This window comes from Anaerobacillus alkalidiazotrophicus, from assembly GCF_001866055.1.
The window spans coordinates 634,386-692,056 of record NZ_MLQS01000001.1; the positions used below are offsets into that span (position 1 = coordinate 634,386).

Annotated in this window: 51 protein-coding genes (2 of these 51 cut by a window edge); 8 read left to right on the forward strand and 43 right to left on the reverse strand. The window is 35.3% G+C overall.

Features of this window, described 5'->3' with window-relative positions:
• Positions 1 to 63, forward strand: partial view of a type II toxin-antitoxin system RelE family toxin gene (locus BKP45_RS23515; protein WP_139193725.1) — the end only. 102 nt of this gene lie to the left of the window's left edge; 63 of the gene's 165 nt are visible here — the last part of the coding sequence; its start codon lies off the left edge, out of view; its stop codon occupies positions 61 to 63.
• Positions 64 to 177: 114 nt separating this feature from the next.
• On the opposite strand, the gene BKP45_RS22360 is transcribed toward BKP45_RS23515, so the two are convergent.
• Together BKP45_RS22360 and BKP45_RS03140 are read right to left on the reverse strand one after the other, a co-directional pair.
• The gene (locus BKP45_RS22360) at positions 178 to 348 is read right to left on the reverse strand and encodes a hypothetical protein (RefSeq protein WP_169824049.1); all 171 of its coding nucleotides are present in this window, start codon (positions 346 to 348) and stop codon (positions 178 to 180) included.
• A gap of 13 nt (positions 349 to 361) precedes the next feature.
• Positions 362 to 928, reverse strand: coding sequence for a hypothetical protein (locus BKP45_RS03140; RefSeq protein ID WP_084787559.1), 567 nt, complete (start codon positions 926 to 928; stop codon positions 362 to 364).
• 366 nt (positions 929 to 1,294) lie between these two features.
• Between BKP45_RS03140 and BKP45_RS21400 the strand changes: the two genes are divergently transcribed.
• The 4 genes from BKP45_RS21400 (at position 1,295) to BKP45_RS03155 (ending at position 3,408) form a co-directional block, all read left to right on the forward strand.
• Positions 1,295 to 1,429, forward strand: coding sequence for a YvrJ family protein (locus tag BKP45_RS21400; RefSeq protein ID WP_071309252.1), 135 nt, complete (start codon positions 1,295 to 1,297; stop codon positions 1,427 to 1,429).
• Positions 1,430 to 1,623: 194 nt separating this feature from the next.
• Entirely contained in the window at positions 1,624 to 1,905 is a 282-nt protein-coding gene (locus tag BKP45_RS03145; RefSeq protein WP_071388296.1) for a helix-turn-helix domain-containing protein, read from the forward strand.
• 132 nt (positions 1,906 to 2,037) lie between these two features.
• Complete coding sequence (locus BKP45_RS03150; protein WP_071388297.1) at positions 2,038 to 2,562, forward strand: competence protein ComK; 525 nt, start codon at positions 2,038 to 2,040, stop codon at positions 2,560 to 2,562.
• A 24-nt stretch (positions 2,563 to 2,586) separates the two neighbouring features.
• Positions 2,587 to 3,408: a hypothetical protein gene (locus BKP45_RS03155; RefSeq protein WP_071388298.1), complete on the forward strand. Its 822-nt coding sequence runs from the start codon at positions 2,587 to 2,589 to the stop codon at positions 3,406 to 3,408.
• Here BKP45_RS03155 and BKP45_RS03160 read toward each other — a convergent pair.
• Both BKP45_RS03160 and BKP45_RS03165 read right to left on the reverse strand, forming a co-directional pair.
• Positions 3,398 to 3,979 carry a transposase gene (locus tag BKP45_RS03160; RefSeq protein WP_071388299.1) on the reverse strand — a complete coding sequence of 194 codons (582 nt, stop codon included), beginning with the start codon at positions 3,977 to 3,979 and terminating at the stop codon, positions 3,398 to 3,400. The two genes, BKP45_RS03155 and BKP45_RS03160, sit on opposite strands and share 11 nt — an antisense overlap.
• Positions 3,972 to 4,139: a magnesium chelatase subunit ChlI family protein gene (locus tag BKP45_RS03165; RefSeq protein WP_245747373.1), complete on the reverse strand. Its 168-nt coding sequence runs from the start codon at positions 4,137 to 4,139 to the stop codon at positions 3,972 to 3,974. The genes BKP45_RS03160 and BKP45_RS03165 overlap by 8 nt, the downstream gene beginning before the upstream one ends.
• A gap of 38 nt (positions 4,140 to 4,177) precedes the next feature.
• Between BKP45_RS03165 and BKP45_RS03170 the strand changes: the two genes are divergently transcribed.
• Entirely contained in the window at positions 4,178 to 4,528 is a 351-nt protein-coding gene (locus BKP45_RS03170; RefSeq protein WP_071388301.1) for a hypothetical protein, read from the forward strand.
• Positions 4,509 to 5,099, forward strand: a complete 591-nt coding sequence (locus BKP45_RS03175; RefSeq protein WP_071388302.1) for a hypothetical protein — start codon at positions 4,509 to 4,511, stop codon at positions 5,097 to 5,099. Before BKP45_RS03170 ends, BKP45_RS03175 begins: the two co-directional genes overlap by 20 nt.
• An 871-nt stretch (positions 5,100 to 5,970) precedes the next feature.
• Here BKP45_RS03175 and BKP45_RS03180 read toward each other — a convergent pair.
• The 21 genes from BKP45_RS03180 to BKP45_RS03280 form a co-directional block, all read right to left on the reverse strand.
• Positions 5,971 to 7,137: a nucleotide sugar dehydrogenase gene (locus BKP45_RS03180; RefSeq protein ID WP_071388303.1), complete on the reverse strand. Its 1,167-nt coding sequence runs from the start codon at positions 7,135 to 7,137 to the stop codon at positions 5,971 to 5,973.
• A 192-nt stretch (positions 7,138 to 7,329) separates the two neighbouring features.
• On the reverse strand, positions 7,330 to 8,013 hold the full coding sequence (locus tag BKP45_RS03185) for an HAD family hydrolase (protein WP_071388304.1): 684 nt from the start codon (positions 8,011 to 8,013) through the stop codon (positions 7,330 to 7,332).
• A 30-nt stretch (positions 8,014 to 8,043) separates the two neighbouring features.
• Entirely contained in the window at positions 8,044 to 8,730 is a 687-nt protein-coding gene (locus BKP45_RS03190) for an acylneuraminate cytidylyltransferase family protein (protein ID WP_071388305.1), read from the reverse strand.
• On the reverse strand, positions 8,730 to 10,352 hold the full coding sequence (locus BKP45_RS03195; protein ID WP_071388306.1) for an aldolase catalytic domain-containing protein: 1,623 nt from the start codon (positions 10,350 to 10,352) through the stop codon (positions 8,730 to 8,732). The genes BKP45_RS03190 and BKP45_RS03195 overlap by 1 nt, the downstream gene beginning before the upstream one ends.
• Positions 10,353 to 10,506: 154 nt before the next feature.
• Positions 10,507 to 11,907 (reverse strand): lipopolysaccharide biosynthesis protein, encoded by a 1,401-nt coding sequence (locus BKP45_RS03200; RefSeq protein ID WP_169824050.1) that lies wholly within the window; start codon positions 11,905 to 11,907, stop codon positions 10,507 to 10,509.
• A 20-nt stretch (positions 11,908 to 11,927) separates the two neighbouring features.
• A complete protein-coding gene (locus tag BKP45_RS03205; protein ID WP_071388308.1) occupies positions 11,928 to 13,079 on the reverse strand; it encodes a hypothetical protein in 1,152 nt (383 codons plus the stop codon).
• 420 nt (positions 13,080 to 13,499) lie between these two features.
• Positions 13,500 to 14,519 carry a dTDP-glucose 4,6-dehydratase gene (gene rfbB, locus BKP45_RS03210; RefSeq protein WP_071388309.1) on the reverse strand — a complete coding sequence of 340 codons (1,020 nt, stop codon included), beginning with the start codon at positions 14,517 to 14,519 and terminating at the stop codon, positions 13,500 to 13,502.
• The gene (gene rfbD, locus BKP45_RS03215; protein ID WP_071388310.1) at positions 14,520 to 15,374 is read right to left on the reverse strand and encodes a dTDP-4-dehydrorhamnose reductase; all 855 of its coding nucleotides are present in this window, start codon (positions 15,372 to 15,374) and stop codon (positions 14,520 to 14,522) included. It lies immediately after the preceding gene.
• 3 nt (positions 15,375 to 15,377) lie between these two features.
• A complete protein-coding gene (rfbC, locus tag BKP45_RS03220) occupies positions 15,378 to 15,938 on the reverse strand; it encodes a dTDP-4-dehydrorhamnose 3,5-epimerase (RefSeq protein WP_071388311.1) in 561 nt (186 codons plus the stop codon).
• The gene (gene rfbA / locus BKP45_RS03225; protein WP_071388312.1) at positions 15,935 to 16,837 is read right to left on the reverse strand and encodes a glucose-1-phosphate thymidylyltransferase RfbA; all 903 of its coding nucleotides are present in this window, start codon (positions 16,835 to 16,837) and stop codon (positions 15,935 to 15,937) included. Before rfbA ends, rfbC begins: the two co-directional genes overlap by 4 nt.
• 210 nt (positions 16,838 to 17,047) lie before the next feature.
• A complete protein-coding gene (locus tag BKP45_RS03230) occupies positions 17,048 to 18,316 on the reverse strand; it encodes an O-antigen ligase family protein (protein WP_071388313.1) in 1,269 nt (422 codons plus the stop codon).
• A gap of 39 nt (positions 18,317 to 18,355) precedes the next feature.
• On the reverse strand, positions 18,356 to 19,441 hold the full coding sequence (locus tag BKP45_RS03235; protein ID WP_071388314.1) for a glycosyltransferase WbsX family protein: 1,086 nt from the start codon (positions 19,439 to 19,441) through the stop codon (positions 18,356 to 18,358).
• A gap of 14 nt (positions 19,442 to 19,455) precedes the next feature.
• Positions 19,456 to 20,310, reverse strand: coding sequence for a glycosyltransferase (locus BKP45_RS03240; RefSeq protein ID WP_071388315.1), 855 nt, complete (start codon positions 20,308 to 20,310; stop codon positions 19,456 to 19,458).
• Between the two features lie 10 nt (positions 20,311 to 20,320).
• Complete coding sequence (locus BKP45_RS03245) at positions 20,321 to 21,439, reverse strand: glycosyltransferase family 4 protein (protein WP_071388316.1); 1,119 nt, start codon at positions 21,437 to 21,439, stop codon at positions 20,321 to 20,323.
• Between the two features lie 53 nt (positions 21,440 to 21,492).
• Positions 21,493 to 22,653, reverse strand: a complete 1,161-nt coding sequence (cps2T, locus tag BKP45_RS03250; protein WP_071389030.1) for a beta 1-4 rhamnosyltransferase Cps2T — start codon at positions 22,651 to 22,653, stop codon at positions 21,493 to 21,495.
• A 140-nt stretch (positions 22,654 to 22,793) separates the two neighbouring features.
• Positions 22,794 to 23,483 carry a sugar transferase gene (locus BKP45_RS03255; protein WP_084787567.1) on the reverse strand — a complete coding sequence of 230 codons (690 nt, stop codon included), beginning with the start codon at positions 23,481 to 23,483 and terminating at the stop codon, positions 22,794 to 22,796.
• A 12-nt stretch (positions 23,484 to 23,495) separates the two neighbouring features.
• On the reverse strand, positions 23,496 to 24,383 hold the full coding sequence (gene galU / locus BKP45_RS03260; RefSeq protein WP_071388317.1) for a UTP--glucose-1-phosphate uridylyltransferase GalU: 888 nt from the start codon (positions 24,381 to 24,383) through the stop codon (positions 23,496 to 23,498).
• 503 nt (positions 24,384 to 24,886) lie between these two features.
• Positions 24,887 to 25,240, reverse strand: coding sequence for a four helix bundle protein (locus BKP45_RS03265; RefSeq protein WP_071388318.1), 354 nt, complete (start codon positions 25,238 to 25,240; stop codon positions 24,887 to 24,889).
• Between the two features lie 222 nt (positions 25,241 to 25,462).
• Positions 25,463 to 26,230: a tyrosine-protein phosphatase gene (locus tag BKP45_RS03270; protein WP_071388319.1), complete on the reverse strand. Its 768-nt coding sequence runs from the start codon at positions 26,228 to 26,230 to the stop codon at positions 25,463 to 25,465.
• 136 nt (positions 26,231 to 26,366) lie between these two features.
• Complete coding sequence (locus BKP45_RS03275) at positions 26,367 to 27,059, reverse strand: CpsD/CapB family tyrosine-protein kinase (protein WP_071388320.1); 693 nt, start codon at positions 27,057 to 27,059, stop codon at positions 26,367 to 26,369.
• A complete protein-coding gene (locus BKP45_RS03280) occupies positions 27,052 to 27,792 on the reverse strand; it encodes a YveK family protein (RefSeq protein ID WP_071388321.1) in 741 nt (246 codons plus the stop codon). Before BKP45_RS03280 ends, BKP45_RS03275 begins: the two co-directional genes overlap by 8 nt.
• A gap of 392 nt (positions 27,793 to 28,184) precedes the next feature.
• On the opposite strand from BKP45_RS03280, the gene BKP45_RS03285 reads away from it, so the two are divergent.
• Complete coding sequence (locus BKP45_RS03285) at positions 28,185 to 29,093, forward strand: LCP family glycopolymer transferase (RefSeq protein WP_071388322.1); 909 nt, start codon at positions 28,185 to 28,187, stop codon at positions 29,091 to 29,093.
• 51 nt (positions 29,094 to 29,144) lie between these two features.
• Here BKP45_RS03285 and BKP45_RS03290 read toward each other — a convergent pair whose 3' ends face one another.
• The 18 genes from BKP45_RS03290 to BKP45_RS03375 form a co-directional block, all read right to left on the reverse strand.
• Positions 29,145 to 29,483, reverse strand: a complete 339-nt coding sequence (locus BKP45_RS03290) for a hypothetical protein (protein ID WP_071388323.1) — start codon at positions 29,481 to 29,483, stop codon at positions 29,145 to 29,147.
• A gap of 11 nt (positions 29,484 to 29,494) precedes the next feature.
• The gene (locus BKP45_RS03295; RefSeq protein WP_071388324.1) at positions 29,495 to 31,498 is read right to left on the reverse strand and encodes a serine/threonine-protein kinase; all 2,004 of its coding nucleotides are present in this window, start codon (positions 31,496 to 31,498) and stop codon (positions 29,495 to 29,497) included.
• Positions 31,470 to 32,180, reverse strand: coding sequence for a hypothetical protein (locus BKP45_RS03300; protein WP_071388325.1), 711 nt, complete (start codon positions 32,178 to 32,180; stop codon positions 31,470 to 31,472). The genes BKP45_RS03295 and BKP45_RS03300 overlap by 29 nt, the downstream gene beginning before the upstream one ends.
• Before the next feature lie 11 nt (positions 32,181 to 32,191).
• Positions 32,192 to 32,953: a PP2C family protein-serine/threonine phosphatase gene (locus BKP45_RS03305; RefSeq protein WP_071388326.1), complete on the reverse strand. Its 762-nt coding sequence runs from the start codon at positions 32,951 to 32,953 to the stop codon at positions 32,192 to 32,194.
• Positions 32,954 to 32,957: 4 nt separating this feature from the next.
• Positions 32,958 to 33,638: an FHA domain-containing protein gene (locus BKP45_RS03310; RefSeq protein ID WP_071388327.1), complete on the reverse strand. Its 681-nt coding sequence runs from the start codon at positions 33,636 to 33,638 to the stop codon at positions 32,958 to 32,960.
• 18 nt (positions 33,639 to 33,656) lie between these two features.
• Positions 33,657 to 35,990 carry an FHA domain-containing protein gene (locus BKP45_RS03315; protein ID WP_139193727.1) on the reverse strand — a complete coding sequence of 778 codons (2,334 nt, stop codon included), beginning with the start codon at positions 35,988 to 35,990 and terminating at the stop codon, positions 33,657 to 33,659.
• A 250-nt stretch (positions 35,991 to 36,240) separates the two neighbouring features.
• Entirely contained in the window at positions 36,241 to 37,323 is a 1,083-nt protein-coding gene (locus BKP45_RS03320) for a leucine-rich repeat domain-containing protein (protein ID WP_071388328.1), read from the reverse strand.
• Positions 37,324 to 37,437: 114 nt separating this feature from the next.
• On the reverse strand, positions 37,438 to 40,806 hold the full coding sequence (locus BKP45_RS03325; RefSeq protein WP_071388329.1) for an InlB B-repeat-containing protein: 3,369 nt from the start codon (positions 40,804 to 40,806) through the stop codon (positions 37,438 to 37,440).
• A gap of 511 nt (positions 40,807 to 41,317) precedes the next feature.
• On the reverse strand, positions 41,318 to 42,697 hold the full coding sequence (locus BKP45_RS03330) for a sugar transferase (RefSeq protein WP_071388330.1): 1,380 nt from the start codon (positions 42,695 to 42,697) through the stop codon (positions 41,318 to 41,320).
• 378 nt (positions 42,698 to 43,075) lie between these two features.
• Positions 43,076 to 43,960 carry a UTP--glucose-1-phosphate uridylyltransferase GalU gene (galU, locus tag BKP45_RS03335; RefSeq protein ID WP_071388331.1) on the reverse strand — a complete coding sequence of 295 codons (885 nt, stop codon included), beginning with the start codon at positions 43,958 to 43,960 and terminating at the stop codon, positions 43,076 to 43,078.
• 165 nt (positions 43,961 to 44,125) lie between these two features.
• Positions 44,126 to 46,948, reverse strand: coding sequence for a peptidoglycan-binding protein (locus BKP45_RS03340; RefSeq protein ID WP_071388332.1), 2,823 nt, complete (start codon positions 46,946 to 46,948; stop codon positions 44,126 to 44,128).
• Between the two features lie 430 nt (positions 46,949 to 47,378).
• Positions 47,379 to 48,992, reverse strand: a complete 1,614-nt coding sequence (locus BKP45_RS03345) for an acylphosphatase (protein WP_071388333.1) — start codon at positions 48,990 to 48,992, stop codon at positions 47,379 to 47,381.
• A gap of 115 nt (positions 48,993 to 49,107) precedes the next feature.
• Positions 49,108 to 50,715, reverse strand: a complete 1,608-nt coding sequence (locus tag BKP45_RS03350) for an acylphosphatase (protein WP_071388334.1) — start codon at positions 50,713 to 50,715, stop codon at positions 49,108 to 49,110.
• A gap of 63 nt (positions 50,716 to 50,778) precedes the next feature.
• Positions 50,779 to 52,407 carry an acylphosphatase gene (locus BKP45_RS03355; protein WP_071388335.1) on the reverse strand — a complete coding sequence of 543 codons (1,629 nt, stop codon included), beginning with the start codon at positions 52,405 to 52,407 and terminating at the stop codon, positions 50,779 to 50,781.
• Positions 52,408 to 52,431: 24 nt separating this feature from the next.
• The gene (locus tag BKP45_RS03360) at positions 52,432 to 53,943 is read right to left on the reverse strand and encodes an ATP-grasp fold amidoligase family protein (RefSeq protein ID WP_071388336.1); all 1,512 of its coding nucleotides are present in this window, start codon (positions 53,941 to 53,943) and stop codon (positions 52,432 to 52,434) included.
• Entirely contained in the window at positions 53,930 to 55,906 is a 1,977-nt protein-coding gene (locus tag BKP45_RS03365; RefSeq protein ID WP_071388337.1) for a glycosyltransferase family 2 protein, read from the reverse strand. Before BKP45_RS03365 ends, BKP45_RS03360 begins: the two co-directional genes overlap by 14 nt.
• Positions 55,907 to 55,920: 14 nt before the next feature.
• Complete coding sequence (locus BKP45_RS03370) at positions 55,921 to 57,516, reverse strand: ABC transporter ATP-binding protein (RefSeq protein WP_071388338.1); 1,596 nt, start codon at positions 57,514 to 57,516, stop codon at positions 55,921 to 55,923.
• 16 nt (positions 57,517 to 57,532) lie between these two features.
• Positions 57,533 to 57,671 carry the end of an ABC transporter permease gene (locus tag BKP45_RS03375; RefSeq protein WP_071388339.1) on the reverse strand. Its footprint extends 656 nt past the window's final position, so 139 of the gene's 795 nt are visible here — the last part of the coding sequence; its start codon lies off the right edge, out of view — the gene reads right to left on this strand; its stop codon occupies positions 57,533 to 57,535.

Consider the following 57,671-nt stretch of genomic DNA (forward strand, 5'->3'; position numbering starts at 1 on the left):
CATAACAACGAATTGATTATCATTATTCTAGACCTTGGTCCTCGTGGTGATATTTATAAATAAAATATTAATAAGTCCATTTCAATTTGATATGGACCGATTTTTCAAATCCGTGAAACACCCCTGTGGAACAAGATTACGGGTGGTGACAGGCACGAAACCCATGTTCCAAGGTTGTCAATTTTTCATGTCAATTTTATTCTTTTTCTTTAATTCATTAATAATTCTCTTGGTGAATTCATCTTGATTTTTAAGTTCATAATTTGGAACTGCATATACTCCCGCTGCATCTTCTTCTAGCTTTTTTACCTTTTCTAAATACTCTTTGCTGAGAAATTGTGCACTCATCGCTGTTCCCTCCTTAATCAAAATACTTTTGAACCAACTTTCTTGCTCCATTCGTATCAATGATCATTCTACGTGAATTCGGATCAATTAGAATCGCTCCATATATATCTTGATAATGTTTAACTAACTTTGACTTCGCATAAAAAGCGGTATACCCTTCAAACCCTAAGTCAAAACTTGCCTTACAAGCAATCGCAAAAAGATGTCCACCTACACCTATAAAGTCCTTATTAGGTCCAATATTCCAAGGTGCGCTTTCTACCAAATTTAGTTCAACCCAACCATCTTTAATCTCATAGGCAACTAACCCTTGTATAATATCATCATTTTTTACTAATAATTTCTTCAAGACAAAATTTGGCCTCTCTAAATATATTCCCCAATCAAATGGATTCCAACCATTAATAACATTTATCTTTTTTAAATCTAATTTATTTACTGGCTTTACTTCAGTAGAAAAAGTTTCTCCTGTGATACTTTGAATAAGGCATGGAGTCAGCTCGTCGATTAACGTATCTATTTCTGGATATTGCAATTGAATATTATTTCTTATTTTAATTAATAGTACTTCTTTTTCCACAAGCATTACCCTCCAATTTACCGTGCTTGTTATAATTATACCATACGCCTTGATACAATTTTAGAGCTAAAAAATTGAAGTTGTACCACATGCACCTGTAGTCAGAGGATATAAATAAAGAGCAGAGGGACAACGGACTTGCTCCCTCGCCATTCGACAAAAACCAACAAAGTTCGGGTGGTGACAGGCACGAATCCCCATTTCCACAGGCGGTAAGTTAGTAAGCAAACATACGGCACGTATCGTCGAACGTTACGTATCTGACATTGAAATTTAGGGGGCTGACCCCATCACACTAAAGAGGAAGCGCACGCTTCCTCTTTTTGAATAATCATTTCAATCTAATAGAAAGGAGCTCGATGACAAATGGAAATATGGATCCCACTGATCAGTGAATACGGTTTTCCAGTAATGATCACATTATATTTACTGCACAGAATCGAAAAGAAGCTCGACACTCTAAACGATTCCATGACCCAGTTAGCTAACCATCTTAAGTGAAGAATGCTAGTTGAAACAGTATAAACTCATACGCAAAAAAAAGAACGAACACGCAATCCGAAATGGTGCTGTTCGTTCTCTTTATTGCTTTAAAGCGATGGGGGTCAGACCCCCGAAACACAAAATACATGCCATGGCTTCTGTTCACTGAATTCTACCGGATGCATAATTTTAGTTAAAAAGGCGGTAGACTAGTGAGGAAAAAAACGATAGTTGGAGAAAGGGCTGGTAGAATCATAAGATTCCACAGGGAATTAAAAGATATGTCACGCGAAAAACTGGCAGAACAATCTATCCTTAGTGCAGGTTATATTAGTCAAGTTGAAAGAGGTGAAAGAACTCCTTCTTTGGAAACCATTTATAAGATTGCTGTTGGCTTAGATATGGATGCCATGGTTCTTTTGGAAGAAATCACAGATGAAACCTTTCCCACTATTGAAGAATTTGTTAAAAAGAACCGCCCCGAGTACAACTAGTCAATCTCGTTTTATCCTCTTTCATCGCTTATTACTCACCACAAATTCCATGAATCATACTTTTTCTCGCTTTATCCAATCCTACCATTTTAAAAATTCTAGAAACATAAGTCGTTGAGAGGAGCTTTACCTATGACCAACCCAATACTAAAAACCTACGAAATCACCAAAAACACAATGGCCTTACTACCCATCGCTCACACAGATTATCACAGCATTGCCATTGAACCTACTTGTCAATTCTACATACGAAAAACACCGCTGCAACTGATCAAAAGCGCTTGTTTAGAAGGTGGTTCTACGTATGAAGGAAGACGTGCTGCTGTCATTCATCAAACAGGAGCCAAGCACAAAGTACCGATCCCAATCAATCCACTCGAGCAAATCTACGCATTTCCAAGCCACTCACCTTCGCAGTTTGAATGCTCATGGATTTTCCACCATCACATCCGTTCACTTACACCACAAGTCACTCCAAAAAAAATGAACGAAACTGTGATTACCTTTAAAAACAACCAACAACTGAAACTACCCGTATCCTATTACACGATGGAAAAACAACTGCAGCGCACGTCCTACTGCATGATCCGCTTTTCTCACCGTTTGTTCGAACTATCAGCTACAACCCCAACGATTTCTACAGAACTTTCCTACTAAAAAATCCCCGAAAGGAACATAAAAATGAAACCAGGAAACATTAAACAGTTCTCTCATTTACGTGAATTCACAACGCTCCAGCAATTTAATGAAACAATTAAACATGTCTTATCCCAACATGGTGACGAGTTTACGAAAGGAGAACGCCTTGCCTTTACGATCCTCACCCGTTTTAGTGTCAAAGAAATTGGCATTTGCAATGCACGAATATGTAAATTAGTGGAAGCCGCCCAAGCCCAAAAAGGGGGTGTTTCACGTTCAACATTTGAACGGATGCTTAGAAAAGCAAAACAACTCGGCGTCCTGTCCATACATCATACAACTCGAAAAAAAGGAGGTTACTCCCACAACGTCTACGTTTTCCACCGTTTTGACGGAACGCTAATCGAAAAATTGACGGACCGACAAACTACTGAAAAGTCTACCACACCAACACTTCCAAACGAAAAAATCCCTGCAGAAACTAGTAAACTTGAAAACAAAATAAAAGATAAAGATCTTCGTCCTATTACGCTAGATTCACTAGATCATACTTTCGTACCAAGCTATGTTCCCAAACCATTCACCAAAATCGTGAAACCGTTTTTTGACCGCGCCAAACAAATCTGTGAATTATGGGACCGTGCACTGATTGCTTATCGGCAAATGAAATTTACTGAGGCCATCGAATCACTACTACCAACCATCACCGAAGCGTTCAAGGAAACCGTCTATAAATACAAGCAAGGCAAAATCAAGAAAAGCTTTCATGCTTATTTTTACGGAACAGTAGCAGGAAAACTAATTGTGGAAAAACGAAAGATGGTAGCTACCAAAAGTTTATTTAGCCTTTGGCTTAGGAAGTGATCATACAAATTCCGGGGCGTGCGGTGTCACTCGTCGAAAAACGTACAAACTGTTCTCTCTTTTCGGTCTCTGTTCCAGGAAAGTAATTCAGAAGGTAAGTTGTATCGATATAGTTTGGGGGAATCACGTGTGGATTAGCGTAAAATCGAAAGCTACTCCACGGATAATGTTCAGGAGATTTGACCATTTTTGCCTTAATGGGATTCAGATGGATATAACGACTTACAGTAAGCATTCCAGTCGTATCTTTCACCATTTCTGAAAAGTACCTTTTTTCAAACACATGACCAGTTAACTTGTATTTTGTGTTGTAGTAGTTCGCATAGCGTTTATTCACTAGTGCCATTACTTTAGAGATCGGCTCTTCTTGCGATCGTAATAACAAATGGAAATGGTTAGTCATTAAACAGTAAGAGACTAGCTCGTAAGGAATTTTCTCATAGACCTTTTCAAACATATACAAGATTGCAATAAAATCATTACCGTCGCGAAACAGAGGGTCTCGGCGATTACCACGACAAACAATGTGATAAAACATATGTGGGATCCAAATTCGTTTTGGTCTACCCATGGTACTCACCTATTTGATATCCCTTCACCTTTATCCCACGTAACCCAAACGCCTCGATAATTGCTTGATCTGAGATCGTTTCTTCACTGTTTAAGTCAGAAATCGTTCTCGCTATCCGAGTCACTTTCACATGTACTCGGTTACTTAAACCATGCTCCATACAAATATCATGCATCATTTGCTTTTGTTTTTCAGTAAATGGACTTACTTCTAGTTGTTTATGGCAAACTAAATATTGAAACTCGCTCTATTATTTCACCCTCGGTTCAATTAGGGTTTCTATGTTGGCAGGATATCCTTGAAGCGCTAAAGGGACAAGAGTCAATACATTTAGAAAAAGGAAAGAAGTTGATCTTAGAGGATTTGCAGTCGCTATTAACGAAGAAAGGGTTTATTCGTTTTAAAGGATTTAATGATACCATCTTTCATCAACCAATCATCAAGGGTGGATATATCTTTCACAGCGACACTATATTAAACAAAGAAAACTGGCATTGGCCTACTCAAATGATAAAGGAGAGAGAGTATTATGTCTTCACCGACTCCTAATATGGGGGAAAATATTTCAATAGCAGTCGATGTATTAAGAGAAACGTACAAAAATCTTCATTTTCTATTTTCAGAACTCGATCGTATTGCAGAGGAAGAGGGCTTTATTCCAATGACTCCTAAATTTTTACGATGGAAATCTGACTCAGCCCACGAAGGCTGGCTAACTAGTAATTTTATAAAGCTATATCAAATGGAAAATGAGCAGCCATCAACGAATATTACCGATTTAAAAAATGGACCTATCTTTGGAATTGAAGTTGATCTTGGAGAAAACGAATATCCAGTGATAGCACTAATTCGCTATCATTTTGACTACTCTTATTGGACAAGACTGCCTAATGTCTCAGATCATTGGGTATTTTGGGGACCATTTAGATATGATCATTTATTTAAAATCAAAGAAACAGAAAATACCTGGACAAGTAAATCTGTTGAAAAAACGAAACAGCGCTATTGGGGATTAGAACATGCTGTCGCGCACTATATTCCCCTTTTATCGATCACCTCATCCGAGGACATCAAAACCAAACTATTCGAGGAACTAAAAAATTTACCAGAAAGCTTTTAAAAAATAAAAGTTAATGCTTTTAAAAGGAGCTTGGGGCATAATAGCTATACCCAAGATCCTTTTTCTTATCAAAAGCAGCTCAAAGTAAGTAACCAATAATAAACCATTGAACTAATCCAATTACCGCAAGAATGGTTACTCTTTGCATTACCCTAGATTTATTTCTGTTCACAATTGTAATACTCATCAAATACAGCCAAGTCCCACTCTAGCTCCAACGTTATAAAATTGGTGGAACAGAACGTCGACAAAGTCTATCAATCTTCATGTAGTGACAAACAACAAAAAGCATTATATACTTTAATTAGTTAAAACTTACTGTCTCCAAAAACATTTAAATAGGCTGTTTATATACGATTTTTAACATCAACACAATTGTATACGCTTACAAATCTGTGGTTAGTATATAGGCTAGCTCCGTAACTAAGTTAAATTAACTTTTTCCTTATCGATTAATAATTCGTTCTATATAAACCGGAAAGTCTAATTTAATATACTATTACTTTTTCTACAATGCTGTATCATCAGATGGACTTGTAGAAAATAGGAGGGACTTTTATGGTAGAGGAAGGAAACTTTGCAATTGGTATGGCTTGGGGAACATTGTTGAGCATTCCTTTATGGATCTCGATTATTGGTTGGATAAGGTTAACGATGGTATTTATTTTTTAATATTGACTTTTTTAATTAGTAATATCACAAACATATGTACATTGCTTAATTATCGATTTAAATATTTACAACTGCTAAATATTACGTACACTAGATAATAATGGTGGTAATAATTTTGTTATAACCACCATTATTAAACAAATAAATATACTTATAGTAACTCTCTAATACAAAATATTTAAACATTCCGAGCAGACAACTAGTCTCTATTAAATATATCTCTTGTATAAACCTTCTCTTCTACGTCATCTAAATCAGCTTCTAATCTATTGGAAACAATAATATCAGAAACTCGTTTGAACTCGTCTAAGTCTTTGATTACATGGAAATCTTCGAACTGATCTTCTTTTAAAACTGGTTCGTAAATAACGACATCAATACCTTCTTCTTTTAATCTGCTCATGATACCTTGGATGGCTGATGCTCTAAAGTTATCTGAATTAGTTTTCATTGTTAAACGATATATACCGACAACATTAGGCTTTTTCCCGATAATTCTAGCTGCAATATGATCCTTTCTCGTATCGTTTGCCTCAACAATCGCACTAATCATGTTATTTGGAACACCTTCAAAGTTTGCCCTTAACTGCTTTGTATCTTTTGGTAGGCAATAACCACCATAGCCAAATGAAGGATTATTATAATGACCACCAATTCGTGGGTCTAAAGAAACACCTTTGATAATTTGCTTTGTATTTAATCCGTTTAACTCTGCATACGTATCTAGTTCATTGAAATAAGCTACGCGCAGTGCTAAATACGTGTTTGAAAATAGCTTAACTGCTTCAGCTTCTGTTGAGTTCGTGAATAAAACAGGGGTATCTTCCTTAATAGCCCCTTGAACTAAAAGATTTGCAAACTTCTCTGCACGCTGAGATTTCTCACCAACAATAACACGAGAAGGATGTAAGTTATCATATAACGCTTTCCCTTCACGAAGAAACTCTGGTGAGAAAATAATATTATCCGTTTTGAACCTTGCACTTACTTCCTGTGTGTATCCAACTGGGATCGTTGATTTAATGACCATGACCGCATTTGGATTAACTGATAAAACATTATCAATCACGGTTTCAACAGATCTAGTGTTGAAGTAATTTGTTTCAGGATCGTAATCTGTTGGAGTAGCAATAACAACAAACTCTGCTTTTTCATATGCTTTCTCATACTCAGTAGTTGCTACAAGATTTAACTCCTTTGTCGTTAAAAACTCTTCAATTTCTTTATCTACAATAGGAGATTGTTTTTGGTTAATTAAATCTACTTTTCGTTGATCAATATCAACTGCGATCACTTCGTTATGTTGGGCAAGTAAGACAGCATTTGATAATCCAACATAACCAGTACCTGCTACTGCAATTTTCACGTTAAATATGCACATCCCCATACTTATTCAATTAGAAATAATTTATTTATATTCTGTTATCACCAGAAAGCTTTATTGATGGATTGTTTCTAAATTCTCTCTTATTTAACCGATATACGTATAATGACAATATTATTTTAATGAAATTAAGTAACATTAATATAAGCCTTTTTCGTGTTTAAAAAGCTGTAACTATTTTTTAACACAGTTTAGTTGTACCATAAGTTCCTCCAATGTATTAATAACCATTGTAGCTCCCATTCTACATATCTGATCTAGTTCCTTCGTCTGAACAGTAAATTCAGACATATAAATAAAGTCTATATTATGTTCTTTTGCTGTCTTCATATCTGACAGTGCATCTCCAATAAAAACAGCTTTTTTATTTGGATTATTATCTAGTATAATTTTTGCACATTCTGATTTAGTTTTTGGTGAACCATATATTTCATTAAAATAACCGATTAAATCTCTATTGTAAAAAACTTCTTTTAATTCTTTTTCATCACTCCCAGAAGCAACATATAACTTTTTATCCATGTTTTTTAATTCCAAGAGTAAATTTTTACAACCTGGTGTAATATTCGCCAAGTCATAAACTTGTTTACAGATATTTGCATAATTATTTAGCAAAATATTATATTTATCTTCTTGAAAAGGCTCTTTAGCAAAGTCACTTAAAAACTCTTTAAATTTAACATATCTAGAAACACCAAAAGTTTTTTTACAATAGTTAATAAATTCTTCAACGATATCTAAAGGATAACCTTGGACAGCCTTACCAAAAGCTTGGCACTTCAAAAGATTTACATCTATTAAAACACCATCGCAATCAAAAATTATAACATCATATTTATTAAGTATATCTGAAATCATCAAATAACCCCTCATCATTTTTTTACAAACTTATACATTAGCAATCTTTGCTTTTATTAAGCTTTCTGCTATTTCAAAGTCTTCAGACCAATCAATATCATGTCCTTCAATTTTATTTAAAGAATATAACTTAGGATTTTCTCCAATTCTATCATTTCTATCGGTATATATATCCACACTGGATAAGAAAACTGCACTATTAACCTCATGCAATGGTATAAGCGTTTGGGTTCTAGGCCATTTTTCTACACTTCTATCATAGTTGATTGGACCTCTTTCATTCCATACAAAACTTTGGATTAATGAAGTTGTCATTAATGAGTCATACCCTTGACTTAAGCCTTCCTTATATGAAAGAATTATTTTTTTGTAAGCATCGGAATTCAAAAATGGTGAAGTTACGTGCGTCCACAAAATATGTCCTTCATTAACTAGACTTCGTGCATGATTTACAAGGTCGTCTGTACTAGTTTGACTAGAAGATAACTCTTCTGCTCTTCGATGAATAATTAGATTTTTAATACCTGTAGACTCGGCATATCGAATAATCTCTTCATCATTTGTAGATAAAACAATTGAGTCAATTTCCTTTACTTTACTTAACTGTTTTAGTTTTATTTCAATTAATCCATTTCTATAAGATGAAAAAGGTCGAATATTTTTATTTGGTATCCTTTCACTACCTTTACGGCATGGCAAAAAACAAGTAATTTTCATCAAACATACTCTCCTATCATTTGGTAAACACTAGCTTTTTCAACTTGATATCTTGTAGGCGTGATTGCAATAATTGGTCTAGCATCTTTACTATTATTATATAGTTTTAATAACTCATTCATTTCTATATTTCTATTATCATCTGAACTATAACCATCAAATCCAGCCAATAATATCCGCGTTGCTTTCCCACTTGAGGCAATCGATAAGGCATATGCAATTACTAATGAAGTTGGTACCGTGCAATAATATTCCTCAAACCTAAAAGTATTTTCTTCACGTTTAATTCCAAAATCCTTGATTTCCTTACCTCTCAAAGCTGCCCTTATTTGATCATCTAACATTGTGACCGGAGTTGCAAGTGGGTGTGGTAAGCTTGCATGAATATGATAATCAGCCATTAGTCTTACAGGATGACAAGCGGCACATATATTTATCAAATCAGGTTCTATATGCGTTTGAGTATTTAATGCTATAACATAAGGTTTTGCAACTCGAATATATTCTTCTAATGCTTCCTTATGCTTAATAACCCCTGGACCAGTACCTAATATAACTACTTCTCTATCTAAGATGTCACTAGCTGGATTCCAAGTTCCTGATGGGTCACTAACATTAATATTTCTAGCAGCTTCTAACGTATCGGATTTGAATTTTTTTCCATTCCCAAACTTGAGATGATCGATTACAGCCAGTATATCCTTTTCATCATATCGAGCATCATTCAGCATTTCCTGAATATAAGTTGGGTGAATTCCATGTTTACCTGCAAGGTAATAATAAGTATTTGTACCCCATCCACTCGCTTGTTGCATTGGTTTAAAGAAAACATCTATTATCTTCATCAAAGGAATAATATTACAAGGAACTTGCCGGAATGAATCTAATTCAATAGCTAAATACTCTGTTTTAGCATTTCCTGGACCTCTTCCCATCCCAGTAACTGTTCCATCAATCCAAGTTACACCCTCATCAATAGCACGTATAGAGTTTGCTAGTGCATAACCCATGTTATCATGTGTGTGTATACCCAAAGGCCCTTTCCAAACATTACGTATGACCTGAACTATCTCGGAAATATGATTCGGATTTAAACTCCCCATACTATCAGCAAAATATAATACGTCTAGTGGATATTCATTTGCAATAGATACCAACTTACTGATCTCTTCAAAATTACGATCCGCGATTTGCATAAGATTAAACCCTACAATGTACCCTTGATTTTTCAACCAGTTTGAGGCAGGTAAGGCATTTTCAAATTCATGTATATGACATGCAATACGAACTAAACTTACTGGTGAATCGGAGGCATTAACAAAGAGCTTTGTTAATGCAGCTTCAATACCATCACAATGTTGGATTAAATCACTTGCATTAACCATTACCCCAAGTTTTAAATCTTTAGGTATATCTAAAGACCGAATAAAACTATCAGTAGTGTAAGCACAAGCACCTTTAAAACCATCTTTACTGAAGCTTCTAAGACCAAGCTCTACGTAATCCACAGAAATTGCATCCATAGCCTTCAAATAATCTTCGATAACTGCCTTATCGAAATCCCAGGAATTATAATATCCACCGTCACGAAGAGTGCAGTCTAATAGTTTTACTTTACTCAATTTATTACCTCCTTAATATCGTTTCTCCAGGATATCTTCAACCGAAATAATAATAGATTTGTCAAAAATTCCACTTCATGATCTTGCTAGAAAAATCTTTCCTTGAAGTTATTGCAGTAAAGACTCTGATACGCTATTTTATTTTTAAAAACTATCACATATTTTGATCATTCTTATAGTAATCAAGAATAATTCTTTTTTCTTTCAAAATCATATATAAAGAAAATATTCCCAATATACTCCAACGAATTATGGAACTTTCAATAAAAATATAATATACAACTATCATTATTAATATCAATATTAATGGTTTTACTAAAATTTTTAAAGAAAATAAATCTTTTTCAATTTTTCTAGCATATTTATAATGTAATACAAGGGATATAATATAAGAAATTAACGTTGTAAAGGCAGCTGCATACATTCCGTATATAGGTATAAAAATGAAATTTAATACAATATTACTTATAGCTGCAAGAATAGTATTCAAAGCTATTATTTTAGTCTTTTTATGAAAGTGCTCAATATTTACATATAAAGTATAAACAAAAATCATGAAACTAGATAATACAATTAATGGTATTATTATTTTTCCATGCCAATACTCTTTAGGAGCCATTAGTTTTAAAATCTCAGGAGATACAAGAATTATTGCAACTGTCATATAAGACATTATTGCTATATATATATTTACCTTATCATTAATTTGATTAAGGTTTCTTTCATTTAATTTTTTGTTAAACCACGGTATCCATACTCCTTCTAGAGAAACAATAACAACAGTAGCGATCATACTAAAATTATATACCAAACTATAAACACCGGTTTCAGATGCACCCACAAAAGAAGTAATCATAATACGATCTGATTGAGTCAATATGTTCAGAGATAGACCATGAAGAATAATCGGAAGCGATATAGATAATGCATATTTCCAATAAGTCTTATTTATTAGAACTTTACTTTTTCTAAATATCAAAATTATCAAAATGAATCCAAATAATGAGGTAACTAATACACTAGGAATTATTTTCCCAAAGTGTGCATTGTTCTCAAAAACAAAAAAGATAGCTAAAATAGCTATTAAATTAATAAAAAGGTTAGGAAAAACTAATAATACTGTTCGCCATTTATATCTTAAATTCATCATAAGATACATACTGTAATTCTGAATAATTGCAGCAAAAAATCCCTGAACTAAACACATCAATATTAAAGCTAAATTAACATCAATTGGTAACATCAAAACCATTACTAATATTAATAAAGACAAACTGAATGCACTTATAATACTAAAAAAAGTAATTGCAGACATAAAGTTATCAACTTTATTCTTATAATCATTAAAAGCAGAACGAATACCCATATGAAAAGTCATGCCCAATACCATGGTCATAATAGCAACCCAGGATGCATAAGTGTTAATAATTCCATATTCATAAGTTGTTAATATTCTTGTAAATATTGGTATTGTTAAAAAAGCTATCCCTTTATTAAAAAGATTACCTATTAAATAAAAGGATCCAGCTTTCAAGTATTTATTAGTCTTTTTCAACAAAATTCCCCGTTTCAAAATTAGCTATCCTCAATCAATTTTTCAAAAAACTTTCTATATCGGTCATTAGATTCTTCACCAATATATTTAATATGTTTTTTTGCTTCTGAAACAAAATTAAAATCATTAGATATTTTATCTTCTAATTCTTCAACTGTCGAAAATATTAAGTCATCATTAAGTGTATTGGCTGGTATACCACTTCTAAGTTTGTAAACCCTTTGTCCTAAAACTAACAATTCATATATCATTGACGTTGTATGTGCTAGGATGTAGCTTGAATCTTCTAAACTATTACTATTATTCATCAAGGTATTATCAAAGGTATAATTTTCAATAGAATCTTGAGGGTGTAATTTCACAATCACCTTCATTTTCCTTTTTTTTGCAATTTCATATGCGGCTAATAATAATTTTTTATTAAATTCCTTAAACAAAGGTATATCAAAAACAACTCCAATAGTTTCATGAATATTACTATTAGACTTTTTTTGTTTTTTTTCTAAAGGCTTTCCACAGATTTCAACTTTGATAGATGGATTATACTTATTAAAAAGTTTTTCTGTAGTTTCTCCCCAAGCTAACAAATACTTTGAAGAAACATCAATGTAATTTAGCATATTAATGTTAGGAAAATTATTATAATCAATATATAGTCCATGTTGCATGGTTACTGTATTAATACCACGAAGATTACTATACTGGACCATTAAGTTTTCGACTGGCTGAACGTCTGAAAATACTATTAAATGCTTATAATTAACATTATCTAGAATATTTAATATTTCGAGATAGCTAATTGCTTTAAAATATATAAATAGTCCTTCAGATAGACTTGATTTTTTCACAAAGATATAAAGTAATTCTAAATTGGAAACCGAATTTTTCAAGAAAAAGAAATTTATGCCATACGAACGCTTTAGTGAAAAGTCATATTTTTTATATGAGCATTGTGAATATATTTTTTCATAAAGCCAATTATAATCTTTTCTATCCTGTGATTTTACAAATAAAAAATCAATCTCTTTGTGCTTCAGTATCGAGTGATCAAATTTTTTTAGTATAGAAGCTAAAAAAAATTTTAATAACATTATAAAGCTTTTTTCTTTAACTTCAAAAAAAGTCACTCCAAAAACTTTAAAAAAGTTAATTTTTTTGATTTTATCTCTCAAATTTATATCCACCCCTTATTTCACCCACATTCTTATTAAAGAGTTGGAGAAAATTAAGCGTATAGCTGTACTTATTGTTACTTAAATTAGTTGTCAATATTTTTCCAAATTCATTTGTATATGCATACCGTTTAAACAAACCTAGTACAAAATCATATTAATAATTACTAGATTATTTGAAGGTTTGAACGAAAAATTTAATAAAGAAATATTCTTTTCATACCATAATTATTTAAATTGTAATAATTTTCAATTAGGCAATCGATTTATTTACTTCCTATTTCAAACTATTATGAAAAAAATAATAAACTTCGTTATCCGGATTTTTAATTGGATATTAATAACTAAAAAAACAATTTTTCTTGTAATACAATACTTTCAGCTACCGTATCCAAGAAAAATTGTCATACTGCAAATTAATTAAATACTGTATTGCTTCTCAAAATAATTTTGGTACTCACCACTAATAATTTGTTCCCACCATTGTTTATTATCTAGATACCATTGAATAGTTTGAGCTATTCCAGTTTCAAACGTATAAGTGGGTTTCCAGCCTAGTTGTTCTAACTTAGTAGGATCAATGGCATAACGTTTATCATGGCCTAAGCGATCTGTTACAAACTCAATTAAGTCTTCTGATTTACCTAATGCACTAATAATCGCTTTAACAACTTCTAAGTTGGTACGCTCGTTATGACCACCTACGTTATACACTTCACCATTGACACCTTCATGCATTACTAGGTCGATAGCTGCACAATGATCTATTACATGTAACCAGTCACGAATATTCTTACCATCTCCATACACTGGTACCTTTTGTTCATTTAGTACACGTGAAATTGTTAATGGAATTAATTTTTCAGGAAAATGGTAAGGGCCATAGTTATTAGAACAACGAGTAATATTCATTGGTAAACCAAATGTTTCATGATAGGCACGAACTAGCAAATCAGAAGATGCTTTACTTGCACTATACGGGCTATTTGGTTGTAATGGCGTATCTTCTGTAAAAAACGTTGTTGGATCAAAATCTAGTTCCCCATATACTTCATCAGTTGATACATGTACAAATTTAGTAATGCCAAACCCTTTCACTGCATCAAGTAATACTTGTGTTCCAACAACATTCGTTTGAATAAATATACCAGGATCCGTAATTGAGCGATCAACATGACTTTCAGCTGCAAAGTGAGCTACATAGTCAAATTTCTCTTTTTCAAATAAAGACATAATTGCTTCACGATCTGCTATGTCAGCTTTTACAAAATGATAATTTTCTTTGTTTTCAATTTCACGATGTTTTGTTAAATCCCCAGCATATGTTAAGAAGTCTAGGTTTACAATATCATAATTCGGGTATTTATTTACCATGAATTGAACGAAGTTACCACCTATAAAGCCTGCCCCACCTGTGACAAGAACCTTTTTCTTTGCCATTTATTTCACCTCTTGTTTTAACTCTGTTAAGTAATGTTTCAATGCATCTTGCCAATCTGGTAGCGGTTCGAACCTATTATCAATTAATTTTTGTTTAGACATTCGTGAGTTCTTTGGTCGAACCGCACGAGTCGGATATTCTTCTGTATTAATTGAATTTACTTTAACATCTTTACCTGCTTGTTTAAAAATTTCCGTAGCAAAATCCGCCCAAGTACAGAAACCTTCATTTGAAGCATGATAGATACCATATTTCTCACTTTGGATCATATCCACTAACAAACGCGCCAAATCAAATGTATAAGTAGGTGAACCCACTTGATCACCAACAACATTTAATTCATTCCTTGTTTCAGATAATTTAAGCATAGTTTTAATAAAGTTGTTTCCATTAATTCCAAATACCCATGAAATACGTACAATAAACGATTCAGAAAGCATTTCACTTACAACTTTCTCACCTTCATACTTTGTTTTACCATAGTATCCAACAGGGTTAGGAGTATCTGTTTCTAAAAAAGGAGTTTCACCTTCACCATCAAAAACATAATCCGTACTAATATACATAAACTTTGCATTTAATTCTTTTGCTGCTGTAGCTAAATACCTAGTACCTTCAACATTGACATTCCAGCACGTTTCTTTATCATCTTCTGCTTTATCAACTGCTGTGTAAGCCGCACAATGGATGATGGCATCAGGGTTTACTTGTTTTACATGACGATAAACAGCTTCTTCATTTGTAATGTCTAAATCATCAATCCCAATTCCATGCATATCTAAACCACGTTTTAAACCTTCACGAACAACATCATAACCAAGTTGCCCATTATAACCAGTTACTAATATTTTCATCTTTTACTCTCCAAAAGAAAAATTATTTTCAGCATTTTTTAACAATGGTGCTTTTTCATCTTTTTCTGACAATATAGGTGTAATATCCATTGGCCACTCTATCCCAATCTCAGGGTCATTCCATATAATCCCTCGATCATTCTCTGGTGAATAAAGCTCGTCCACTTTATATTGCACTTCCACATCATCTGTTAATGTCATAAAAGCATGAGCAAATCCTTTTGGAACTAATAACTGTTTTTTATTTTCCGCACTTAGTTCAATTCCAAACCATTGTCCGTACGTAGGGCTTCCTTTACGAATATCTACTGCCACATCATAGATAGCACCTTTTGTACAACGAACAAGCTTTGTTTGAGCTTTGGGATTTAATTGATAATGTAATCCGCGTAATGTGCCCTTTGCAGCGGAAAATGATTGATTGTCTTGAACAAAATTAAGATTCGTTCCAGCTTCTTTGAATTTGCTATCGCTATAGGTTTCCATAAACCAACCACGGTGATCACCAAACACAGTTGGTTCAATAATGATTACTCCATTTAAGTTTGTTTCAGTAAATTTCAAGCTAGAACCTCCTCTAGTTTTAATACATCTTTATGTTGTTTAGCTAACCTGATTAGATACTGACCATATTCATTTTTCTTTAATGGTTCTGCTAATTCGAGTAATTGATCTTTAGTAATATAACCTTTTCTATAAGCAATCTCTTCTAAACAAGCAACTTTTAAACTTTGTCGTTTTTCCACAGTCTCAATATATGTTGATGCTTCAAGCAACGATTCATGTGTTCCCGTATCCAACCATGCAAAACCACGACCTAGCAATTCGACATGAAGGTCATTTAATTCTAAATAAGCTTTATTTACATCAGTGATTTCAAGCTCACCACGATCAGACGGTTTAATATTTTTTGCAATATTAACAACCCGATTATCATAAAAATATAATCCTGTTACAGCATAGGTTGATTTCGGTTTTTCAGGTTTCTCTTCTATGGTAATGGCTTTGCCATTTTGGTCGAACTGAACTACACCAAAGCGCTCAGGATCGTTTACATTGTATCCAAAAACTGTTGCCCCTGTTTCTCTTGATGCAGCACTTTCTAATAACTTAGTAAATCCATGTCCATAGAAAATATTATCACCCAGAACTAAAGCAACACTATCATCACCTATAAATTTTTCTCCAATTAAAAAGGCTTGTGCTAAACCATCAGGATTATGTTGAACCTTATATTGAAGTGATATACCAAATTGTGTTCCATCACCTAATAAGGCTTCAAAGCGTGGAGTATCCTCAGGTGTAGAAATAATTAGTATATCACGTATTCCTGCTAACATTAGTGTTGACAATGGATAATAGATCATTGGCTTATCATAAATTGGTAACAATTGCTTACTAGTAACCATTGTTAATGGATAAAGACGTGACCCACTACCACCTGCTAAAATGATTCCTTTCATTTTCAAATCCCCTTCCATATAATTAAAGAGCCTATAAAGTTACTTATATACTTGTTAATATCTAAAAAAAGAAGTCTATAAAATATAAAAATAATTGCTCTTAGTAAATTCACAGAATCCATTTTTAAAATTAATATCAATAAATTTTTCTTAATATTATATTTTTATTAAATGAACATAATAGAGTAGTTTCAGAAGTGAAAAGAACCTTTAAAAATCGGAATTATTAACCCTATTATCACTTAAGCCTGCAAGAATAAAATAAAAACTTATTATTTCCATATCTTGTACATAAGGTAAGAAAATATATGCAAAGATTATAAAAACAGTTGTTACTTGAGTTGCTTTATAAACACCACCAATTTTTTTATTATCAAACTTCAGAGAATTCCTAATAAATATTGATATATATATAGAAAAATATAAAATAAATCCCAAGACTCCGAATTCAAAGAATATTAAAAAATATGATGATTCTGTATGGTAGAAATCTAAATAAAATTGTGCTGCTTTGGGACCATTCCGGCCTAGTCCAGTACCCATTAGATTATCCCTTGCTATCTCAACCGATTCTTCAATCGAAGATATATGGCTGACTGTTGATGTGTCTTCAAGTGTGATAGTTGAATTAAATAAATGATTTAAATTACCTATGATATCTACTTTTGTAATAATGCTACCGAAAATTAATGCTACTGTTAGAGTAGTAATTAAAGTTATAGAGGTTAGAAAAAAACTCACCTTTTTTTTACTTTTAAAAAACAAAAATAATATACCAAACCCTAATCCCAACCAACTACTTCTAGAGAATGATAATAATATCGCTGATAAAATTGTTAGGATATATATATTATAATATCTATGGCTTTTAAAGAATGACTTACAACTTAAGAAAATAATTACCATAATACAAGCAAAAAATGCAAATGTATTAGAAGATACAAATGTCCCAACAACTCTCTGGAAATTACCAAGTCCTGATAAATAGAATGATGGACTTAGTCTCCCATTTTCCTCTCTGTATGGGTAACCAATTGTTTTTAAGAAATCATCGCCTAGAATAAGAGCCTGAAAAACCCCATATATACAAATAACAACTGTAGTTGTTAATAATATATTAAAAAACCTCTTAAATTCAACTTGCGAGACGTCAGCATTTTTAAAAATAAAATATAGAAGCAAAGGTTCTGTATATAATCGAAACATGTAAAATGCAACATATAAATCGTCTGCTAAAAACGCCCAAAAAATATGATAAATAATAAATATAATTATAAGCAAACTAGTGGATTGCGGTTTATTAATTTCACCTACTTTAAATACTTTCAAAAGTTGCAATATTAATATTAACACTATAAAAATATCTTTCCAAAACCTTAAAAAAGCGAGTTCACTAAGTAATATACTAAACACTAGATAGTGTATAGGAAGGAATATCATCAATATTTTTAATAAAAACAGTTCAAATAACTTTAACATTTCCCCTCATCTTTCTAACCTCTTATTTAAAAACCAGAGTTACTTATTGTTACTATTATTTACAGCCTTCTTTACTGCTTCTAAATAAGCAAACCCATTCCTGTTATCAGGTTCTAGATAGGTTCCTTCAGCCCACTCATTCCAAGCGTTAATAAATAAAAACTCACTATTATCTTCTTTGCCTTTTCTAATCTGTTGACTTAAATATTTTTCAAATTTCTCAGGATTCGCGCCATTGAATACTAAAGCTTTTTCGCCTTTTCTAGCCGTATTATCCCAGTCTACAAACGCTCCCAAGAACACTTGTTTATTCTCAACTTTCATGTTTCTCTTCAATATTCTCTTCCATGTTATATCGTAATCCATTGAATTGTATATAAAAGATCCTTTATGAGGCATCATTAACAAATTCTTTAACTTATTTTGTATTTTATCAATTAATGGCCGATCATGATGAATTGTATAGTTTGGTTCAAACTGGATAACTGCTTCTGATATATTCGATACTTCTTTCTTTTGTAAACCATTTAATGTTTCAATAAAATATATACCTTCTAAACCATTCTCTTTTGCTTTATTTGTCCAAAACTCAAATAATTCTACATGGTTAGGTATACTCTCCACTTTATAAATAACCAATATTGGTTTATTATTAACTTTTATATATCTATCATCTTTAAAGAACTTTAACATATAATTAAAATGAGTTAACCAGTCTTCTTTATCTCCATACTCTTGCGCTAACAAAACTTCATTAGTTTTACCGTCCCATGACCTTGTCCAAGGTTCATTTGCCCAAGAGATACAAAACGGCAATTCAATATCTTTATTCTCTAATACTTGTTCCAATGGTTTTTGTAAAACCATCTTTCCATTAAACCAATAATGGTAGTAACAGAAACCATATATTCCATATTTTTTCGCTAAATCTACTTGCCATTTTTTTGTTTCATCGTCAAGTAAATTGTAATAATTTTCATCATATGGTTCTCGAGGCTGATATTGACCTTTGAATAACTGCTTTGCCTTCTTTGTATTTGTCCATTCTGTAAAGCCTTCGCCCCACCATTCATCATTTTCTGGAATAGCGTGAAACTGTGGTAAATAAAAAGCAATTAACTTCATTAAATAAACTCCTTTTATTTATTCATTAGTTTTAGCAAATAATAGATTGATTTCAAGGAATGTTTATAAATAAATCTATTTTTTTTCGAATTATTTTTTAAATATTCATTTGTAGCTGAATCTTCTTTGTGGAATATCATCACTTCTGGACTGTATAATGTTTTTAAATTATTTTTTTTACACAGGTAAAAAAGTATATCTTCTTCAAAATACATAAAGGTCTTATCATAAAGGCCATCAAACTGGTTTATATATATTGGTGAAAAGATTAAACAACTGCCATGAAGCTGAACATTAGCCAGCTCATTTTCGTGTTTAGTAATATACATTTTTTTATGTTTAACAACGCCCTTAAGGATTTTTTTAATTAATGATTCTAGTCTTAAATAGTTCAATACAAGCAATGTTAAGTGTCTGGCTAATTGATAATAGACATCTTTTTTATTCACTACTCTACTAGGTTGTGGATTTTGGTGGTTATTATCAACTATTGATATAATATCAGGACCCAAAACAGCATATTTGTTACTTCTATACTTAACTATTACTTCATGCAGAAAATTCGGTTGCTCTATAATCATATCGTTATTCATTAAAATTATGAAATCTGCTTGGTGTTCATATTTAGCCTTAATAAAGCCTATATTATTTCCTTTAGCGAAACCTAAATTACTTTGAGATAATATGACATCTACCTTACTATTATTATCATATATTGATTTCAAACTATTTCCTGAACCATTTGGAGAACCATTATCTACAACTATAATAGAATAATTTTCATAATCTACATTATTAATTATAGAATCAATGCATTCTATAGTATCTCTCTCTGTAAGATAATGTAATATAACAAAGCATATTTTCATATTTTTTCTCCTATATTTCCGCTATGATTTTAGATATATTTTTTACATAGTTTTCAATACCAAAAACCTTTTTTCTCTTCTCTTTTCCTTTTTGACCAATCATTTTTCTTAAAGAAACATCTGAAACTAATTTTAATACTACTTCACTCATTTCCGAAGCATCTTTATGGTCTACTAAGAAACCATCTACTCTATTTTCAATTATTTCTATCGGCCCACCATGATTAGTCGCGACAACGGGCAGTTCGCTCTCCATAGCTTCTAGAACAACCAAACCAAAGGGTTCAGGCTGAATCGATGGTAGGATAAATATATCTATGCTTTTGTAAAATGAATCCATATCTTCGACTCGGCCTAATAACCTTATTCTCTTTTCTAAACCTTTATTTATGATATAAGATTTCAAATCTTCTAATATATGATTTTCACCTTTATAAACATCCCCTGCAATAACAAACTGAACTGCCTTATTTTTAATTAATACTTTTTCGGCCATATCTACAAAGAGTTTTTGACCTTTCCATCGATTAATTCTTCCTGCCATACCAATTATTATCTCATCTTTATTCGATACACTTCTGTTCATAATTTGGTTTTCAGTATTTTCAATGGCATTGTACACTACTTTAAGCTTTTTATTATTTTGGCTAATTGCAGATGCTGTAGCTTTACTGTTTGCGATTATAGTATCTGAAAATAGATTAACAATGGCAGCTACTGCTTTTCTTTCAAATTTATTCTCAATAATTTCTCTTATATGCCATATACTTTTTCTCCTTAATAACTTTGCTACTATTCCACCTGGAAAAACAACAGATGTATTTGTATATACGACATCTATCTTTTTTTTGATGATGATATTTATTAAATAAAATAACGAGTTAATAAAATTAAAAGTATATTGAAAAAGCCCCTGAATTGATAAATGTTTTCGCCTAAGAGTAGCAATATCTTTAATAAAGACCTCAACATTATTAATTTTTTTCAACTCATCAACTAGAGGACCCTTTTCTGGTAATATAATAGTAATACGAAATTGTGTTTTGTTAATATTATTAATTAGGTTTAATAATGATCTATCCGACCCATATAATTCAGCGCTAGAGTGTAAAAATAATATATTCTTCATAACAGTTCCTCTTCTACAAAATAGTCAACCTTCTCACTGAACTCTAAAAAATTTTATTTAATCCCTTTGAGAAAGCAATCTTCATATTGGTTCACAATTAGTTCCCATGAATAAGCAGTCCTTATCCTTTCTAACGCTTTCTCCTCGATTTTTTTTGTTTCTTGAGTAGACAACTCATCTGCATACTTAATAATTGCCGATAAATTCCCCACTTCTTTATTGAAATAAATTGCAGCTTCTCTTCCGACTTCCCTATTAAAATTAACATCCAATAGTATGTTCAATGATGTAGTTGCCATTGCTTCAAGTAATGATGGATTAGTACCGCCAACTTCATGACCATGAAAGTAACCAAAAGCTCCTTTTCTAACTTGATATAATAAGTCTTGTTCGTAAATTGTTCCCACAAATTTAATTCTGTCATCAGTATTAAAGTCTGTCTTTTTCATAAGTTCATTATAAAACTTATTTTTCTCAATATTAGTAACTATAATCAGTTTCTTCTTTGTCTTAGACTTCATAAATTCACGAATAATCAGTTCATAATTATTTTCGGCAACAAATCGACCGACAATTAAATAATAGTCTTTTACTTTCAGGTTCCACTGATTGAGCCATTGATTATACTTATTTTCATCGATATCATCAGGCTTATTTACTGTAGCACCATAAGAAATATAAGTTGTTTTAGGTAAATAAGAATCATATTCTTTTTTAATATACTTTTCGATCTCAAGTGAGTCGCAAATTGCTAAATCTGTGTTCTTTATCATTAGTTTTTCCGATAACTTCCAATACTGCCGGATTCCCCAATTCCATTTAGCTCTTTTCCATTCATGACCATCCGGATTGACATACACAGGAATGTTTAGTCGCTTAAATTTTTTTTTATAAAATTTCATGAATGGCCCAATTCTACAGGCCAAAATATAAACAATCGCATCTCTAACATTATTTTCTTTTATATATTTATGAACTAGATCAAGAGATTTAATATCATAATAAATTGCTTTAGCTGGTCCAATGTCAGGAATTTTTACATTAAAGCACCTAGCTCCGTTATATTCAGTTTCATCAAAATTATCAGATAAACACGATACATGGTATTTAATACTCGGTGTTTTTTGATACTCTGTTAGTTTATCTACAAACGTTTCAAATCCTCCATATTTTGAAGGTATTCCTTTACTTCCAATAATAAATACATTTTTCATATTTAGCTTCAATCACTCTCTATAAAGGTTTATATTAAAAAAATGTTACATAGATATCAAATTAATTAGTGTAAGTTATATGTTGCAAACAGGTTAATAGAATGATTCGAGCATTTCCTCGAAAATGCAAATATATGTCTTTAATAAGCATTCTTAGATCCGAATAAAACAAGTACAGTCTTTAAAATTAATTTCATATCAAATAAAACAGTACGTTCCTTAATGTATTTCAAATCAAGTTCAACCATCTCGTCAAACCCTATATTACTTCTCCCACTCACTTGCCATAACCCGGTACACCCAGGAGATACAAGGAGCCTTTGTTTGTCGTAGTCCGAATACTCCTCCACTTCCCTCGGAAGTGGAGGTCTAGGCCCTACTAGACTCATCTCACCTTTTAATACGTTCCACAGCTGTGGCAACTCATCAATGCTTGTCTTCCGAATGAATTTCCCAATCTTTGTTACTCTAGGATCATCCTTCATCTTAAACATCGCACCTGTTGTTTCATTGTGCTTTAATAAATCTTGTAAACGATCTTCTGCGTCTGTCACCATTGAGCGAAATTTATACATATAAAACTCTTTTTCATCTTTTCCAATACGTACTTGCTTAAAGAACACTCCGCCTTTTGGATCCTCAATCTTAATAATTACTGCCACGATCATAAAAAGCGGTAATAACAATAGTAAACCAAATAAAGACCCTACTATATCCATCATGCGTTTCATAAACAAATAATGCTTAGCGTCATTTACTTCGACAACTGAAAAACTACTAGAACTTTGATACGAATTTGTCGTTGATATGGCCCGATCAACTGATGGCATGACATTTCCCCCTTACTTCAATACGATCTTTTCATTCTTAAGGATTTCTTCTAAAAACGGCACTAACTCTTGACGGATTTCTTCGTTTTGTAAAGCAAACTCAACCGTTGTCTTTACAAAACCTATTTTTTCTCCTACGTCATAACGTTTCCCTTCAAAGTCATAGGCAAATACTCGTTGAATTTCATTCAATTTTTGAATCGCATCTGTTAATTGAATTTCTCCACCAGCACCTGTTTGTTGCTGCTCTAGGAACATAAAGATTTCTGGAGTAAGAACGTAACGACCCATAATCGCTAAATTCGATGGTGCAGTTCCTTTCTCAGGCTTTTCGACAAATTGTTTCACACTATATCTACGTCCAGTATTACTCAAAGGATCAACAATACCGTATCGATGTGTTTCGTTATCAGAAACGGTTTGTACCCCAATGACCGATGCTCTTGTTTCGTCGTACTGCTCAATCAACTGTTTTAAGCCAGGTTTGTCGGCTTTTACGATATCATCACCTAGTAGTACAGCAAATGGTTCATCACCAATAAACTTACGAGCGCACCATACTGCATGTCCTAAGCCTTTAGGCTCTTTTTGACGGATGTAGTGAATATCTACCATATTAGAAGATTTACGAACTTCTTCCAGAAGTTCTACTTTCCCTTTTTCGATTAAGTTTTGCTCTAATTCAAAGGCACAATCAAAATGATCTTCAATCGCCTTTTTCCCTTTACCTGTAACAATAATAATATCTTCAATACCAGATGCAACCGCTTCTTCAACGATATATTGTATTGTTGGCTTGTCTACTATCGGTAACATTTCTTTCGCTAATGCTTTTGTAGCTGGTAAAAACCTCGTTCCAAGTCCAGCCGCTGGGATAATCGCTTTTCTTACTTTTTTCAATTCAAATTACCCTCCTTTATATCTTATATAATTATTTAGATACATAGTTAAAACTAATAAAAGTTTAGACAAAAAGATTTAATAAACCCATTTGTCTAAACTTTCATCTATTAATAATTTAATAGATAAGGCATCTAACCTCTCCTCACACCACACCATTGAAGAATGAACATCTAAGGCACGAACACCCACAGCATAGCCGAGTACCTCCATTGATAACGGTAAGGAGATATCACCAGGTTAGTAATGAAGTTGATAGTACTAATGTAGGTATACAAAATTAGTAAGTATCTTTTTACTAACCTTTTTGGGTTGGAAAGTTGGTTAGTTGGTTAGTTGGAAACGACTAAGGTGATCTTTCTACTTTCCAACTTGGTTCTTTTCCACTAAGTTGAAATAGAAACAAGTTCAAAAGAGAATATTCGAACGGTATTTATCTTTTCATAGTCAGCTTGCTGGCTAGTTCTTTAACGCTTTTCATAACCAACTTTCTACTATACCAACTAGCCAACCCTACTTATTAATCCATTCAACAGTTTTCCTACTTCATCTGTTAGGACTAAAGTTTGTTTATACATGGTACCATCTATATACTCCAGATCCCTTGCTAATAACAGTTGGTATTTCAGTTCTTCTAGTGATCCTCTGGCTATTAGTAGGAATCTTTTGTAGTCTTTGTTTGATCCGCGTGCTTTTCCTTCTACTATGTTGCTTGGTATCGATACCGCAGCTCTTCTCATTTGAGAAGTTAGTCCGTATTGCTCTTCTTTTGGGAAGAGTTTGGTGATGGAGTAGATTGTTAATACCAATGTATGTGATTTTTGCCAAACTATTAATTTATTAGTATCACAGTAGATTTAAGGACCTCCGTTTTGGTTGGAAAGTTGGTTGGTTGGTTAGTTGGAAATATCGAACCTGACTTCCTATTTCTACTTATACTTTTCTACTAAGTTTGATTTAGCTTCAAGTTCAAAAAAGGACGTTCGAATTGGGTTTCGTCTTTTCCCTAGTCAGCTTGCTGGCTAGTTCTTTAAACGCTTTTCCTAACCAACTGTCTACTAACCAACTAACCAACAACCTCAAAATATCCCCAGGAATTTCTTCCTCTTGATCATCTCAGGTGGTTCAACCAATGGCATTCTTCCATCCACAACCATCTCGGCGTTTTCTAAGAATAAATACCTGTAGAATATTCCACATTCATCTTCAATAAACTCGTACGCTTCTCTAAGATTAAACGGGCGACTTGTTAAGTTATGAGCATCCGTTGCTACAAAATGAGTTAAATTATGAGTAATCATATCTATTGAGAACTTTTGAATCTTTTTACCAAAATGACCAGTAACACTCCCAGCTGTTACTTGTGTCAGTGCGCCTTCTTTCACTAGCCTGTGGAGAATTTCTGGGTTTTCAACGATTTCAGCATTCCGTTCTGGGTGAACGATGATTGGCGTTACCCCTTGTTGCTGCAAATCATAAAATAATCGATTAATGTATCTCGGTACATGGCTTGATGATAACTCAACGAGAAGGTATTGTTGTAAATTATTCACCGTTAATAGTTCCTCGTCTAAGTAGCTATCGACCATTTCTCCAAAAATCCTCGCCTCTTGTCCTGGTAAAATCGTTAGAGGGATTTGCTCTTCCGTTAAACGTTCGTTTAATCGTTCAACAGAATCAAGAATACTAGATTTGGTGTTCTCGAATTGGCCATTGCGGTGATGTGGCGAAGCGATAATCGTATCAATTCCATCAGCCACTGCAGCTTTTGCCATTTCAAGAGCCATATCCATGTCTTTTGCACCGTCATCGACGTTCGGTAGTATGTGGCAATGAATATCAATCATCAGTAAACCTCCAAATCTAGTATAAAACATCTATAAAAATGTCAAAATTTCACAAAAGTCCACAAACTTCAAAAAACAATGTAACTATCTTACCATATTTTTACCATAAGATCTAGTATACGATTTCTACTAGCCTTTATTTTCCATAGTAGTAATATTGACTTTGTTTAACTTCTTTTTCGTTTAAGACAACACCTAAAATTTTTGCTTTTGACTTTTCTAATAAGTCTTTCGCCCTAACGGCTTGTTCGACCTCAGTCTTACCACTACTTACGACTAACACAACACCTTCACAAATATTCCCTAATACTTGCGCATCGGTAACTGCTAAAACTGGTGGTGTGTCAAGCAAAACAAAATCATACGTTACTTTTGCTGATGTTAGCATAAGCTCCATCGCTTTAGAACTTAATAATTCAGAAGGATTCGGTGGGATCGGCCCACTTGTTAAAATGTGGAGATTTTCTACATCAGAAGCAAAAACTGCCTCTTCTAATGACGCTTGTTTCGTTAACACTGTCGTTAACCCTTTTGTGTTTGGACAGCGAAACGTATAATGAACACTCGGTTTACGCATATCAGCATCAATTAATAAAACACTGTTTCCTTGTTGCGCTAATACAACCGCCAAGTTTGCAATTGTCGTAGACTTACCTTCAGAAGGGTTACTAGAAGTAACCATTATTGTTTTTAACTCTTGGTCAATCGATGCAAAATGTAAATTTGTACGAATGGTTCGGTATTGTTCTGATACCGGTGACTTCGGATCAACCTTTGTAATTAAACCACGCGTGGCATTCGCTGGTTGTTTTTTTCTTTTTTTAGGCAATTTCTTCACCTCTTTTGTTCCTTCTACTATTTACTGATCTTGCTACCATTTGATGATCAACTTCAAAAGTTGGAATGGCACCAATCACAGATATACCTAGATGCTTCTCAATATCTTTTTCCGTTTTAATCGTGTTATCTAAGAACTCTAATAAGAATGCCAAGCCAACTGCAGCCATTAACCCTACTACGAAAGCAATCGCCATATTCAATGTTGGATTGGGCTTTACAGGTGCTGGATTTTCAGTTAATGTAGCTTCTGAAAGAATACTGACATTATCAACATTCATAATTGAGACAATTTCTCGTTGAAATACTGACGCTACAGTATTGGCAATTTGTACGGCTAATGCTGGATCAGGGTCTTGAACCGTAATTCCTACTACCTGAGAATTTCTCTCTGCCCCTACACTAATTTGGCTATTCAGTGACTCTGTAGAGCGCTCGAGTCCTAATTCACTTCTGACCTTGTCCAATATAATCGGACTTTTAATAATAACGTTATACGTATTTATTAATTCAATATTGGTACGAACGTCATTTACATTAAAGGTTTGCATATCTGCTTTTGATTGATTGACTAAGATTTGTGTTGACGATTGATAAATGGGTGTTAAGAATAAATAACTAATAAAAGCACTAATTCCAACTGCGATAACTGTAATCGCAATAATCATTAAGATTCGTTTTTTTATTGTTTCAAACAACTCTTTTAAACTTATTGTTTCTTCCATTGATATCCTCCTAATTACCTAATCTAATTATAGAATAATATTTTCACGTAAAATTTAAGCCTTCACTATTTTATCATAATTTGTCACAGAATGTAGACTAAATTAATCAGATTTATCGATGGAATTCGACAACCGCTACTTATTTCGAATTAGTTTCTATAGTTCTATATTCACTCTTTAATCAGTGTTTATAAAGATGTAAGCGTTTTTTGTCTAATAAAGAAAACTTGTCGAACGATAACTTTTTTTGGTAGAAATGTTAGTAAAATACCTTTTGGAACAACTATATATTTCCTTAATTTCCTGAATAGAAATATTAGTTATTGCGACTCTTAGGACAACCGTCTATAATCAATAATAAATATTTCAATACTAGTACTAGGAGAATTTATATGACCAAAAGAAAAAAACTCTTTATCATATTAAGTCTAATCATCGGTTTACCATTACTAGGTCTTTTAGGCTATGGATATCACTTATATAGTTCCGTTGTTAAAACGGTTGATACGATGCACCAACCGATTGAGAGAGAATCGAAAAGGGAAATTGAAGTAAATATGGAAGAAAAACAACCACTTTCGTTTTTATTGTTAGGAATTGATGCAAGAGGTACAGAACGCGGAAGAACAGATACTCTCATAGTTCTTACTGTAAATCCCAATACAGAATCTATGAAGATGCTAAGTATTCCAAGGGATACTCGTACTGAAATGATTGGTCGTGGATTTGATGACAAGATTAACCATGCATACGCTTTTGGCGGTCCTGAAATGACGATTGCGACGGTTGAGAACTTTTTGGATATTCCAATTGATTACTATATGACTATCAATATGGAGGGCTTTAAAGATATCGTTGATGCCGTCGGTGGAGTAACAGTAGATAATCCTTTTGAGTTTGGGCATAGTGGTTATACATTTAAAAAAGGAACGTTAAGTTTAGATGGCTCTCAAGCATTAGCTTATTCTAGAATGCGTTATGAAGACCCACGTGGTGACCACGGCCGCAATGATCGTCAACGACAAATTATGAATGAGATCATCAAAGAAGGTGCACAAATTTCTTCTGTCACGAGAGTTGAGGAAATACTGGGAGCAATCGGTAACAACGTTCGTACTGACCTTGATCTCGACAAGATGATGAAAATCCAATCAAACTACAAAGGTGCCCGTCGTTCTTCTGAAGAGGTTACAATTAGTGGATCTGGTGCCATGATGGGTGGAGTTTGGTATTACATCGTTAGTGAAGAAGAACGTTTGCGTGTATCGAATTTATTGAAAGAACATTTGGAAATTGAATAAATATAGAGGAAGGCAGTCTCTCAAAATGAGGAGGCTGCCTCTTTTCATTATTTACTTTTCCTTCTCCATTAATTCCGTTTCATACAGCTCTGTAGGCTTATTTATTTCATCGTTTAGTAATACCGTTGAAGCAACTTCGCTTTTTGACCGACTTTCTTTTTCACTCTGTTGTTCACTTTCCACTTGTTCATCCAACAATGCCGTTGATTGAACTGGGGATTGGACTTGCTTTTTCTCAGGAGCTTGTTCGGTTTTCTCTGGTTCATCTGCTATGTTTCGGTTTTTTGTAACCGCTTTTCTTCCTATATATATAGTCATAAAAAAGACAATAAACGTAATGACAATGCCGGCTATACCGATGATAACCATGAGCATTCCTTGTGTGAGCATCATATTCCCCCTTACTCGATCCAGTTATTTTGTTTTAATTCTGCAATCAAGTTCACGAGTGGTAGTAGGTCTTGGGTTGTTTCGCCTTCTGGGCTGTTTTGTAAGGCCAGCTCGTAGTTTGCGATGACTCGTGAATAGTCGCGGTTTTGAACGGGCTTTTCGTTTTCTATTTCGGCGTAAAGAAGAGCTAGCTGCAAGTAGGCTCGGTAATCTTGTGGATAGCGCTCTTGCATGTCTAATAGCGTCGTTTCGCTTTGTTCGTATTCTCCTAATAGTTGATAAATAATCGCGATGTTACGCATTAAATACGGGCGAATATAGCCGTACGATAATAACTGTTCAAAGTGCTTCACTGATTCTTTTAGGAAAAATTCCCTTTCTTCTCCTTTCGAGATCATCGCTTTATCATAATACGCTTCGGCTAGTAATTCATCAAAAACGATAAAGTTACGATCTGTTAACTGATCGATTCCTTGATTTAAGATTGTAATCCGATCATCAATAGACTCGTTACCTAACTTTTGTCGATTATTTTTATAAAGTTGCGCTAATGTAATAATCGTTCGTTCTTTGATTGCCTCTGATGTTGCTTCCTCAATCGTTTGCCTGTAATAACCGATCGCTTCTTCGATGTTTTCTTGCGCTTGAAAGATTTCTCCTTTTACATAAAGGGTGACTTCATCAGCCGTATTTCGTTCAACCATTTGCACAAGGATCGCCTCTGCTTCTTCTAACATTCCGGCTCTCGCTAAACTTACTGCGTAATCTCGTTCGTAGACGAGATTTGTTCGGTCTAAGTCATAAGCTCTCATAAATTGACTAGCTGCTTCTTCATACTGGCTATTTTCAAATAAAGCCGTTGCTAATACGTAAAATAAGCTACTATCAAGGTGTTCACTATCTACATATGGAAGCACTTCTTTACTAACGTATTCGATTACTCGGTCAAACTCATTTTGCAGTAAATACGTTTGGGCAATATCACGGTACGCGTCTATTCGGGTTGGTATTTTCTCGATCGCTTTTTCGAATTCGTGTTTCGCTTCATCAAACTGATTAGCCAGCAACAATTCGTTCCCAGCTTCAACCATCCCCTCATACGCTTCTATTTTTTCGATCTGAAGTTGATTCACACCACCGACAGTTAAAAACGAGAAAAAGGCGAGCGAAACGACAAATGCCCCGTTACTTGCAATCTTCTTCCTTCTCGCTTTCTTGTAATCACTTGAAAACGTATGAATATTTTCAAAGTCTTTCAATAGTAGTTTGACATTGCCGTAACGTTCTTTCGGGTCTTGACGTGTACTTTTTAAAATAATATGCTCAAGGCCGACCGAAAGGCGCGAATCAAGTTCACGAAGTGGTTTAATTTCATACGGTGGATCATTTGGGCCTTTCCCTGTTACGAGATGGTACAACGTTACCCCTAAACTATAAATATCAGTTCTTGCATCGGTTTGCGCGGTTCCATACTGCTCTGGTGCTGCATATCCACGTGTACCAATGTATGTCGTATCACTTTTTGATTCTTTTTTGTATTCTCTTGCAATCCCGAAATCAATTACCTTAATCGAACCATCTTTTGTAATCATTAAGTTCGACGGCTTCATATCGCGATAAATGATCGGATTTGGCTTTTGAGTATGGAGGTACTCGAGGACATCACAAATTTCTTTCGCCCATTTGACGACTGTTTTCTCAGGTATTTTCTTCTTTTTTTCTAACTCTTCTTCTAACGTTATCCCTTCAACATAATCAAGCACAATATAAATAAAGTCTTGATCTTCAATAATATCAAAAATCCTTGGCAATGAAGGGTGATTTAACTTTTTCATAATGTTCGGTTCGGCAAGTAAGTCGATTTTGTCGTTGGTATGTTTTGAGATCCGCTTGATTGCCCAATTCGTACCAAGACTCACATGCTCACCTAAGAAGACGGTACCCATACCCCCTTCTCCGAGTTGCTTCATAATCTTATATTTCCCGTCAAAGACCTGTCCGATAACAATTCCCAATGTCATCACCCCTCGATCGTAAAAGTTGTCTTTTAATGATGTCTAGTAGCTGCTCTGGCATCATAAAGTTTGCAAGTTCTAATACATCTGTAATGGAATTGATTTTTATTTGAAACGCAAGATAAAGCGTATCATCTTCGATTTTGGCTTCTTGAAACTGTAAGGACCGCGGCGTGCCAATAAAGACGATGTTGTCTTCCTCATCGACTTCTAGCATCTCACCTTTCGACTTTGCTAAGCTTGAGATTACTGCGCTTTTACTTAACGGCAAGCGACCGATTTTTGCTTCTTCTAGTGCTAGTATGACCCGACCATTTTTCACTGAAGGCGAGTATCTAAGGCGATATTGACTTGGAATAAAGGATAGTATCTTGGAATTAGCGACAATGATTGCTTTTCCGTCTTCTAACGTACCGTTAACCGCAGTTAAGTTAAGATCCTCATGCACAGAAATTTGTACGAGTTCGTTAAAGCGGTCACTTGGTAAGCGTTGTTCAATATAAACCCCATCAGATCTTAGCTCAAAGGAAAGGTCATCAATGGTTGCCCAAAAGTGACTTGCGATTGCTCGGTCTGTTATCGTTGTTGGCTGAAGTTTCTCAACAGGACTAACGAGAATCACAAATGCCATAAACAACAATAGCGCACCTATAATCGATGTATAAATAATAGTTCGTTTCATTGCTTCCTCCTTTAATTGAAAGAAACTGCGATAATCGATAAGTTATCGTTTCCACCGTTTGTTAGAGCTTTTGATACACTCTGTTGACATAATTTTGCTAATTGTTCGTTTGTGTACTGGTCGTTATGACTAAAAAGAGAGAGAAGTGTTGCTTCATCGACAAATTGGTAGACTCCATCTGTACAAATAATGATGACATCCCCTTTTTGCATGCGTGAAATTTTGAGATACGGGTTCACGGATCTTGTTCCACCGATCGCTTCGGTTAACATATGCTTGTTTTGATGATTTTTTAACTCGTTTTCTGTAATTTCATTTCGTTCTAATAATTCATGAGCGACATTATGGACTTTTGACAGTAGTTGCAGCTCATGATTTCGAATGCGGTAGATTTTTGTATCACCTACGTTACTAATCAGGACGTCGTTATGAATGAAGTTCACCATCGAGAACGTCGTCACCATCGATGTGCTAAATTTTTTCCCTAACTCATAAATATGCTGGTTCACTTGTTTATATTTTTTTTGGAATAAGTAATAAAGAAACTCGGTATCCCATTGGTCGCATTGTTCTAGTTCGGTTTTGAATGCTTCGATGGTCATTTCACTCGTTCGCCTGCCAAAGTCATGACCACCGGCGCCATCTGCAATCGCAAATGAAAAAAAGTGTGGAAGCGCGAGGATCATGTCTTGATTCTCCTCACGCTTACCTTTCTCCGTACAATAACCGTATGTTAATCTTTGGGGAAATATATCCGTGGTAGCTACAGTCACGTTTTTAGCCTCCAATTACTTTAATAACCATTTCCGTTCTGCCAATTGTAAATGGTTGGTTTGCTTCAATTGGTTTCTGACCGGTAATTCGTTCACCGTCAATAAAGGTTCCATTTTTACTTTCGAGGTCAACAACAAAAAACTTGTTCTCCTTATTTAAAATCATCGCATGGTTTCGACCGATGAATGGATCTTCTGAAAGAACCAAATCACAAACTTCTGGATCACGGCCTACGTTTACAATTGAACTTGTGAAAGGAAAACTTTTTTCGGTTTCTTTTTCTTTATATTCAATCGTCATTGTCGGAACTGGCTCTTTATCAACCGCTACTTCAGGCTCTGCGGTTAATAATTGTGTTTCCATCACTGCCTTTTTACTCACTTGTTGACGAACTTCTTCTTTATCTTCTGATGATAACGGACGAATTTTTTCCTCTTGAAGCATCGCTGTCTTTTCATTCGTTTGATAAGGTCTCGCTTGTTTTTCTTGTTGCATTGGACTTGAATGATGTAACGCTACGGTTTTGTTGTACTCGTTATAATTAACTGCTTGCACTTGATTGTTTGGTGCTGTCTTCGGACGACTCACACTTTGTTTTTTCTTCTTAGACATAAACATAAAAAGTAGAACAACGTTAATAACGACGATCACACCTAAGACAATATACAATGTTTCTGTTTCCATTCACTTCTTCCCCCTATCTTAATTGTCTTTTAACTTTAAGGAAACGATACTTGCGATAATACAAATCACAGCTACCCCAACTAAAATCATCCAGTTTTGATAAAGTAACGATAATTCATAATCGAAGTATTCTGGCAAATCTCTTTGTGGTACTCGGAAGCCGCTATCTTCAATTTCTAACGGTCGACTATTTAAATCAAAAGAAATCCCAATCGCTCTTGCCGCCCATTTACTGATTGCTAAGTTTGAAATGACTTCAGCTGCACCTTCTAATTTAAAGACGAGGCCATTCAGAATTAATTGAGGAATGAGTAAATACGGGGCAATTCCCATGGCACGGTCAGAGTTAGATACCATTGATGATATAACAAGACCTAACGTTGTCGCTGCAAACGTCGTTAAAAATAACGTAATCATTAATTCAAGTCGTATTGAACCTAGTAACGATTCCGTTGGCAGCGTAATAAATTGTGTTAAAATCGCTACAAATAAAACAGCTTGAACGAAAGAAAGTACACCTAGAATAATTAACTTCGAAGAAATATACGGGATAAGCTTTAAGTTAACTGCACGTTCTCGTCGATAAATGTCATTTTCCTTCGTAATTTCCTGGATCGAATTCAATAGACCAATCCAAACACCAGTAGATGCGATTGTAAAAATAAGCTCTTTCGATGATTCGTAAAATTGAATCGGGTTATCACTAACAACAAGTAACAGTACGAAGGCAATAAACGGCGCTTGTAATAATAGCACAATCGATCGTTGCTTATCAGCTAGCGTCAGTTTTAAATATCGTTTACAGAGAATACTAAATTGCTTCATCGAGCTTCTGTCTGCCACTTCTGGAGCTGAAATTGGCTTTGGTGTTTTCACTTCAAGTGGCTTGAAGTACGAATAATATTCCGATTGCTTAAAGCGCATTTGCCAATCACTCGAATGTTTGTTAATACAGTCATAAATATCTGCATAATCCTTCACGCCAAAGAATTGTAACGAGCCACTTGGTGGACCAAAGTAACAAAGCTTTCCACCGAAGCCTAAAATAACAACTTTATCACACAGCATTAAGTTTGCCGTCGCATGAGTAATCAAAATGATCGTTTTGCCTTGGTTTGAAAGCTTACGTAAGAGCTGCATCATGTTTCGTTCCATTCCTGGATCAAGACCTGACGTCGGTTCATCAAGAAAGAATAACTTCGGATCAGCGAGAAGTTCAACCGCAATACTCGCACGTTTTCGTTGTCCACCACTTAATTGCTTAATAAGAACGTCTTCTCGTCCTTCTAATTCTACGTCACGAATGACTTGATCGACACGCGCCTGGATTTCCTCTTCAGTCGAATCCTCTGGCATTCTTAGTCTCGCGGCATACGTCAACATATCTTCAACGGATAACGTGTCATAAACGATATCTTGCTGCGGCACATAACCAATGATATTTTTGTAAGCCTCGTAATTTTCGTAAAAATCATCATCATTAATTAAAACAGATCCTTCTGTAGGTAGACGGAATCCATTTAACGCATCCATAAATGTCGATTTTCCAGCACCACTACCACCGATGATCGACACGAGTTCTCCTGCTTTAATACCAATGCTAATATCATCTAAAATCGTTTTTGGCTGTTTTGGTTTTAAGAAACCTTTACTTTCTTCAACGAATTTACTAATGTGAATGGCATCTAACCGTAGACCTGACGATTCGACATTGTAAATAATTTTATCCTCATGGAAAATCAACTTCGTACTTCCGATAAAAATCGTGTCCAACGGTTCGAGCTTTTGTTTACCCGTCACTCGCTTTCCATTTAAAAACGTGCCATTCGTACTTTTAAAGTCTTCTATGTAAAAATGAGAGCCTAACTTCTCAATCATCGCGTGCTGTCTTGAAACTAAACTGTGCACAATCACAATTTCATTGCTATCTTCACGACCGATTGTTACTTCAGTCTTTTCGCGTAACGAGTACTCTAACCATTTTTCATCAATGTTACTTGAATGAAGTGAATAAATGAACATTACCCCTTCATTATGGTTGTTTGATAAATCATCGATTCTAATCACATCACCATTATTTAGTACAGCACTTGGTTGTTTCTCACCATTGATAAACATTCCGTTTGTACTATTAAGATCCCGAACATATACTTGATCGCCACGAACCTCAAACACTAAATGTTCATTCGAAACAATTGCCGACTGTAAAAAGACGTCATTTTTCGTGGAACGTCCGAATGTATAAAATTTCTTTTGGCTGCTGTGATCAATATCAATTGTCGTTACTACGTCTCCCTTATAAGAAACAGTAATCGCACTTTTCATCGTTGTTTGCGCTCCTGCTTGCACCATTCAATCATCGCCACCTATTCTTTACTAAAAAATAATGAAAACACTACTATCGCCGACTAAAAGGTTTGCTCAATACCAACAAGAATAACTCGAGATACCGTAACGAGTGGAATAAAGGGAAGTGTCCCAAAACAAAGTTCCCGACACCGTATCACAACTATATATAGACGGAAGTAAAACCGAACCTATGTATATAGCAGTATACGCGTGGTGTCAGGCACTTTTGGGACACCCTCTCTCCTTTGGAACATTACCCTCTACGCGAACCCTTCATATTTGTGAATACATAAAACAGCGCAAATGTTTGTAAAAGAACAAAAGCAATTAAGATATACGTTAATGTATTTGAACTGCTCTCATTGTCACTAGCTTCCTCTGACTTATCGTCTGTTTCTCCATCAAGATTAAAATCACTATGAACTAAGTTGTGATAATACGATTCAGTTGGCGAAAAGTCATTTACTTTATTTCCAGCGAGCGTCAATTGATTTAAGTTATCTAGATTTGATAATGCTGAAATGTCAGAAATATTGTTTTCCTCTAAATATAATACTGATAAGTTTGTTAACCCTTTTAATGCTGACACGTCACTTACCTGGGCATGGTTTAGTAATAAAACCTCTAAGTTTGACAGGCCACCTAATGGTACGATATGGCTAATTGGGTTTCCAAAAAGACGTAATACTTTTAAATTTGATAAATTTTGAAGAGGGTTAATTTCTGTAAGTAAATTATTATTCAAACGAAGAACTTCTAGTTTGGTTAAATCTTTCAACGCGTCGATTTCGTTTATTTTATTATCATCTAAGTAAAGGTTTGTTAGCTTCTTCAAGTCTTTTAGAGCGTTTATGTACTGAAGCTCATTATTACTAAGTTGAAGAGTCGTTAATTTGTCTAAATCACTTAACGGACTTAACTCATTAATACTGTTATCGGATAAGTAAAGCGCTTCTAGTCTCGTTAAAGTTTCTAAAGGAGATATATCATCAATTTGATTATCGTTTAAACGAAGAACAACTAGCTTCGTAAGATCTTCTAACGGGGAAATATCACTAATGTTATTACCAGCTAAATTGAGGTTTTTAAGAGCTGATAAGTGTTCAATGCCTTTCAAACTTTCAATATCCCAACTTGAAGCATCTAATGTCGTTATTCCTTCTACATCTGATTTATAAATAGGATCATTTGGTTTATCAATCTCATTTCGAATCACCAGTTCTAATGCTTCATCTTCAAATGTAATTTCATCTTCTTCAGCAAAAACGGAAAGTCCTGTTCCAAAAGTCATAACGAACAATACTAGTACTATTAATAATTTCTTCACATTCACCATACGGATGTTACCCCCAACTTGATATGATTGAGCACAGGCTCATATTTAAAACTTTATGAAAGGATTGTGGGGGGATCAAATTCCCCCCACAACGAACCTTAAAAATCAGAAAATCTACGAATCAGTCTCTTCTTCCTCTTCTAACCTTGCTTCCTCGTCTCGCTGATTTTCTTCAACAACTTCTTCTGTTTCTTCTTCTGTTTCTTCTAACTGCTCCTCAGTTTCCTCTACTTCTTCCTCTTCCATGACTGCAACAGGCTCTTCTTGAGTCGGTTCTACCGGATTTGTATCTTCTGTAGAACCTTCTTCTGTTTCTGTCGAGGAATCAGTTGTTGTTTCTGACGTTTCTGTTACTTCTTCCGTTGTATCAACTGCCTCCGTTGTAGTAGTGGCTGTACTTGCTTCTGTACTAGAAGCTGCTACTTCGGTTTGATCTGAATCTTCTCCCGATGTCGTTTCTTCGCTTGACTCAGTATCGTTTTCCATCGGAATAATATCATTTCCAATGATTTTAAAGACATACCACTCTCTACCTACTAAATCAGTTGGTACTCGGAATGTTTCAACAAGTTGATTGCCTCGGTACACTCTGACTCTAGCGCTTGAATTCTTTAACTCTTCATCAGACGAGAATTGATGCACACGATATACGTATTCACCTTCAATTTGTTGATAAATTGTAATCGTCTCAGGACCATGGCCGTTTGTCACATCAACGTCTAAGCTAACATACGTTTCTTCACCATATGAATAACTACGGTTTCCATAAAAGACATGGAAATTCGCATCTGTTGGTGTCGGCCCATATAAATGTGCATCTAAGTCCCGTGGTGCAGCTCCCCAATCTAATACAATACGAATTTCATCCTCATAATCTTCTCTAATCGGCATAACCGATACGTTCGTCGTTGTCGTTTCACCAGCCTGAATTGTTACTTGTCTAGTCTCTTCAAGGTAATCTTCGCTTGTAAAGGTAATCATTACATTCTCATCATTTTCATCACTTGAAGCAAAGATTTCTGGAATATAGTAGTTTCCTTGATCATCTGTCGTTGTCGTGAATACTCGACCCGAATGAACTTCAGTAGCTTCCACTGTCACTCCTGACAATCTAGTTCCAGTAGTTGAATCTGTCACAGCCCCTTGTAAGCTACCATAAGGCCTAAAGGAAGCTTTGACATGAATATTGTTGTCCATGACAAGATGTAGTTCATTTTCATAGCTAAAGCTTACTTCCTCATTACCATCTTCCGTTTTACTCCACTTTTCAAACATTGAACCACTATTAACCATAGCCTTTAACGTAACTTCTTCACCAGGAAGATAGCGCTCTTTATCATTATCACTTACGTAAATGATATAACCATCACCAGAAGCCTCAGTCGTCAGTGTATAAGTTGTTACCTCCTCAAACACTGCTTTAACTGATTTGTCGCTTGTCATTGTCACTTTTATTTGTGGGTTTGTTCCAGTGGCGTCACCGGTCCAACGAACAAACGCCCAGCCTTCTTCGGCTTGAGCCGTTAAGGTTACTTCTTCACCATATGGATAGGCCGATTTTGTCGTACTTCTAGTGATTACACCTTCACCATCAACAGTTGTCGTTAACGTATACGTAACTTTCTCCTTAAAGACAGCGTTGACTGTTTTATTACTGTTCATTGTTACTTGTCTTTGTGGGTTTGTGCCAGTCACGTCGCCTTCCCAACGAACAAACTCATACCCTTGTTTTGGGTGCGCCGTAAGTGTTACGGTCTCACCTTCATTGTAACGATCTTTTTGGCTACTTCTTTGGATTGTTCCTTCCCCATTAACCGTTGTCGTTAAACGATAGGTGACAACCGGTTGTTCTTTTTCTTTAAAGACAGCACGTACCGTTTTGTCACTGTTTATCGTCACTTGTCTTTGTCGATTTGTGCCAGTCACATCGCCTTCCCAACGAACGAACTCATACCCTTGTTTCGGGTGCGCCGTAAGTGTTACGGTCTCACCTTCATTGTAGCGTTCTTTTTGGCTACTTCTTTGGATTGTTCCTTCACCTTGAACCGTTGTTGTTAAACGGTAGGTTTTCACCGGCTGCTCTTGTTCTCTAAAGACAGCACGAACGGCTTTGTTCGATGTCATCGTAATATCTCTTTGAGTAGTTGTACCTGTTAAGTCGATTTCCCAACGAACGAACTCCCAACCACTTCTAGGTTCTGCCGTTAATGTTACTCGTTGACCTGATTGATAGTCACTTGTATTACTACTTCTTCTTATTGTTCCTTCACCAGTTACTTCGGTTGCTAATCTGTACGTAGGCACTTCCACTTCTTCAAAAATGGCTCGTACCGTTTTTTCTTCGTCCATCATAAGCTCTTGTTCTTTTTGGCTACCTGTTAGAGCACCTTCCCAACGAACGAACTCCCAACCACTACTAGCAACGGCCTCTAGGGTAATCGTGCTTCCATCTTCATACTCAGATGCATTCGGCTTACGAACGATTTGTCCTGACCCTACAACAGAAGTATTTAACGTATGCTTTTTCTTTTCTACAGTAAACGAGAGGATCGATGTTACCTCTCCGTCTATTACATGAATTTCAACTGTACCGTCTTCAGAAGCAACAAACGCATTCGAAGTACCGGCTTGTTGACTTAAAGAACCTAAGTTAGCTTCATATAACCACTCAGGATCAATCTCCATTTCGTTTCCATCAAAATCGTAACCAATTGCTACGATTTCAACCGTGTCGCCGACTGCGATTGTATCCGCTTTGAGTTGAAATTCGATAGTAGCTAACGCTTGTTCACTCACTTCAATTTCAATTGCACGCTCAATAGAATGAAGTTTAGCCGTTACTTCTGTAACACCAATCTCAATTCCTTCAACGACCATTTGGTTTCCAAGCCCTTCAGAAATCGTTGCGATATCGTCTGGATTTAGAGACCACTCACTTGCTTTCAAGATCGTTTCGTTATCTTCTTCATCTACATGGACAAGTTGAACGATCGTATCATATCCTATTTGGATTATCGTTCGTTCAGCCACTAATTTAATGTTACTATCTAATTCATTACGCTGAGAAACGAGTGATTGATCATTTGTACTATCAATCCCATCGTCTAATACAGCAATCGCTTCTTCAATCCTACCTTCACTTATGTAAAGATCTGCTAGGAAACTATAAAACTTTGGTTCTTTCGGTTTGATCGAAATTCCTTCATGAATAACTCTTTCTGCTTCTGGGGTTCGATCTAATGCCACTAAAGATTTCGCTAGTCCTATACGCGCATCTGTATGACGCGGATCAATGTCTAATACTTTTTCAAAGGCGATAATGGCTTCTTCATAATCCCCTTCTGAATAAAACTTATTACCTAAATCTAATTGCTCAGTAATCGTACCTGATTGTACGACTTTTACCGTAAAATAACTTCCTAAACCTAAAAACAGCAACAATAGTAGTGCCGCTAAAACGATTCTCTTTTTTCTTCTTTCCATGACTCCTCCTTTAAAATAGTTAAAATGACGTATTCACCTTTTAAATAGTTAGACAATAGAACTAATATTTACTATAATAATACAGATCGATCAAAAAAACTTCATTTTTTTACTATTTTATCAACTTTTATCAAATTTGATAAAAAAAGGTTATTTAATAGGTATATTTATTCACGCCCTTTCTGCTTGTAGTGAGAGAATAGTCTTTTATTACTATGCATCTACCAAACTATTATTTACAGTTTTTTGACTTTCATAAAAAAAGACCATTTACCCCGATAATCAAACGGAACAAATGGTCTTTGTATCTTTAAAAATAAAACCGCAGAAGCACAACTGCACGAAGCTATACATTGGAGTAATTCATGTAGTAATGGACGTTACTAACTTGACTGAAGTGATCGAGCCGATGGCGCCTGGAGCTAGACAGTTTCCAAGTTAGAAATATATAAATTCTGATTATACAAAAAAGAACCCACCAGAATTGGTCGGTTCTTTACTACTATAAAAATTATAACGTCGCCCCAGCTTTTTTCTCTTCCGTCGCGGCAACTTCCTTTTTCGTCTCTGTTCCTTCTGCTTTCGTCTTATCAAATAATACGATAAACGTCTTTAATAAGATAACGATATCTAGCCAGAATGTATAGTTACGAATGTAGTATAGGTCGAAGCGTAATTTATCATCAACTTCTGTCGTATACTTACCCATAATTTGTGCATACCCTGTAATTCCTGGTTGAACTGTATTTCTATAGCCATAGTGATAGTACTCTTTTGAAAGCTTCTTAATAAAGAATTCACGTTCAGGTCTTGGACCGACTAATGACATGTCTCCTTTTAGAACGTTAAACAATTGTGGTAGCTCATCTAAGCGTGTGGCACGCATAAACTTACCGACTTTCGTAATACGTGGGTCGTTCTCTGTTGCTAATGTCGGACCTGTTAACTTTTCTGCTCCTTCAATCATCGAACGGAATTTATAAATCGTAAATGGCTGATTGTTTTTACCTAGGCGTTCTTGTGTATATAAGACTCGTCCTTTTGGGTCCTCAAGCTTAACAATTAACGCAGTAATGAATAATACTGGTGAAATAGCGACAATAATCAATGCCGATGACACAAAGTCAAACATACGTTTAATCACCACTTGGTCGAATGTTAAACCAAACGGCTTAACGGACATCACCATCGTATCATCTAACGGTGCAACAGTCGCACGTTGAAGCAATAGCTCATATAATGAAGGGATGACATAGACCATCTTATTTCGTTCCATTGCATGATAAATAATTAACGATTTCTTTTGTTTTCCGATTTTTGGGCATAATAAAACATAATCCACTTGTTGCAATAGTTCATCGATTTTTTCAATCGGTGTCGTCGGTTGAATGTGTTTTACACGCGTACCTTTTAACATTGGATGTTTCAACTTCAACATCGCACGTTGTGTATGCTCATCATCACCAACGATCAGAACGGTACCAACAGCATTTCCTCTCGTCAACTTTAAATACAAGCCTTTAAAAATAAGCATCAGGATAACCGTAAATACACTCCCGATTAGGACGATCGAACGCGGCATCGCAAATTCGCGGAATAAATAGGACGCTGCCATCGTGAGAAACGCCATAAAGATAACCGAAATGACAATCTTAACACTAACATCCCATAGGGTATTTTTGTGATCTAGAGAATACAATTCATAGATCGATATGAAAAATAAACCAATTAATAAAATCCAAGGCAATAGGGAAATAAACGATTCCCAGTTTCTTTGCGGAAACCCATTATAACGTACATAGAAGGCTCCGATATATGCTGCTAATATACATAGAAGATCGCCTAAGATGATGATGAATTTGTGATTTCTTAATTCACTGATACTAGGCATTTCATAATCTCTCCCTTACAGTAATTGAGACCCATTTTTTATCTTTTTATATCCCTTTTTTGTATAATCTTTCTCTATAGTAAAGGTTGCTATAGATTAAACAATCATAAACTACTATACTAAATTTTTGGGCGAAAGAAAATAGGAATTTTTTCTAAGGCATTTCTTACTATTTAGCGTGCTTAACTAGCACCTACAACAATTTTGTTAACACTAAGGTCGGCTCACGGAAAGGCAACTTATGCGATTACATTCGGATGCTTTATTACAGAAGCTAAAAGCCCAACTAACTTTTTAGACGTTAGTTGGGCTTTTAATGTTTCATTATTTATAAAATTTGTTTTGTACTTGTTAATTTTATCCGGCATAAATCTTCTGTCATTTAGTTAATTTATGTTCATAAATATCCTTTATATATTTAGCAACATCTTCACTTAAATCGTTCCTTTGTAATGCAAAATCAACTGTAGCTTTAATAAATCCTAATCGGTCACCAACGTCATAACGTATTCCGTGAAAGTTATAAGCTAGAACAGCTTGTGAATTGTTTAATACTTTAATCGCATCTGTCAGCTGAATTTCACCACCAGCACCAGGGGGAAGTGTTTCTAGGACATCAAAGATTTCTGGTCGAAGGATGTACCTTCCCATGATGGCATAATTGGAAGGAGCATCTTCAACGGATGGTTTTTCTACAAACGTTTCTGCATGAATCACATTACGCTCAATTTCGGATCCTTTTGGGGCGACTATCCCATATTTTGACACGTCTTCATCAGGGACTTCTTGAACTCCAACAACGGATGAATTGTATTTCGTATACACATCCATCAACTGTTTCAAACAAGGCGTTTCAGATTGGACAATATCATCACCTAATAGGACAGCAAATGGTTCGTTACCAATAAACTTACGTGCACACCAAATCGCATGTCCTAATCCATTCGCTTCTTTTTGACGAATGTAATGGATGTTCGTCATCGCCGAAATCGCTTGTACTTCTTCTAACAACTCCGTTTTATTCTTTTTTTCTAGCGTTTCTTCTAGCTCAAAGGATTTATCAAAATGATCCTCGATTGCTCGTTTTCCACGGCCGGTGACAACAATAATGTCTTCAATTCCTGAGGCAATCGCTTCTTCGATAATATATTGAATCGTAGGCTTGTCTACAATAGGTAGCATTTCTTTCGGTTGTGCTTTCGTTGCAGGGAGGAATCTTGTCCCTAAACCTGCTGCAGGGATAATTGCTTTTTTCACTTGCATGAATTTTTTCTTCCCCTTTCTATAAGTAAAGTACTTACTATTGATTATAGTGTGTAAAAGCATGAATATCTAGCTATGCACGAGTAGTTATATCCTTGCAAGAGAAGAAGAAAGAACCTAAGCAATCTTTACCTAGGTTCTTTCTTAAGTTATTACTACACATCCTTATCGATATTGAACAATGTCAAAACGTAACGTAGGGTTGTCTAGTTGATCGTATAAGCTTTTAATACGAGGAACTTGTTTAACCGCCCAACCCATATCTGTTGCATATTGTGGGAAGAAAGTTCCGCCTGGTTGACTCGGATACGCATGGTTCCATCTCATTTTGTATAACGTATTTTGACCACGAGCAAAATAACTGTTTGAAATAAAGGCTGCACCACCAACAATTGCAGCTTCAGGAGTAAACCAACCTGCATTATAAGCATAGATAGCACCTAATCTATACGGGTCACTATCAACAGCTCCGATACCAAACATATTGTACGTCGTTCTAATGTTACTTAAACTACTTCTATTACTACTTGTTACTAGAACTAAGTTTCCATTATTATTTCGACCAACTTCAATTCCAGTTGCTAATCCAGACGTTCCATTTCCTGTTTCAAGTAAAGCATGGGCAATTAAATAAATTTCATTCACTGAATGTGTAGTTCCTGCCGTAATAAATGCTTGACCCATCCCATTTAAAATTCCTCTACCAGAAAGGACACTATTTAACTGAGAAGCTGTCACACCAGCTGTAGCATCTAATACAAGATGTTGGAACCTGTCATTTTGATTAGGGTCTAAATATGGCATGAAATGCTCAGGTTTTGCATCTCTCCATGTACGGAAACGAACTTCATACCATTTCGTGCTTCCACTTACTGAAGTTCCCGATACCTCTCTTAACACAACTAATTCAGTATCTTTACTTACCGATCCAAAATTATGACTATTTGTATTCGCAGCTTCGCGCACTCGTGTATTATTTTGTTTTACAACGGCCACACTAGAACTACTTGCTAAGCTAGTATGAACGTATAGTGTTTCACCTTGGTAGTTTATTTTAAACCATTTATCATTTCCACTAAGGTTTTGACCTGTAACTGTTTCTTCAATCGTGAATGTTGTACCAATAGGAACTAGTCCATACGAACTACTTTGTGTTGTAGCATCTCTTCTAAGATTTACGCTACTTCCAGTGATGACTCCACGTTCAACAATATCAACCACACTGCTATGAACTAACCCAGGAGCAGTACGATAAAGATCTGTTTGTGGCGGAGGGTTTAAGCTGCTCTGCCTTGCAGCTGATTCAGCTAGCGTTAAGTTGTATTGAGTGTACGTAATAATTTCCTGACCTACACCTGATTCAATCAGTTCCGCAATCTTTGCTAATGTGATTTCATCAGCGATACCACTCACACGTAAACCGTATCTCTCTTGAAACTCTCTAACAGCTTGCTCTGTTTGAGTCCCATATAAGGTCGTAGGGTTATTTGAAACGTGATAACCGAAACGTGCAAGATCTAATTTCAGCTGCACAGCCGCTTCATGCCTTTGACCATTACGTAAAGGTGATGAAAGAACTTCAGAAATCTTCGATAAAGTGGCGTTATTAGCTACACCTGTTACTTGTAAACCATAATACTCTTGGAACTCTCTTACGGTTCTTTCTGTAATAGGTCCAAAGAAAATTGTTGGATTATTTGAAACACCAAATCCTAGTTTCTCTAAGTTCACTTTCAGGTCTACAACATCATAACGGTACAGTCCATTCGCTAACGGAGCTTTTAATAATTCTTGGATTTTCGCTAATGTAACAGGATCAGCGATACCGTTCACTCGTAAGTTATAGCGTCTTTGGAAGTCTTCCACTGCTGCAGCTGTTTGTGAAGCATACAACGTCGTTGGGTTATCGGAAATATGGTGTCCTAATTTATCTAAATCTACTTTTAAAGTAATGGTTGATTCGTGTCTTTTTCCATTTCGAAACGGGCTTGATAAAATCTCATCAATTTTATTTAACGTCGCTTCGTCAGCAACTCCATTAACAGTTAATCCGTAATATTGCTGAAAATCTCTTACCGCTTGTTCTGTAAGTGGTCCATAAAGTGGCGTTGGATTGTTTGAAACATGAAAACCTAACGTTGATAAGTTAATTTTTAACGTTACAACATCGTTTCTGTATACATTTGTTTGCATAGGAATTGATAGAAGCTCATCTATTTTTGCTAATGTAACCTCATCAGCAATTCCGTTCACTCTTAATCCATGGTCTTCTTGGAACTCTCTCACTTTAGCATCTGTTTGAGTTCCATATAACGTTGTTGGGTTATTAGAGATATGGTAACCCAGATTAGCTAAGTTGATTTTTAATTGAATCGCATCTTCATGCCTTTGGCCATTTCTTAACGGGTTTGATAAAATCTCTTCAATTTTCGCTAACGTATCTTCATCAGCAATTTCAGTTTCGTTAAGACCAAAATAGTTTTGAAATAATTTTACATCTTCTTTCATAGCTTCATCGAAAAGTCCATTTATTTCTTTATCAATCATGAAACCTAACGTTTTTAAATTTTGTTGTAGTTCAATAACCTCTTCAGTTGTTTCTATATTATTCAAACTACCATCATCTGTTTGTTCGTCTGACAATACTTGAATAACAGCTTCTTCTTCAGTCGTACTATTAGGATCAGCATTTTCATCGTCATTGTCTTCATCGACAACTTCCTCTATCTCTTCCTCTTCCTTCGCAGCTTCTCTTCGAACGTCTATTTCTTGTTCATCATTCTCTTCTGTATCAATATCCTCATTTGGATCTTCCTCTAAGTTGTTGATTTCTTCTAGTTCTTCGTCTTCATTTCCTTTTGTACCTTCAACATCGTTTGTTGCTGATATCTCCTTTTGTGCTGCATTTGCAAGTGTCGCAGGAACAAAATTAAAAAAGGTTGCTGTTGCAACAAAAGAGATAAAAATCTTTTTAACTACCATTATCATTTATTACCTCCTACCTGAAATCTACTAGCTTATCTATCTCTTAATATAGTATCGTTGCTATGAGACTTTTTTTCAAGTGATTTTATAATAGATTTCCAATTTTTTTACTGCCACTCATGGTTATAATTTCATTATTATGTACATGTTATAAGAAAGTGTGAGTCTACCACCTATTGGAAAAAATTTTCTGATAAAGCTGAACTTCAATCAACGGAGGCTTTACTACCCCTTAAGAATAGGATTAGAAAAACTTGGCTTATCCCCAGGTCTTAATGGCAAAAGCCTTAGCTTTTCTTATCATCCAAAAAAATTTTATACTTGATAGTATAAAAAAAGCTTGGCATTCAGCCGAGCTTTTAGATTCAAATCGATTTACTCATTCCATATGATTAAGCGACATTAAAGTCGCTTAATCGCTGTAGGATGAGATTCACTTAACAGCTAATGTTTTTTTGAAAAAATGAAAAAGTTTTCTTAACGGTTCTATCATTTTCCAGGAACGACTTTGAACAATCATTTTCGTACGTCGTTCAAATCGTTTTCGTTCTCTTTGAACTTTTTCCATTTCTTTCTTTATCATTGTCAATTCATCTTCGAGGTGCTCTAAGGTCATCGTAGTAAGTTCATTGGAAATTTCAAAGCCTACTTTGACAGGGTGCTGCCAACGTTCTTCTGCTATATCATCTATTTGTGCAGTTGCGAAATGTTTTGATAGTAGTTCTTTGAACGTATCGACTTGGGCTTCGCTTGCCCCTGCGATCAATACATCAATATCACCATTTCTTAATTTGTTAACAGAACCATGTAAGTTTCGACTTAGCGCTTCTTTTTTGATCCAAGAATGAAAACTCCTACGTGAAACACTTCCGGAAAGGGTAAATTTCTTTGCAAATAACGTTTCTGTTGGTGCTGGTGTTACTTCAATTTCAATAGACGATCTTCTTTGCAGAGAATCAATAATACTCTTTAAATCAAAGAAAACCTTCGAGTCTGGATTATGCATCTCTTTTGTTTCTGGGAAATAATAGTCTATAATGGCTTTTGGGATATCACGTCCATAGCCTTCAATCGGGAAAATATGAGAGCCGATACCTGCTTTCGTATTTAACTCTAATATGACACCTCTATCCCTTTTTTCATCAATAATCATATCAACACCGCATTGAACTAATCCAGGTACTGCTTTGACCGCACTAATGGCAATATTCTTCATATTGTCCGTTAGTCGATTTGTAAAGTCGATAGGGTCCCCTCCAGCGGAAACGTTACTAATTTTTCTTAAATAAATCCGTTTACCGGCTTTTGGAATACTATCTAATGTATATCCTGCTCCCTCAATCGAATGCCGCACTTCTTTATCTACCTTAATTGGACGGAAATATAAATGTGGTATTTTCTTTCGCTCTTGATTCTTTTTTCGAATTAATTGTTGGACGGTATTGACCCCATCGCCAACAATATTGGCTGGTCTACGATTGGCAGCACCTAAGATTTTGTCACCTAGAACGTAGACACGAATTTCTTCTCCAGTCACAAATTGTTCAACAATAACTTCTGGATAATTGATTTCTTTACGCACATACACTAATGCTTCTTTCAATTCTTCAATTGTCTCAATGTTGGCAATAACACCTTTTCCTGCACAACCATTCGTAGGCTTCAGTACAAGAGGGAACTCTAACGTTTTGGCATAGTGAAGAATCTCAGAATCTTTTGTTTCTGCAGAAAACTTCTTTCCTTGTGGTATCGGGACTCCTGCTTTAGAAAGATATTCATTTGTTAAGCCTTTGTTATCACAAACATTGTATGCTTCTTCAGTCACTTTATCGCCTTTTGAACCTTGAAAGTGATGCTCATGACCTTGATGGCTAAGCGAATAGCGGATTTGTAATTTATTGTCTTCATTTTTATTATAAAATTTCAACGTCATTCCACGGCGCCAGCCTTCTAATGCAATAACGTACATACTCGTTTTCTTTCTAGATGCCTCTATTGGCACAGCATCTATATAATGCGGTAACCAGTGCTTTTCATTACCTTCCATATAAACCTCCATCTTTCTTCCAAATCCCTTATTCGTATCAACATCGTAACGAATAATACGTGGCTAATAGAACACTCAGGTCTTAACAGTTTGTGGTTAATAAAATGGATGATGATTAACCTTTTTGGAACAAGCGTCTACGGAAACTTGCTAGTTTACGAATGGAAGATGTATATCGCCACGTGCGACTATTGATTAATTTCTCATATTTCTTTTCCATCGCTTCTTTTTCACTCGTTACGGTTTTCGTCAGTTCTTTCTCATCTTTCAACTTTGCTTCTAATCGTATCGTGTATTTTGATATATTTTGCCCTAAAACTTCGAAGCCAACCTTCACTGGTTTCGTCCATTCGCTTTTCATCACTTTTTTCACAATGGCTTTTTCTGGACCTTCGTTATGAATCCGTTGATCAAATTGTTCAACCGATTCTTTTTGACCTGAGATCAGAACGATTACTTTCCCGTTTTTAAGGTTTTCAGCAAATCCGTACAATTTTAAAAAACGAGCTTGCTTTTGTACCCAGCGTCGATAACCTACACCTTGAACGTCTCCAGACACAGTATATTTTCTTGCTACGTGTTCTTCCTGTGGTGCAGGTGGGATGATCACTTCATCGGCAAGTTTATTTTTAAGTATATCCATGACTTGTTTCATGTTGAAATAGTACGACGATTTTTCTGCATCGACGGTTTCAGGAAAATAATAGTCAACTATTGCCTTTGGGACATCTCTAGCAACACCTTCCATTGGGAACATAATGGAACCAAAGTGCGCTCGTGAATTCACTTCTATAATTGATCCGGTGTTCTTTTCTTTGTTAATCATCATATCTAGGCCGCAATGAAGCATTCCAGTCGCTTTGACAGCTCTAACAGCAATGTCTTTTATTTCTGGAGTAAGTTGATCGGTATAATCAACAGGGTCTCCCCCAGCAGAAAGGTTACTCTTTTGTCGTAAAAATACTTGTTCTCCTTTTTTCGGGACGCTCTGTAACGTATAACCTGAAGAGGCAAGTAACTCGAACACTTCATTGTCTACTTTTAACGGCCGTTTAGATAAGGTAGGGTTTTTCTTTCTTTCTTTATTCTTTAATGCAATTAACGTTTCTATGTTATTTGTTCCGTCTCCAATCACATTAGCAGGAATTCGATTGGCCGCCCCAATCACTTTATCCTCGATTACATAGATGCGGCACTCTTCTCCTTCAACAAACTGTTCGACTATGACATCTGTATAGTTAAGTTCCTTGCGAACATATGTTAAAGCTTGTCTCAATTTCGCCTCATCTTGCAGATTAACCATTACCCCTCTTCCAAGACTTCCATCCGTTGGTTTTACAACGAGAGGGTATCCAATGGAATTAGCGTACATAACGATTTCTTCATCACTAGTTTCCGAACTAAAGCTATCTCCTATCGGGGTTGGGACATTGGCTTTTATTAGCACTTGCTTCGTTAACTCTTTGCTTTTACATGTAGTAATGGCCTCTGAGGTAATTTTATCTCCTTTTGAAAGAGAAAATTTATGTTCTCTATCTTGATAAGTTAAAGAATATCTAACTTTTAACTCACCTTTTACCGTATTTATCGTAAAAAACTTTAATGTTAAACCTCTTCGCCAGCCTTCCAAAGCAATTGTGTACATGCTTAGGTTGTCACTAAAGGCTTCTGTCGGTAGGGCATTTTCTAGATGAGGTAACCAATATTTATTATTTCTTTCCATAAGCTCCTCCTCTTTCATTCACAAAACATGAGGCTAGTTTCTCGCTATTATGTTACACGTTAATTAGTTTGTCGGTTTGAAAATACCCTTTAGTATATCTAACAATTTCCTAATAGGTAAGGTTAATCGCCACAATCGATTGTTTTGTAACTTTAAATATTTCTTTTCGACACGAATTCGTTCCTTTTCTAGCTTTTCTAACTCTTTATTCATTTTCTTCACTTCAGCAACTAATTCTTTTAGCTCTGCTTGAATTTCAAAGCCTATTCGTATCGGTTTTTTCCATGTTTCACTACTGATGTTTGTAATTGTATAATTTCTCGGGTCTTTATTTAGAATATGTTGAAACTGATCAACTTCCTCTTTGTTTGTTCCGCCGACAACAACTTCAATCAACTCATCGTGGATAATTTTAATATAGCCATTTAAACTTCTTTCAAGCGCTTGCTTTCTAAGCCACTGATGATACGTTACGTTGTGTACATCACCAGAAACTGTATATTTTTTTGCATATACATATCCTAAAGGAGCAGATGCAACTTCAACGACAATTGCCGTCTTACTAGTTAATGGCTGTAGGACACTTTTGAAATCAAAGTAATGATTCGTTTTTTCAACATTGACCGTTTCCGGGAAATAATAATCAATAATTGCAGCTGGAATATCACTCGCTTGTCCTTCCATCGGGAACAATAAAGAACCTATTTGGGCTGTTGGGTTAAGTTCAATGACAACTGCCGAAGTAGGGTTCTTCTGATCAAAGATCATATCTACTCCACAATGGTGTAAACCAGGAATTGCTTTCACAGCTTCGATGGCAATCGTTTTGATTTCAGGAGATAAATCACCTGTTGCATTGATAGGATCACCGCCAAGTGATATATTGCTCGTTTCTCTTACAAATATTTGTTCACCTTTTTTCGGAACACTATCAATTGTATAACCCGTTTGCTCGATAAACCCTTTTAACTCATGGTCAATTTTGATCGGGCAACTAATCAAGCGAGGATTTTGTTTTCTTTGCTCATTTTTCAAATCAATTAATTTTGCTATTGTACTAGATCCATCGCCGGTAACGTTTGCCGGAATTCTCCTCATTGCTCCAATGACTTTGTCTCCGACAACGTACAGGCGATAATCTTCACCTTGTATATATTTTTCAATTATTATATCTGGATAATTAAGTTCTGATCGAACATAGATTAATGCATATTGTAGCTCTTCTTCTGTTTGAATGTTCGTCATTACTCCTCTACCAAAGCTACCATCTGTCGGTTTTACGACCAGAGGAAATCCAATCGTTAAGGCTTCATTAAAAACATCTTCATTCGAAACGGTCGAAGCAAACCTTTTGCCAACCGGGACCGGAACTCCAACTTTTGAGAGCCAGTTTTTCGTATTTTGTTTATCGGCGCCAATTTCTACGGCTTCATTTGAAACTTTATCTCCTCTTGTTCGGAAGAAGTAATGTGTTCGATCTTCAGAGCTTAGTGAAAATAGTTTCCCTGGTTTGTCGACAAACCATGTTTTCATCTGATGAAATTGGTTGGCATCATTCGTATACCACTTTAACGTTAGTCCTCTTCGCCATCCTTCCAAGGCGACTAAATATGGGCAAAGTTCATGCCCGGTTGCATCGGATACTACTTCATCTGATAGGTGGGGAAGCCAAACATTTTTCTTTATTTCCATTTTAAACATCGCCTCTTCAATCGATTAATTATATCTAGTTATTGTTTGTTGTGATTGTATTTTACGAAAAGGGATAAATTCCTTTCCTGCTAATAGATCTTTCATGAGTCGGCCTTCTGCTTCTAGGTAATACTCCCCTAACAATTCGTCCGTTATTGAATCAAACTGATCGTAATTGCCCGGCTTTGGCGTGAATTCACCAAATACATTTCCCTTTTGACCTTTTAAGAAGTCAATTCGAATAAAGGGGGCAGGGATTTGTGAACTTAAAGTGGCTGCAAGTTTTACCTCAGCGTCCGTTACTCCAACACCAACAAATTGTTTGTCCTCATATTTTCCTGTAGAAATACGTTCACCACTCGCTGTCCACCAGCAATAGTTAACTTCTGGGTATCTTTGTACTTCTAAAACGAGTCCTACTTTGCCATAGAAGCAATAAAACTTAAGGTCACGTGCTGGAATTGCTTCTTTTTCATTTTCATAAACAAGTTCTTCAATCATCCATTCATCGTTTTGAACCCAACCTAAATCAAGATCTTCTTGGATATACATTTTAAGCTCGTTATAACTGTGATGCATTTGCGACCGTTTTACGTCGTATATTTTGTTTGTAGCAAGTACAAGATACACACCGCGTGCCCCGGCACCGTCAACTGGCTTTATGACAATCCCTTCTTTTTCAGGTAAGTTAGAAACCAAATAACGCTGATCGGATATCCAAGGTCTTTTCAGTTCAAATTCATCGACAAAAGAATAGGCATCAACTTTATTGTCAAGAATCCATTCAGGCATCTCTTCCTTAAGTTGTTTCATTCTTGCACGCATATTTAGGTTGGCACGAAACGACGATACTTGATGAAGCTGTAGAGTATCTGATGTTTCCGCTGCTCGTACAATAAATTCAGGAATTTCTTCTAGTTTTAACCCCTTTAATACTTTTTGATAAACGAGGTGCTTCATTTCTTCATCAGCATTGATAAACAGTTTTGCTGCATACTTAAGAGCCGTGCTATATTGTTCGTCATGCTTTGCTTTGTTTTCAACGAGGTGATCAATACAATCGATAATCTGACCGTTCTCTTTTGCTGCTTTTACATATTTGAGTAACTCGCCTTGATCAAGTTTTTGTAATTCCATTAATAACACTTGTTCACGTTTAGCATAGGTTTGCAAAGATTTATTTGCTACCTTAACCTTTTCTTTTGTTGATTTCAGTTGTATTTCAAGCTTAATTTTCGTTTCGGTTAGTTCCTTGTTTTGTTTCATTACATTCATATATTTAGAACCTAGTAAAAAAGTTTGGGTAGAACTCCAAAGTTTTTTTACTAGTTTTAGTGACATTCGTAGTGTCCATGAAAGCTTCCAAAGTGGACTTGTTGTAATTGTTTTATAGTTTTTGGAGACAATCTCTCGTTCTTTTTCAATCTTTTTAAGTTGGTTTTGTAACCGCTGCACATCGGCCTCACGTTTTATTAGTTTCGTTACTAATTGCTGCTGTCTATCCTTTTCATTTACTGAGTGTTCACTGTTTTTCAATGATTAACTCCCCCTGGTTCCAAGCTTTATTTGACAGGGTCACGGAATTCACATCGTTTTGAAGCACCTTGCGAACATTTGGACTTTGTGGGTACCAAATGCCACTTTTTCCGAAATACTCTTTGAGATGCTTTTCGCACTGGTTGATATAATTAGAAGCTGTTTCGCTATTAGGTTGTGATAGTTGATCAACGACAATTCGAATATCATCTGTTTTCACTTCGGGAATATACTTTTGCCAATCTTTCAGGACTGGTAGACGTCTAATCATTAACGTATGACAAGTTATCTTTTCCCCATATACGACCATTTGTACCGTGTCTCCATTCAAGAGATCACGAATGATTCGGTTTACTTTCTTATCAGGGCTAAGTTCGTATTGAAACAGTTGAGCTAGACCGATTCTTAGTCCCTTTTTTATTAATGAACGAATTTCCTTTACTTCTGTCATCACAGTTTGCTCATCGGCTCGAAAGTCTGATGCGTAAATGACATCAAAATGACGATAACCATTTGGCTTCTCTTCTCGTATTGGCCACATTGGTTCTGGTACAGCAAAAGGAGGTGTTTGCTCAGGAAAGCCGTAATATAGATTTTCAGATGTTTGATGGAAGTAGTCATGACTTTCTTCATACTCTCTTCTTACTCCCATTTTGTAGCCATGGTAACCAAAAGCTGAATTCCCTGTTAATGACGTGCTCGTTTGACGTTGAAACGAAAGTGGTCCCGTCGGTAACTCTACAATTGCTTTTTCGCCAAATACTTTTTTAATCCGTCTAATAAACTCAGAATCTGCCGCAAAACGAACACAATGCCAAAAACCAAGCTTCTCCATCACTTCTTTACGTCGAAACAGAAATGAAGACATATTACTAAAAATATACGTACCTGGTTTTCCTCTACGGTAAAATTTCAGGTCATTCGTCGCACGAGCTTGTTGAGATGTGTTCCCAATGATCTCTGGATTTTTCATTAAATGGCGGACTTGTATTTCGATTTTCTCTGAATGTGACCAATCATCTGCATCATTGATCGTCACAAAATCACCTGTAGCTTCTTGGAGTGCTAAATTCCTAGCAACATACGCTCCACCATTTTTCTCAGCTTTTATTAATCGAATTCGAGAATCCTGCTTTACATACTCTTCAACTACATTTACCGTTGAATCTTTACTGCAGTCATCGACAACAAGCACTTCTAAATTTGTCCATGTTTGTGAAAGGATTGCATCCAAAGATGTATGAATAACATCTTCGGCATTATAAACGGGTACGATTACCGTTACTTTCGGCGTATTCGTTGTTTCTACTTGACTATTTTTTCGCTCTGACACGATGCAGTCGTAGGCAGGTTCGTTCCCCATTTTTTCTTCATCTAAAGTAATAGGAGTAATGTTGTACAGTTGTAACGCTTTGTTAATCCAATCCATCCTCCGCGACATGTCCGACTCAAGGTTTGCAGCTGCTAAATAAACATCCGGATGTTCTTCGTTATCAAGGATCGGCGCTAATACTTGCTTTGCTGCTAGAATGTCTCCAAGTATTTCATAGCATTCTGCTTCCATAATAGTTTTTTGACGGAGACGCGCCGGATCTTTTTCATCGTGTGTAGCTTGTTGTAACAAATCAAGACATTTACGCGCATCTTCTTTGCTATATAGATTAGCATGCCATAACGCAAGTTCCCAGTTGGCAAGTCGACTTAAATAAGGCTCATCTTTTTTTCGAGACAAGTCTTGAAGGTGACTAAAAGCGCGCTTCGTGAAACCGAGGTTATACAGTCGGTGTTTCGCCAGACCAATTTCTTGTCGCTGCCACTTTCCTGAAAACATAAATTTCTTAATGAAATGCTTTTGTTTGTCTGTTAATTTATTTTTAAAGAATTCTCGTTGTTTCGGACCAATCAGTTTATACATGAACCATTCGATAAGACTAATGATTCTTCGAATGAACGTTTTTACCATCTCGACTTCAACACCTATTCATTACTTGTTGTTTCAATCTTTTTCTTTCTTCGTTTCTTACGTTTCTTCTTTTTAGGAGCTGCTTTTGTTTGATCATATTTTAATTTATATTGTTTTACCGCTTCCTCTGGATCTCCATCAAAAACGATTTCACCTTTGTCAATCCAGATTGCACGTGTACAAATTTTCTCAACAAAACTCATACTGTGAGAAACAATAATCACGGCTTTGGCCTTTTCCATCATCTCTTGAATTTTTTCGCTAGCTTTCTGTTTGAATGATAAGTCTCCTGTAGAAAGGGCTTCATCTATAATGAAAATATCCGGCTGCAACGTCGCTGCAATACTAAAACCTAGCCTTGCTTGCATTCCACTTGAATAGTTTTTCACCGGTTTATCGATCGCTTTTTTCAAGCCGGAAAAGTCAATAATGTTTTGGTAATCATTTTCAATTTTTTCTTTGGGTATCCCTAAAAGCATCCCATTTAGAAAAATATTATCGCGGCCTGATAACTGAGAATTAAAGCCTGTTCCATAGCCAAGAAGAGCCGTTGTTTCACCGTTAAGTGTTAATGTTCCTTGATCAGGTGATAAAATTTTCGTCATCAATTTACACAAAGTACTTTTTCCAGCCCCATTATGACCAATAATCCCAACAACTTCTCCTTCTTTAATGTCAAAATTAAGGTCCTTTAATGCCCAAAACTTATCTTTTTTGTCATGATATGAAACCCCTAAATTTTCAGCCTTAACAACCGTTCGTTCTTTCACATTTGCATTTGTTTTCTCAATTTCCAAGCGTTTTCTCGGTTTACGCGTTCTTTCTGGTACAGACTCTTGGTACATCTCGACAATCTCACTAGGCTGTCCAGTTGCCCGAATTGTCCCTTTTTCTAACCAAATAAGGCGGTCACAATTTTTCGCTGCATAACGAAGACTGTGCGTGACAAGGATAACCATTTTTGCCTTTGTGACAAGCTCTCTCATTTTTTCTGCAGCCTTCCGACTAAAGCTAAGGTCTCCAGTATTTAACGCTTCATCCAAAATGAGAATTTCCGGTTCCAAAAATGCCGCGACACTAAAGCCTAACCTTGCCTTCATCCCACTCGAATAAGTTTTCATTGGCTTGTCTAAAAACTTGCCTAATCCCGAAAACTCATGGATTTCATCGATAAATTCATGAATTTTATGTTTCTCGATTCCTAACATCATACCGTTTAAATAGACATTCTCTCGACCTGTCAACTCTTTTTTAAATCCCATTCCCAAGGAAAATAGGGCTGATACACGGCCATTCACGTAAACTTCCCCTTCATCAGGGGTAAGTATGCCCGATAGGATTTTACAGAGTGTCGTTTTTCCAGAACCGTTTGACCCAATAATTCCTAGAATTTCACCTTTATAGCCAGTAAAATCAATATTTCTCAATGGCCAGACAACTTTGTTTTCTCTTGGGTCTTTATTTTTTTTAAAAAGGTTAAATACGTGAGATTTATAGTCATCTTTTCGGTACCCTGTTTGAAAGGATACACCTAGATTTTTCGCACGTATCACCACTTCCCGAGACTGATTAATTGGTTCTCTATTTTTATTATCTGATAGTAATACCATGATTAAAAACCCTCTTTTAAAGTGCTTTAATAATTTTGTGTTCGTTTCGATTATAGTAATACACCAATGCAATTATAGTACATAACGATAAACCACCAATGATAATTAATCCTGTAAATTGTGGTGTTGTTTGATACATAAGAATATCACGATAC

What these genes read in the sequence shown, in the direction of transcription:
- BKP45_RS03370 (WP_071388338.1), bottom strand. Translation starts at nt 57,516, where the DNA reads ATGGTATTACTATCAGATAATAAAAATAGAGAACCAATTAATCAGTCT.
- BKP45_RS03355 (WP_071388335.1), bottom strand. Translation starts at nt 52,407, where the DNA reads ATGGAAATAAAGAAAAATGTTTGGCTTCCCCACCTATCAGATGAAGTA.
- BKP45_RS03185 (WP_071388304.1), bottom strand. Translation starts at nt 8,013, where the DNA reads ATGATTTCAGATATACTTAATAAATATGATGTTATAATTTTTGATTGC.
- BKP45_RS03330 (WP_071388330.1), bottom strand. Translation starts at nt 42,697, where the DNA reads ATGCCTAGTATCAGTGAATTAAGAAATCACAAATTCATCATCATCTTA.
- BKP45_RS03300 (WP_071388325.1), bottom strand. Translation starts at nt 32,180, where the DNA reads ATGAAACGAACTATTATTTATACATCGATTATAGGTGCGCTATTGTTG.
- BKP45_RS03340 (WP_071388332.1), bottom strand. Translation starts at nt 46,948, where the DNA reads ATGATAATGGTAGTTAAAAAGATTTTTATCTCTTTTGTTGCAACAGCA.
- BKP45_RS03155 (WP_071388298.1), top strand. Translation starts at nt 2,587, where the DNA reads ATGAAACCAGGAAACATTAAACAGTTCTCTCATTTACGTGAATTCACA.
- BKP45_RS03310 (WP_071388327.1), bottom strand. Translation starts at nt 33,638, where the DNA reads ATGGAAACAGAAACATTGTATATTGTCTTAGGTGTGATCGTCGTTATT.
- BKP45_RS03160 (WP_071388299.1), bottom strand. Translation starts at nt 3,979, where the DNA reads ATGGGTAGACCAAAACGAATTTGGATCCCACATATGTTTTATCACATT.
- rfbD (WP_071388310.1), bottom strand. Translation starts at nt 15,374, where the DNA reads ATGAAAATATTAGTAACTGGTTATAATGGGCAACTTGGTTATGATGTT.
- BKP45_RS03320 (WP_071388328.1), bottom strand. Translation starts at nt 37,323, where the DNA reads ATGGTGAATGTGAAGAAATTATTAATAGTACTAGTATTGTTCGTTATG.
- BKP45_RS03240 (WP_071388315.1), bottom strand. Translation starts at nt 20,310, where the DNA reads ATGAAAATATGCTTTGTTATATTACATTATCTTACAGAGAGAGATACT.
- BKP45_RS03315 (WP_139193727.1), bottom strand. Translation starts at nt 35,990, where the DNA reads ATGGTGCAAGCAGGAGCGCAAACAACGATGAAAAGTGCGATTACTGTT.
- galU (WP_071388331.1), bottom strand. Translation starts at nt 43,960, where the DNA reads ATGCAAGTGAAAAAAGCAATTATCCCTGCAGCAGGTTTAGGGACAAGA.
- BKP45_RS03230 (WP_071388313.1), bottom strand. Translation starts at nt 18,316, where the DNA reads ATGTTAAAGTTATTTGAACTGTTTTTATTAAAAATATTGATGATATTC.
- BKP45_RS22360 (WP_169824049.1), bottom strand. Translation starts at nt 348, where the DNA reads ATGAGTGCACAATTTCTCAGCAAAGAGTATTTAGAAAAGGTAAAAAAG.
- BKP45_RS03350 (WP_071388334.1), bottom strand. Translation starts at nt 50,715, where the DNA reads ATGGAAAGAAATAATAAATATTGGTTACCTCATCTAGAAAATGCCCTA.
- BKP45_RS03235 (WP_071388314.1), bottom strand. Translation starts at nt 19,441, where the DNA reads ATGAAGTTAATTGCTTTTTATTTACCACAGTTTCACGCTATTCCAGAA.
- BKP45_RS03285 (WP_071388322.1), top strand. Translation starts at nt 28,185, where the DNA reads ATGACCAAAAGAAAAAAACTCTTTATCATATTAAGTCTAATCATCGGT.
- BKP45_RS03280 (WP_071388321.1), bottom strand. Translation starts at nt 27,792, where the DNA reads ATGGAAGAAACAATAAGTTTAAAAGAGTTGTTTGAAACAATAAAAAAA.
- rfbB (WP_071388309.1), bottom strand. Translation starts at nt 14,519, where the DNA reads ATGGCAAAGAAAAAGGTTCTTGTCACAGGTGGGGCAGGCTTTATAGGT.
- BKP45_RS03150 (WP_071388297.1), top strand. Translation starts at nt 2,038, where the DNA reads ATGACCAACCCAATACTAAAAACCTACGAAATCACCAAAAACACAATG.
- BKP45_RS03175 (WP_071388302.1), top strand. Translation starts at nt 4,509, where the DNA reads ATGTCTTCACCGACTCCTAATATGGGGGAAAATATTTCAATAGCAGTC.
- BKP45_RS03365 (WP_071388337.1), bottom strand. Translation starts at nt 55,906, where the DNA reads ATGGTAAAAACGTTCATTCGAAGAATCATTAGTCTTATCGAATGGTTC.
- BKP45_RS03245 (WP_071388316.1), bottom strand. Translation starts at nt 21,439, where the DNA reads ATGAAGAATATATTATTTTTACACTCTAGCGCTGAATTATATGGGTCG.
- cps2T (WP_071389030.1), bottom strand. Translation starts at nt 22,653, where the DNA reads ATGAAAAATGTATTTATTATTGGAAGTAAAGGAATACCTTCAAAATAT.
- BKP45_RS03170 (WP_071388301.1), top strand. Translation starts at nt 4,178, where the DNA reads ATGGACTTACTTCTAGTTGTTTATGGCAAACTAAATATTGAAACTCGC.
- rfbA (WP_071388312.1), bottom strand. Translation starts at nt 16,837, where the DNA reads ATGAAAGGAATCATTTTAGCAGGTGGTAGTGGGTCACGTCTTTATCCA.
- BKP45_RS03345 (WP_071388333.1), bottom strand. Translation starts at nt 48,992, where the DNA reads ATGGAAGGTAATGAAAAGCACTGGTTACCGCATTATATAGATGCTGTG.
- BKP45_RS03325 (WP_071388329.1), bottom strand. Translation starts at nt 40,806, where the DNA reads ATGGAAAGAAGAAAAAAGAGAATCGTTTTAGCGGCACTACTATTGTTG.
- BKP45_RS03190 (WP_071388305.1), bottom strand. Translation starts at nt 8,730, where the DNA reads ATGAAAATTACTTGTTTTTTGCCATGCCGTAAAGGTAGTGAAAGGATA.
- BKP45_RS21400 (WP_071309252.1), top strand. Translation starts at nt 1,295, where the DNA reads ATGGAAATATGGATCCCACTGATCAGTGAATACGGTTTTCCAGTAATG.
- BKP45_RS03270 (WP_071388319.1), bottom strand. Translation starts at nt 26,230, where the DNA reads ATGATTGATATTCATTGCCACATACTACCGAACGTCGATGACGGTGCA.
- BKP45_RS03290 (WP_071388323.1), bottom strand. Translation starts at nt 29,483, where the DNA reads ATGCTCACACAAGGAATGCTCATGGTTATCATCGGTATAGCCGGCATT.
- BKP45_RS03165 (WP_245747373.1), bottom strand. Translation starts at nt 4,139, where the DNA reads ATGGAGCATGGTTTAAGTAACCGAGTACATGTGAAAGTGACTCGGATA.
- BKP45_RS03255 (WP_084787567.1), bottom strand. Translation starts at nt 23,483, where the DNA reads ATGCCATCAGTTGATCGGGCCATATCAACGACAAATTCGTATCAAAGT.